Origin of the sequence: Cupriavidus taiwanensis (assembly GCF_900249755.1) — a bacterium.
Lineage (GTDB): Bacteria > Pseudomonadota > Gammaproteobacteria > Burkholderiales > Burkholderiaceae > Cupriavidus > Cupriavidus taiwanensis_D.
This window is the reverse complement of the sequence record NZ_LT976854.1, coordinates 1,402,927-1,458,918: the sequence shown is the minus strand read 5'-3', so window position 1 is coordinate 1,458,918 and position 55,992 is coordinate 1,402,927. Positions and strand designations below refer to the sequence as shown.

Below are 55,992 nucleotides of genomic sequence, written 5' to 3'. Positions count from 1 at the left end.
ATGGATCTGGCGGGTATTGCCGACCAGCACGATTTGCGCGATGCCTTCCTGCGTGGCGCGTTGCGCGGCTTGCAGGATGCGCGGGTCTTCGGCCTCGCACAGCACGATGCGGCGAGGGGCGGCGCGGGCGCGGTCGATGATGCGGAGGATGGGTTTCATGGTGTTCTTTCAGAAATGAAGAAAGGGCCGAAGCCCTTGCTATGCCGGTGGTTTGCTCCCCTCTCCCGCTTGCGGGAGAGGGGCCGGGGGTGAGGGCAGGCACTGGCATACCGACATCTGGTACTTCGTTGATACGCCTGGCCCTCACCCCAACCCTCTCCCGCAAGCGGGAGAGGGAGCACGCCCATCGCAAGCGAGGCGCCTGTGCAAGTTCAAGCTCAGACGTAGTCCTTGTACTTGTCCAGGTAACGCACCGGCTTGGCCAGCGCATCGCGGCGGAACGGATCCCCCAGCTCACGCGTGCACATGATCTCGATGATCGTGGTCTTGCCATGATTCATCTGCAGGTCGATGGCGCGCTTCAGTGCCGGGCCCACGTCTTCCAGGCGGTCCACCACGATGCCTTCCGCGCCCATTGCCTTGGCGATGCCGGCAAAGCTCTGGTTGTCGAGCTCGCCCGCGACGAAGCGGCGGTTGTAGAAGTCCACCTGGTTCTTCTTCTCCGCGCCCCACTGGCGGTTGTGGAACACCACCGCGGTCACCGGGATGTTGTGGCGCACGCAGGTCATGGTTTCCATCAGGCTCATGCCCCAGGCGCCGTCACCGGCGTACGACACGGCCGGACGATGCGGTGCCGCCACCTTGGCGCCGATGATGGTGGGGAAGGCGTAGCCGCAGTTGCCCCAGCTCATCGCCGCGAAGAAGCTGCGCGGCTTCTCGAAGCGCAGGTAGCTGTTGGCCACCGAGTTGATGTTGCCGATGTCGGTGGACACCATCACATCTTCCGGCATGGCCTTTTCCAGCTCGCGCAGCACCTGGCGCGGGTGCAGGTAGTGGCCACCGGTGGGGGTGCGCTCGTTCTTCTGCTCTTCGATCATGTCGAGCGAGTACGGGTCGCGCTCGTGGGTCCAGTCGTCCAGCTCTTTCTCCCACGCGGCCTTTTCGTTGGCGATTTCGGTGGCGCGGCCATCGCGGGTGGCGTCGCAGGCGAGCGTGCGGCCGGCCAGGCGCTGGGTCAGCGCGACGGCGGCAGCCTTGGCGTCGCCGCAGATGCCGACCGAGATCTTCTTCACCAGGCCCAGCATCTTGTGGTCGGCGTCGATCTGGATGATCTTGGCGGTCTTGGGCCAGTAGTCCATGCCGTGCTGCGGCAGCGTGCCGAACGGTCCCAGGCGCGAGCCCAGTGCCACCACCACGTCGGCGCGCGAGATCAGCTTCATCGCCGCCTTCGAGCCCTGGTAGCCCAGCGGGCCGCACCACAGCGGGTGGCTGGCGGGGAACGAGTCGTTGTGCAGGTAGCTGTTGACCACCGGCGCGCCCAGGCGCTCGGCCAGCGCCTTGCATTCTTCGATGGCATCGGCCATCACCACGCCGCCGCCGGAAATGATCACCGGGAACTTGGCGTTGGCCAGCAGCTCGGCCGCTTCGTTCAGGCTCTGCTCGCCGCCGGGGCCGCGGTCCAGGTGCTGCGGCTTCGGAATCTCTGCGGTGATCTTGCCGTAGAAGTGGTCGCGCGGAATGTTCAGCTGGGTCGGGCCCATCTCGGCCTTGGCGCGGTCGAAGCAGCGCGCGGTGAACTCGGCCATGCGCGCCGGGTTGGTGACGTGGCCCTGGTACTTGGTGAACTCCTGGAACATCGGCAGCTGGTTGGCTTCCTGGAAGCCGCCCAGGCCGATGCCCATGGTGCCGGCCTCGGGCGTGACGATCACCACCGGGCTGTGGGCCCAGTAGGCGGCGGCGATCGAGGTCACGCAGTTGGAGATGCCGGGGCCGTTCTGTCCGATCACCACGCCGTGGCGGCCCGACACGCGGGCGTAGCCGTCGGCCATGTGGCCGGCGCCTTGCTCATGCACCACCGGGATCAGGCGGATGCCGGCCGGGGCGAAGATGTCCATCGCGTCCATGAAGGCCGAGCCCATGATGCCGAACATGTCGGTCACGCCGTTTGCGGCCAGGGTCTCGACAAAGGCTTCGGACGGGGTCATGGTCTGCGGGCCGGCCGGCAGCTGATCCTTCGCGGCGGCCGAGCCACCGGAAACGGCGGGCTGCTTGGTGGTTTCGAGGTCGCGCATGGCGTTGTCTCCTGATGAGGGTGTTATAAAGTGGAACAAGGCGTTCCGGAAAATTGCTTGTTGGGGGAAATGTAGGCGGAAGACTTCCGTTGGTCAATAGGAAGTTTTGGTTTTCGGAATGAAATTGATGAAAAATTGAGACAAACGGTGTTCATGTGCGCCGCGTGAGGCACTTTTAAGGGAGGGGTGTGATCGACGCCCGGCAAGCCACCACACGGGCTAATAGCCCGTTGGCGGGTGCAAGAATCGGGATATCGATCAGGCGGACCGCACACGCAACGGTGCGGCCTGGTGAGGGCGGCTCAGTGAACGAAGCCGCCCTTGACGAAGCGCACGGGCTCGGCGTCCATGCGCAGCAGCAGCGCCGTCAGCCCGTCGGCCGCGGAGGAGGGCGCGGAGGAGGATGCGGCCGGCGTGCCGACTGCTGGCCCGGACACGCAGACCAGGTCGGCGTCGGACCAGGGCCGGCCAGGTGTGCCGCGGGCGCGCAGCCAGCCGGCGCGGTCGGCCAGCAACTGGGTGCCGGCCAGGCGCGAAGGCGCTTGCCCGGCGATTGCCGCCACTGCCTGCCAGGCATGCGAGGCGATGGCGGTGCAGCCGGCACGGAAGCGCGGCACCTGCGCCGGCGGTTGCCCGTCGGGGGTGACCAGCACAGTCAGGAAGCGGGGATCCTCTAACGGCAACGGTGTGGTCCCGTCCACCGTCACCAGCCGCACGCGCTGGTCGCCGCGCCATTGCGATAGCGCCAGCGGCGTGGCATCGGCGCAGCGAATGGCCATCTCCGGCAGCCGCAGCGGCACCGGCCAGTTGCCCTCGGCACCGCTGCCGGCCGACAGCGCCTTCATGTAGTCGATCACGGCCCACGTGTCGCCGTCGCCAAGCCGATCGCCGAAGGCGGGCATGGTGCTCCGCCCCTGCCGGTCGCGCATGCCGGCCAGCACGTGCCAGAACAGCTCGCCGTCGGCGCGTCGCGCCAGCAGCGGACCGGCCAGCGTGGGCGGCCACACCGCCAGGCTGGCGGCGAGCGGTCCTTCGCCGCGTCCGTCGGTACCGTGGCAACTGGCGCAATGCTGCGCATAGACGCGCGCGCCATGGGCAATGCTGTCGACGGCAAAGCGGGTGGGGCTGGCGTGGAAGCTGGTCGGCGCGGCCGGCACGAACAGCAGCGATGCGCTGGGCCACGGCGCCGCCACCAGCGCCAGCGCGGCGCCAGCCAGCAGCACGCCGCGACGGCGACGCCAGGCCAGCGCCAGCGCCATGGCCAGCACGGCCACGGCAAGGGCGCACAGGGTCAGGCCGACCTGGCGTGCCAGGCCCAGGTCGATCAGCAGGGTCTCGCCCGCCACGCGCCGTGCCCACGGCCAGGCGGGCTGGCCGTGGCTGTCGCCGGTCAGGCCAAGGGCGTGCCACAGCGACAGCAGGCCAAGCTGGAGTTGCTCGACCAGGACCAGCAGCGCGTTCAGCCAGGCCTGCGAGGGCGGGCCGCTCATGGCACGGCCCGCGGGGTCAGGCGATGGGGCATCACCAGCTCGCGTCGAGTCCCAGGTGGCGCAGCGCTTCGTGCCGCAGCCCGGTCAGCCGCGCATCGCCGCGGTGGCGCGGGTAGGGCAGGTCGACGTGGATCTCTGCCGTGATGCGCGCCGGACGCTGGCTGAAGATGATCACGCGCTGCGCCAGGAACAGCGCCTCTTCGACGTCGTGCGTGACCAGCAGCGCCGAGAAGCGCGAACGCTGCCACAGATCGACCAGGTCGCTCTGCATGGCAAGGCGCGTCAGCGAATCCAGCTTGCCCAGCGGCTCGTCCAGCACCAGCAGCCGCGGATCGTTGACCAGCGCACGCGCCAGCGCCACGCGCTGCGCCATGCCGCCGGACAGCTGGTGCGGGAACGCGCGCGCGAACGCTTCCAGCCCGACCCGCCGCAAGGCGTCGTCGACGCGATGGCGCTGCTGCGCGAGAACGCCCTGCGCCTGCAGCCCGAGCGCGACGTTGTCCCAGACGCGGCGCCACGGGTACAGCGTGGGATCCTGGAACACCACGATGCGCGACGGGTCCGGCTCGGTGATCGGCGCGCCATCCTGCAGGATCTCACCCGAGGTGGGCTGGTCCAGGCCCGCGACCAGCCGCAAGAGCGTGGACTTGCCGCAGCCGCTGGGGCCGAGCAGGGCGACGAATTCGCCGGGCGCGACGCTGAGATCGACCTGGTCCAGCACCTGCAGCCGTTCGTTGCCATGGCCGAACCAGTGGCTGACCTGGCGGATATCGATACGGGCGCCGGCCAGCACTCCCGAGTCTTCGCTGCCCGCCGCGTTAACTCCCCTCTCCCGCGCGCGGGAGAGGGGAGCTTTCTGCGGGCGCATGCGAGATCCCGAGGCTTTCAACCGCTCGACCACACTCACCATTTCACCGTCCCCTTCTGCCACGACAACACACGGTCGCGCGCGGCGAACAGCAGCGTGATCACGCCCGAAAACAGCAGCGCCATCACGATCAGCGCCGCATACATGTTCACGTACGAAGCCCAGCCCTGTGCCCAGGTCAGGTACCAGCCCAGGCCCGACTTCACGCCCATCATCTCCGCCGTGACCAGCACCGAGAACGAAGCGCCCAGTCCCATGAACAGGCCGACGAACACCTGCGGCAGCGCCGCCGGGATCGCCACGCGCAGCACCAGGAACCAGCCCGACGCGCCCAGCGTGCGCGCGACGTCGTAGTAGCTCTTGTTGACGCCGGCCACGCCCGACCACGTCAGCACCGCGACCGGGAATGCCGTGGCCAGCGCGATCAGGAACACCGCCGCGGAATAGCTCGACGGGAAGAAGTAGAAGGTCAGCGGCAGCAGCGCGGTCGATGGCAGCGGCCCCAGCACGCGCAGCACCGGATGCACCCAGTAGCCGATGCGCCGCGACCAGCCGATCGACACCCCGATCAGGAAGCCTGCGAGCCCGCCATAGGCGACGCCGAGCCCGAGCAGCTTCAGCGTGTTCAGCGCGCTTTCGCCCAGCCGCCGCCAGTCGTCCGCGTACACCTCGATCAGCGCCTGCGGCGGCGCGAAAAAAGGCGTGGGCAGGATGGCGGTCTTGGCGGTCAGGATTTCCCACGCCGACAGCGCGACGGGCAGCGCCACCAGCCACGGGCCGGCGGCCCGCAACGCGGCCAGTGGACGTTGCGCCGGGCGGGCCCGCTGGCCGGCCAGCGCCACCACGGCCAGCAAGGCGGCGCCTGCCAGCGCCCCGATGCCCAGCTCCGCGGTATAGGCCCAGTCGCTGAAGCCGGCTGCCTGATTGGGCCATTGCCATGTCAGCGCGCCGAAGGCGGCCCACGCCAATGCGGCGAGGATGCCGGTGGTCCAGACGTGGCCGGCATTGCGTGTCGCGGTGGCCGCATGCGGCACGGGCGTCGCGGCGGGGTGGTGCGCGAGGCCGGGGTCGAGCGTGCTCTGGCTTGTCGTCATGGCATTACCCCAGCACATTGGCGTAGACATGCTGCGCCAGCCGTCTGGCATCGGTGGACTTCTTCAGCACGCCGATGCGGCGGAAATCGTCGGCGTAGAACGCGATCTCGTCGCGCAGGTCGACACCGGTCGGGTGGTGGGTGTACGTCAGCGTGGCGTAGAGCTTGCGCAGGTCTTCCGGGTTGATCTTGGGCGAGTATTTGGCGAACACCTTGGCGGCCTCGTTGGGATTCTCGTTGACATAGTCGGTGGCCTGCACGATGGCGCGCGCCAGCGACGTGGCCGCGGGGCGGTCGTTGCGCACCAGCTCGCCGCGCGCGCCGACCACGCAGCAGACCTTGCGCGCGTACTCGCCGGTCAGGTTGGTGGCAAGTTCCACGTAGGCGCCGTTGGTGCGCTTTTCCAGCAGGTAGAGATTGGGGTCGCCGTCGGCAATGGCCTGGATCTCGCCCTTGTCGACCGCCACGCCGAGCAGGTCGGCCGGGTACTGGCGCCAGGTGACGTCCTTGTCGGGATCGATGCCGTGCTTGGCCAGCAGGATGGTGAAGAAGTGCTTGCCCGGCGCCGCCAGGTCGCTGACGCCGACGGTCTTGCCCTTCAGCTGCTGCAGCGTGGTGACGCCCGCGGCCTTCGCCCCCACCAGCCGCACGCAGCCGCCGTGCGAGCTGCCGATGATCTTGACGTCGAAGCCGGCTTCGAGCGGCTTGAGCCAGCGGTGGATCATGCCCACCGCGGCATCGGCCTTGCCGGTGGCGATCGATTCGAGCAGCTGGTCGGTCGAGCCGCTGTAGTTGATCAGGTCGACCTGCAGGCCGTTCTTCTCGAAGAAGCCCTTCTCCTGCGCCACCACCACCGGTGTCAGGCAAAAGGAATTCTGGTTCCAGGCAAAGGTCAGCTTGCGCGGCGCCGACCAGGCCTGCCGGCCCAGGATCAGCGCGGGCGCGGCCACGGCCGCGGCGCCGGCAAGCCGCAGCACGCTGCGCCGGCGCGGGTCGGCGTGCTGGTTGTTGTTCTGGCTCATGTGGGATTCCCGTCTTCGTTTTGTTGAGGGATGCGATCAGGCGGCCTTGCGCTGTGCCGCTTGCGCGGCGTCGTGCCGTGCCACCAGTTCGCGCACGCGCGGGATCAGCTCGCGGCCGTAGTCGATGGCGTCTTCCAGCGGATCGAAACCGCGGATCAGGAAGGTGGTGACGCCCAGTTCGTAGTAGGCCAGCAGGGCCTGTGCAACCTGTTCCGGCGTGCCGACCAGCCCGGTGGAGTTGGAGCGCCCGCCGGTCTCGCGCGCGATCGCGGTCCACAGGCGCTGGTCGACGCGGTCGCCCTGGTCCGCCGCTGCCAGCAGGCGGCGTGCGCCTTCGCTCTGCTGCGGGCCGCCGCGGCTGTAGCCGGCCTGCACGCGCAGCGCGCGGGTGCGTTCCAGGATGCGGTCGGCGCGGGCCCAGGCTTTCTCCTCGGTCTCGGCCAGCACCGGGCGGAACGAAACGGAGAAGCGCACCGTGCGGCCGTGCCGCGCGGCTTCTGCGCGCACGCGCCCGGTCAGTTCGCGCACCTGGTCGAGCGACTCGCCCCACAGCGCGTAGACGTCGGCATGCTTGCCGGCGACGGCCAGCGCGGCGGCCGAGGCGCCGCCGAAATAGATCGGCACATGCGGCTGCTGCGCCGGCTTGACCTCGGAGAAGCCCTGGGTAAAGCGGTAGAACTGGCCTTCGTGGTCGAACGGCGTGGGCTCGGTCCAGATCCGGCGCAGGATGTGCAGGTACTCGTCGGTGCGCGCATAGCGCTGGTCATGGTCGAGGAAGTCGCCGTCGCGCTGCTGCTCGCTGTCCGAGCCGCCTGAAATGAAATGCACGCCCAGGCGGCCGCCGCTGAACTGGTCGAGCGTGGCGATCTGGCGCGCGGCCAGCGTCGGCGCGGTAAATCCGGGCCGGTGCGCCAGCATGAAATGGATGCGCTCGGTCACGCTGGCGGCGTAGGCAATGGTCAGCGTCGCGGAAGGGCCGGTGGAGTGGTGCGGCACCAGGATGCGGTCGAAGCCGGCCTGTTCATGCGCCTGCGCAAACGCGCGCACGTAGTCGCGATCGATGACCGGGCCTGACGCGGGATGGATCTCGGACTGCTTCTGGCTCTGGATCATGCCGATGAAATCGACGCTCATTGCGCTCTCCTGGAAATCGGTGTCGGGTTGGGGTTGGGGTTGGATTGGGGCTGAGGCACAAAGTACGACAGCGGCGCGGCTTCGCTAACGAATAAAAACGACGCTCCATATTCAATAAGCATCGTTTTCGCCGGGCCCCGGCGGCGCTACGCTAGGCGGCATTCGGTGCGCACCGCGCCCTCATCTTTTTCCGGAGTCTTGCTTCCATGTCCCTGACGTCTGCCCTGCGCCGGCTGCCCGAGAGCGATGCGCGCCTTGGCGAGGTGCTGGCGATGCTGTCCGCACGTTTTGCCGGCGATGCCGCCGCGCACGATGCCGCGGCCAGCTTCCCGCATGACAACTTTGCGCAGCTGCACGCCCATGGCCTGATTGCGCAGGTGGTGCCGCGCGCGCACGGCGGCGGCGGCGCGGGCCTGGCGCAGGCGCGCCGCATCGTCGCCGCGGTGGCCGGCGGCGACGCCGCGACCGCGCTGGTGCTGACCATGACCTACCTGCAGCACCGCGCGATCGCCCGCGCCGAGTCGCCCTGGCCGGCGGCGCTGCGCGAGCAGGTCTTTGCCAGCGCGGTGCGGGAAGGGGCGCTGATCAACTCATTGCGCGTGGAGCCGCAGCTGGGCTCGCCCGCGCGCGGCGGCCTGCCGGCCACGGTGGCGACGCGCGTGGCCGACGGCTGGCGCCTGAGCGGGCGCAAGCTGTACAGCACCGGCATCCCGGCGCTGCGCTGGCTTGCGGTGTGGGCGCGCACCGACGAAGCGCAGCCGCGCGTCGGCGTGTTCCTGGTGCCGGGGCCGGCGGCCGGCATCGCCGGCGTGCGCATCGTCGAGAACTGGAACCACCTTGGCCTGCGTGCCTCGGGCAGCCACGAGACCGTGCTCGACAATGTCTGGATTCCGCCGGACCACGCGGTGGATATCCGTGCGCCGTCGGCCTGGGCCCCGGCCGGCGCCAGCCAGGCGGATCTCGACGCCAGCGCCGAACAGCAGGCCTGGATGGTGGTGCTGCTGGGCAGCCTCTATGACGCGGTGGCGCGCGCGGCGTCGGCCTGGCTCAACGATTTCGTGCGCGAGCGCGCGCCCGGCAGCCTGGGCGCGCCGCTGGCCACGCTGCCGCGCGTGCAGGAAGCCGTCGGCGAGATCGCGGCGCTGCTGCGCGTCAACCAGGTGCTGCTGGATGACGCCGCGGCACGCACCGACGCGGGCGCTCCGCCGCCGATCTCCGACAGCGGCCTGCTGAAGTTCACCGTGACCGGCAACGCCATCCGCGCCGCGGAGCTGGCGCTGCAGCTGTCAGGCAACCATGGCCTGAGCCGCAATCATCCGCTCGAGCGCCACTATCGCGACGTGCTGTGCAGCCGCATCCATACGCCGCAGAACGATTCGATCCTGCTTGCCGCCGGGCGCGCGCAGCTGGGCGTGTAAGCGCCGCCGCGCCCGCCGTGCTATGTTTGCGGGGCCAGCGCCCCGCAGAGGGCCGCATGGCCGGCCCCAGTGGCCGGCGACCATAACGAGACACTCCGGAGCATTCCCATGGGCAGTTCCCCCGATCCCAACGCGCTGGCGCCGCTGCGCGATTTCATCACCGGCCTGGCGGCGCTGCTCGACCAGCACCCCGACGAGCCGCGCATCCTGCGTGAAGGCGGGGCCTTGCTGGCGAAGCTGGTCGCACGCGATGACTGGCTGCCCGAAGCATGGGCCCAGCCTCACCCCGAGTACTACCAGCAGCACCTGCTGCATTGCGATTCCGCCGAGCGTTTTTCCATCGTCAGCTTTGTCTGGGGCCCGGGCCAGCGCACGCCGATCCACGACCACACCGTCTGGGGCCTGATCGGCATGCTGCGCGGCGCGGAAGATGCGCAGCCGTTCGCGCTCGATGCCGACGGCCGCCCCGTTGCCAGCGGCGCCAGCGTGCGCCTGCTGCCCGGGCAGGTGGAGGCGGTGTCGCCGGCGGTGGGCGATATCCATCGCGTCAACAACGCCTACGACGACCGCGTCTCGGTCAGCATCCATGTCTACGGCGGCAATATCGGCGCGGTGCGCCGCTCGGTCTACGCCGAGGACGGCACCCGCAAGCCCTTTGTCTCCGGCTATTCCAACCAGACCCTGCCCAACCCGTGGGACCGTTCCCGCGAACTTGCCCAGTCATGAATACTGTTACCGCCAAGCCGGCCGCGCCGGCACCGACGGCCTTCCCGACGCTGTCGCCCGAGGCCGTGCGCGACGCGCTGCGCAACCGCGACGAGATCGCACTGATCGATGTGCGCGAGGAAGACCCCTTCGCGCAGGAGCACCCGCTGTGGGCGACGAACTTCCCGCTGTCCCGGCTGGAACTGGACGCGTGGGCGCGCATCCCGCGCCGCGACACGCTGGTCGTGGTCTATGGCGACCATGCCGGCGCCGACCTGGCGCCACGTGCGGCGGCGGTGCTGCAAGACCTTGGCTATACCCGCGTGCATCTGCTGGAAGGCGGGCTGCGCGCGTGGATCGATGGCGGCGGCGAGGTGTTCCGCGACGTCAACGTGCCGAGCAAGTCGTTCGGCGAAGTGGTCGAGGCCGCGCGCCATACGCCGTCGCTGGCGGCCGAGGAAGTGCAGGCCCTGATCGACAGCCGGGCCGATGTGGTGATCGTCGACGCGCGCCGCTTCGACGAGTACCAGACCATGAGCATCCCCACCGCCACCAGCGTGCCGGGCGCCGAGCTGGTGCTGCGCGTGCGCGAACTGGCTCCCGATCCGCGCACGCGCGTGATCGTCAACTGCGCGGGCCGCACGCGCAGCATCATCGGCACGCAGTCGCTGGTGAACGCGGGCATTCCGAATCCGGTGGCGGCGCTGCGCAACGGCACCATCGGCTGGACCCTGGCCGGCCAGCAACTGGACCACGGCGCCAGCCGCCGCGCCCCGGCCGCGGTCAGCGAAGCCAACCGCGACAGTGCCCGCCGCGGCGCGCGCGAGATCGCCGACCGCGCCGGCGTGCGGCGCATCGCGCTGGCGCAACTGGACACGCTGCAGCAGCCCGGCCGCACCGTGTACCGCTTCGACGTGCGCACCCCCGAGGAATTCGCCGACGGCCACCTGCCGGGTTTCGTCAACGCGCCGGGCGGGCAGCTGGTGCAGGAGACCGACCACAGCGCGCCGGTGCGCGGCGCGCGCATCGTGCTGGCGGATGATGACGACGTGCGCGCCGGCATGACCGGCTCTTGGCTGGCGCAGATGGGTTGGGACGTCTGGGTGGTGGAACCGGTGGCCGCGGCAGAGCGCAGCGAGACCGGCGCGGTCGCCGCACCGGTGCCGACGCCAGCGCCGGTAGCGACCGTCACTGCGGCCGAACTGGCCACCTGGCTCGATGCAGGCGATGGCAGCACCGCGGTCCTCGACTTCACCACCAGCGCCAACTACGTCAAGCGCCATATTCCCGGCGCGTACTTCGTCATTCGCGCTCAACTGGCTGATGCGCTGCCACGCATCCCGCGGCCGCGGCGCTACGTGCTGGCCTGCGGCACCAGCCTGCTGGCACGCTTTGCCGCCGCGGACCTGCGGCGCCTGACCGATGTGGAGGTGTTGGTGCTGGAAGGCGGCACCCAGGCGTGGATTGCCGCGGGCCTGCCACTGGAGAGCGGAGAGACGCGCCTGGCCTCTGACCGCACCGACCGCTATCGACGGCCCTATGAAGGCACCGACAACCCGCGCGAGGCGATGCAGGGTTACCTGGACTGGGAGTTCGGGTTGATCGCGCAGCTGGAGCGCGACGGGACGCATGGGTTCAGGGTGGTGTAGGGTGCGGTGGCGGGCTATGTCTTGAGCATGCCCGGATAGTGCTCTTGCAGCCAGTGGGATGTGTCATCGAGGATGCGCCTGGCGTGAGCCAATGCCAGGCGCATGTCCGGTGCTCTGACGGTGACGAAGCCGGTGTACTTCTCATTGCGGATCGACAGCAGGCCATCGAGCTCATCCAGCAGGAGCTGGCTGCCACCGAGGGATCCCACCAGGCCTTCCAGCGCCACACGGTGGTGCCCTTGCGCCGCGGTAATGCGGTAGCCTTGCGCGGCAAAGACGGCCAGCGCCGCAAACAGGATCGCATCGTAAGCGGCTTCGAACTTGGTCGGGTCTGAAACGCCCTGAACCGTTGTGTCCTGGAATTTCTGCACGGCGGCGCGCAGCAGTTCTTGCACCATTACTTTGTTCTGCATCCGCTCCAGGCGGACGACCTGCGGCTCATTCAGTGCCAGTTGTGCCGGCTTGCGCGCTGCCATAGGCAAAGTCTCCTTTCAAGGCAATCACCGGCTGGCTCGCCACACCGAGCGCGAAGCCGTTCCCGTCTGCCAGCATTTGCTCGAACTCGGACCTGGAAAATACTGACGCATGGATTTCCCGGCCGTGCTCGCGTCCAACCGACTTCAGCGCCGCATTGATACGGATGGCACTGAGTGCCTCGCCCAGCACCAACACGTCCAGGTCTGAGGTCGCCTTTTCCTCGCCGCGTGCAACCGAGCCAAATACGACAGCAACCTCTACCTCTTCGGGCAGCGCATTTTTCACATCCTCCAGCCATGCATCGCTGCGTCGCACGATATCCGTCAGGCCTGCGAGCAAGGGCGAATCAGAGGCGCGATACAGGACGTTCCGGCCATCCTGCGTCCTGACAGCCAGCCCAACGTCAGTCCAGCGCTTGAGCCAATGCGCCACATTGCCCGTATTGGATCCGGCCATTCGGGCCAGTTCGCTTGGGGCGTATTGCTTCCCGGGAGTGAGGTAAAGCGCGCGAAGCAGCGCGAGGCGCTTTTCGCCCCCAAAGAGTTCGCCCAAAAGTACGTTGTGCATGGCAACCTCCCATCCATTGCTGCATGATGTGCAGTGTCGCTGCGTATTATGCAGTAACCATGCATATCCTGCACTGTCACTGCATGATATGCAGTGACGCCCGGAATTGAAGGGAAGGGAAGCTCAAAGTTTGAGGAGGAGCCGCAGTGCCTCCTCCACTTTCCTCATGTAATTGGTCCCCAATGTCGCGACTGGCCGGCCGCCCATGAACCGGCGATTGGAAACTGCTCGGATCTGGTCGATCAACAGGTCCGTCTCATAGGTCAGGCCCGGCAGCTTGCCCAGCGCGACGCGCAGCGGAAAGCAATTCTCCATCTCGATCTGGGATGTCCCGGGCACGACAATGGTGGTCGGATGCCCCGCGTCATTGAGCAGGTCGGTCTGTAGGACCAGCGCTGGCCGGTTGCGCTTGGCCGGCTCTTCCCGATGGGTCTGGGGGTTGAGATCGACCTCCCAGACCTGGCCCCGCTTCAGTTCAATCAAGACCGTCTCCGGCGGCGCCGTCCATCTCTTCGTTGGCTACCAGGTGCTTCGCCGAGAGCTTGCGAGACAGCATCGCGATGCGGCTGGCCAGTTCCCGTTCGTTCTTCTCGCGCACGGCATCGCGAATGTAGTCGGAAGTCTTTTGTCCGGAGGCCTTTGCCAGCGCGCGCGTCTGGTCGGCCAGCTCTTCGCCGGCGCGGAAGGACAAGGTCGTTCCTTGCATGAATGGCTCCGTACTTGGGTAATACGGAAGTATAGCGCTCATGTGTCACTCATTTTTGTATTACAGAACGGCCGACAGATTGGATGCTCAGACCGGCTTAAGGGGTTTGGAAGCAGTGACCAGAGCGTAGCTGGGAGCCGAATTGGGCAGAAATTGGAGGAGTCTGAAAGTCCTTGCAGGCGCCCCGTCTCTCTACAGCAAGGGAACGAACGTAACGATTCCCTGTCAATCGTAATCGTTCAGTTACAATGCTGTCCTGCAGCATCCCGGCGCCCGCCCGAATCACCGTGGCTCGCCGGCGATGCCGTCAATGCCCCCGATCCAATGCGACTGTTGTTCCTGCTGCTGACTGCCATGTGCCTGTCGCTGCTCTCCTTTGGAGCAGCGGCGGACGCGCGCGCGGCGTTGCCGGTGCCGCAGCAGGCGGGGGTGGACCTGATCGACCTGGCCGCAGCCCAGCCCGTCGATGACCTGGGCCGGCTCGTGGTGCCCGGCGACGACGGCTTGCACGACGACGATATCTGCGATGACCCGCCCCCCGGGTATTGCAACATCTGGTCGGCCGACCTGCTCGATCCGCTCGACCTGCTCGACGAGATCGAAGAATCCAGCGCGCTGTTTGCATTGCCGCCGGTAAAGCTGCTGCTGCCTTCCGGCGACGTGGCCCAGCGCCCGCCGGGCCGCGCCGATCCTCCGCCTTCGGCCTTTTTCCGTCCGCCAATAGCCCTGGCCTGACCGCTTCCCTGCGCCCGCATCGCGCGCGCTGCCGCATGCAGCCGCCCATTCGCGGGCCGCGCCCCTTGCCTGATATCGCCAGCCTGCCTGCCGCCTGACCGCGCAGGCATGCCGCCGCCGTTGTGCGTCCTGCCGTGATGGCGTCCCCGAGACGGCTTCACCCAGGGCGGGCGGCAGCGTGGCGAGAGGCAGACGTATCGCTTGCTTTCCCGACTCATGACAACAACCAAGCTGACCCTGATCGCGTCGCTTTCGCTGATGGCGCTTGCCTCGGCCCCGGCCCACGCCGGCGCCCAAGGCGCGGCGTCCGCGAAGGCCTCGGACCTGGCCGGTGCCGCCCCCGCGGCCCGCGCACCGCTGGCCAAGCCGGCTGCCGCGCCGCTGCCGGGCGCCGCCATCCTGGCGGCCGCCGCCGTACCGAAAACTCCCGCTGCCGGCGCTGCCGCCGCCGGACCCGCCTATTCGCTGCCGCAGTTGCTCGACCTGGCGCAGTCCACCAACAAGGGCGTGGCCGCCGCCGAAGCCAATGTCGATGCCGCCAGCGCCGCCATCAGCAGTGCCCGTGCCTATCCGAATCCGCAGGTCGAGGTGATGTATGGCCGCATGTCCGGCAAGCAGCCGGGCGTGGCCAGCGGCAATGCGCCCAGCTATGCGGTGGTGCAGAAGTTCGATTACCCGCACCAGCGCAGTCTGCGCGAGGCCATGGCGACGCGCGGGCTGGAATCGTCGCAGGCGCTGCGACAGGGTTTTCGCGCCGACCTGGCCGCGCGCGTGAAGACCGCCTACTACGACGTGCTGCGCCGCGAGAGCGAGCTGCACGCCGCCGAGGAAGACCTGGCGATGATGCGGCAGATCCATTCGCGCGCACGGCTGCGCGTGGAAGTGGGCGAGGCCCCGCGCTACGAGCTGATCAAGGCCGAGACCGAATTGCTGGCATCGCAGAAGAGCCAGCAGACCGCCGAGCTGCGCGTGAACCAGGCCAAGGCCGCGCTGCGCCAGCAGGTGGGCGGCGCCATGGCGGGGCAGTTTTCGCTGGCGGGCACGCTGGGGCAGTCGCCCGACATGCCGCCGCTGCAGGCGCTGCGCGACACCATGATCGCCGGCAACGCCGAACTGGTCCAGCGCCGCATGGAGCTGGAGCGCGCGCAGCTGGGCGTGGATTACCAGAAGTCGCTGCGCTGGCCGGAAGTGGCGCTACGCGCCAGCACCGACCGCCAGCCTGACAACAACGTCTCGCAGATCGGCCTGATCCTGACCATCCCGCTGTGGGACCGCCGCAGCGGCCCGGTGGGCGAAGCCACGGCGCAGGCCACGCAGGCGCGCAGCGCGCTGGAGATGCGCGAGTTCGAGCTGACGCAGGAGCTGGAAGCGGCCTACCGCCAGTACGAGATCAACCAGGCCCAGGTGACGGCGCTGGAGTCGGGCATCGTGCGCGAGGCCGAGTCGGCGCTGGGCGTGGCCGAGGCGGCCTACCGCTTCGGCGAGCGCGGCATCCTGGACTACCTCGATGCCCAGCGCGTGCTGCGTGGCGCGCGCAATGAGCTGATCGCCGCGCAGTACGACCTGCAGCTGGCCGCGATCCAGATCGAAAAGCTTATGTCGACCGCCCCGGGCGCCACCGCCGCGCCGGGCCTGCAGCCGACATCCAACATCGAACAGAAATAACCATGCGTCCCAATTTCCTGCTTTCGCTGACGGCCGCCGCCGTCCTGACGTTCAGCCTGGCGGCCTGCTCCGACAAACCAGAACCGGTCGCCGAAGCGCCCAAGCTGCCGCCCGGCGTGATCCAGCCCGAGGGCAACCTGCAGAAGGGTTTGAAGGTGGCACCCGTGGCCACGTCCCCGTTCAGCGAGATGCTGCGCGTGGCCGGCCGCATCGACTTCGACGAACAGCGCGTCTCGCGCATCGGCGCCAGCGTGACCGGCCGCGTGACCGACCTCTATGCCACGCTGGGCCAGGAAGTGAAGGCCGGCCAGGTGCTGGCGCGCCTGCACAGCAGCGAGCTGGGCGCGGCGCAGATGGCGTTCCTGAAGAGCGAGGCCCAGACCGAGCTGCAGGGCCGCAACGCCGAGCGCGCGCGCCAGCTGTTTGCCGCCGACGTGATCGGCCGCGGCGAACTGCAGCGCCGCGAGAGCGAACTGGCGATCGCCTCGGCCGAGATGCGCGCCTACCGCGACCAGCTGCGCGTGCTGGGCATGTCGGCCGCATCGATCGCGCAGCTGGCCAAGAGCGGCAGCATCAACTCGCATTCGCCGGTGTATTCGAGCATCAGCGGCACCGTGGTCGAGCGCAACGTGGCGCAGGGCCAGGTGGTGCAGCCTGCCGACGCGCTCTACACCGTGGCGGACCTGTCGCGCGTATGGGTGGTGGCCGAAGTGCCCGAGCAGCAGGCCGCGCAGGTGGCCGAAGGCCAGAGCGTTGAGATCGAGGTGCCGTCGCTCGGCAACGGCGCCGGGCGCCAGACCATCACCGGCAAGCTGATCTACGTGGGCCGCACGGTCAACCCGCAATCGCGCACCGTGCTGGTCCGTACCGAGCTGGAGAACCGCGAAGGGCGGCTCAAGCCCGCCATGCTGGCCAGCATGCTGATTGCCGGCAAGCCGGTGGACCAGCTGGTGGTGCCGGCCGCGGCGGTGGTGCGCGACGGCAATGAAGAGCTGGTCTATGTCGAGATGCCGGGCAACAAGTACCGCCTGACCCGCGTCAAGCTGGGCGCGGAAAGCGACGGCATGCGCGTGGTCCAGAACGGCGTGAAGGCCGGCGACCGCATCGTGGTCGAGGGCGCCTTCCACCTGGACAACGAGCGCAAGCGCCTCGAGCAAGGGTAATCGACCATGATGAAATCCCTAGTCGAAGCCGCCATCAAGCAGCGGCTGGTGGTGTGCGTGATTGCCGTGGTGCTGTTCTTCTTCGGCTTGCGCGCTGCCACCAAGCTGTCGGTGGATGCGTTCCCGGACGTGACCAACGTGCAGGTGCAGATCGCCACCGAAGCCGCGGGCCGTTCGCCCGAGGAAGTCGAGCGCTTTGTCACCGTGCCGGTGGAAATGGCCATGACCGGCCTGCCCGGCCTGGAAGAGATGCGGTCGCTGAACAAGGCGGGCCTGTCGCTGATCACGCTGGTGTTCACCGATGCCACTGACGTGTACTTCGCGCGCCAGCTGGTGATGGAGCGGCTGATCGAAGTGGGCGGGCGCATGCCGGAAGGCGTGTCGCCGGTGCTGGGGCCGGTTTCCACCGGCCTGGGCGAGGTCTACCAGTACACGCTGGACCGCGCCGACGACGGCAACCGCGAACTGACCCAGGAAGAGCTGGCCGAGCGCCGCATCGCCCAGGACTGGGTGGTGCGCCCGCTGCTGCGCTCGATCCCCGGCGTGGCCGAGATCAACTCGCAGGGCGGTTACGTGCGCCAGTACCAGGCGCTGGTCAACCCCGAGCGCATGCGCCACTACCAGATCTCGATCCAGCAGGTCTACGAGGCGCTGGCGCGCAACAACGCCAACTCCGGCGGCGGCGTGCTGCCGCACTACGCCGAGCAGTACCTGATCCGCGGCGTCGGCCTGGCCAAGGGCGTCGACGACCTCGGCAGCATCGTGCTGAAGGAGGTCAACGGCACGCCGGTGTATCTGCGCGACGTGGCTAACGTCACCATCGGCCATGAGGTGCGGCAGGGCGCGCTGGTCAAGAACGGCCAGACCGAGGCGGTCGGCGGCATCGTTATGATGATGCGCGGCGGCAATGCCAAGGAAGTGGTCAGCCGCGTCAAGGCCCGCGTGGCCGAGATCAACGAGCGCGGCATGCTGCCGGGCAAGCTGCAGATCGTGCCGTACTACGACCGCAGCGAGCTGGTCGACGCCGCGCTGTGGACCGTGACCAAGGTGCTGCTCGAAGGCGTGGTGCTGGTGGTGATCGTGCTGTTCCTGTTCCTGGGCGACGTGCGTTCGTCGGTCATCGTGCTGGCCACGCTGGTGCTGACGCCATTGCTGACCTTCATGGTGATGAACGAGGCCGGGCTTTCCGCCAACCTGATGTCGCTGGGGGGGCTGGCGATCGCCATCGGCCTGATGGTCGACGGCTCGGTGGTGGTGGTCGAGAACGCGTTCGAGCGGCTCGGCCACAAGGAGCCCGGACTGACCAAGACCGAGATCCTGGTCAAGGCGGTGCAGGAAGTGGCCACGCCGGTGATCGTCGGCGTGGGCATCATCATCCTGGTGTTCCTGCCGCTGATGACGCTGTCGGGCATGGAAGGCAAGATGTTCGCGCCGCTGGCGTTCACCATCTCGATCGCGCTGGCGATCTCGCTGTTCCTGTCGCTGACGCTGTCGCCGGTGCTGTCGTCTTACCTGCTTAAGGGCGGCGCCGAGCATGACACGTTCCTGATTGCCTTCATGAAGCGCCACTACCTGCGCCTGCTGCACTGGGCGCTGGGCAACAGCCGCAAGACCGTGCTGGGCGCGGTCGGCGCCTTCATCGCCACGCTGCTGATCGTGCCGCTGCTGGGGACCTCGTTCATTCCGGAGATGAAGGAAGGCTCGATCGTGCCCGCGATCGACCGCGTGCCCAATATCTCGCTGGAAGAGTCGATCAAGCTGGAGAAGGAAGCCAACAAGCTGGTGCTGAGCGTGCCGGGCGTGAAGTCGGTGGTGTCCGGCGTCGGCCGCGGCGAAAGCCCGGCCGACCCGCAGGGCCAGAACGAATCGACCCCGATCGCCAGCCTGAAGGATCGCGACGCGTGGCCCGACGGCTGGACCCAGGACGATATCGCCAACGCCATCCGCGAAAAGCTCAAGGCGATACCGGGCGTGCAGATCGTGATGGCGCAGCCGATCTCGGACCGCGTTGACGAGATGGTCAGCGGCGTGCGCTCCGACGTGGCGGTGAAGGTGTTCGGCGATGACCTCGACAAGCTGCGCGAACTGGCGGGCGAGATCGCGCGCGTGGCCGGCGGCATCCAGGGCTCGCAAGACATCCGCATCGAGCGCGTGTCGGGCCAGCAGTACCTGTCGATCGAGATCGACCGGCAGGCGATTGCGCGCTACGGGCTCAACGTGTCGGACATCCATGACGTGATCGAGATCGCCATCGGCGGCAAGCGCGCCACCGACATCTTCGAAGGCGAGCGCCGCTTTGCCGCAGCAGTGCGGCTGCCGGAGGAGTTCCGCAACAACGTGCAGGCGATCCGCCAGCTGCTGGTGAACACGCCCGACGGCATGCAGGTGCCGCTGCAGAGCGTGGCCCGCATCGAGGTCAACGACGGTCCCGCGCAGATCAGCCGCGAAATGGCCAAGCGCCGCGTGGTGGTGATGATCAACGTGAAGGACCGCGACCTCGGCGGCTTCGTTGCCGAGCTGCAGCAGGCCGCCGACGCCAAGGTCAAGCTGCCCGAAGGCTACTACCTCGAGTGGGGCGGCCAGTTCCAGAACATGGAACGCGCCATGGGCCACCTGAAGATCATCGTGCCGGTCACCATCGCCGCGATCTTCTTCCTGCTGTTCCTGCTGTTCAACTCGCTGCGCTTTGCCACGCTGATCATCACGGTGCTGCCGTTCGCATCGATCGGCGGCATCATCGGGCTGTTCGTCACCGGCGAATACCTGTCGGTGCCGGCGTCGGTGGGCTTTATCGCGCTGTGGGGCATGGCGGTGCTGAACGGGGTGGTGCTGGTGTCGTATATCCGCACGCTGCGCGACTCGGGCCTGTCGCTCGATGACGCGGTGGTGCAGGGCGCAACGCAGCGGTTCCGCCCGGTGATGATGACCGCGACCATCGCGATGCTGGGGCTGGTGCCGTTCCTGTTCTCGACCGGTCCCGGCTCGGAAGTCCAGCGGCCGCTGGCGGTGGTGGTGATCGGCGGGCTGATTACGTCGACGCTGCTGACGCTGGTGATGGTGCCCACGCTGTATCGCTGGTTCGATGACCGCAAGCCGGACCCGACGCGGGACGTGCCGGTGTAGTTGCCGAACCGCGTGTTTGCTCCCCTCTCCCGCTCGCGGGAGAGGGGCCGGGGGTGAGGGCAGGGCGCAGGCATACCACCGGCCGCACTTCGTGGAGACTCCGGGCCCTCACCCCAACCCTCTCCCGCAAGCGGGAGAGGGAGCCGGCAAGCAGTCAATGATGGCGCTGCGTGCTTGGCCATCTGCTTTTCCAGAAAGACAACGCCCCATGCAAGCAGTGCCTTGCATGGGGCGTTTTTCTTTCCCATCGCTCAACCTACGCCAGCCGCATCTCCGCCTGCCGCGTCCACAGTTCCAGCATGAAGTCCGGCTCCAGATGGTGGATATGCCGATACAGCCCAGGCTGCGCGCCGATCGCTTCATGCACCGCCTGCGCGGTAATCTGCTGCTCGGTGAACGGGTGCCGGAAATGGCAGGCGACGATGACGCCGTCGTCGGCCAGCGTGCGCGCGGCCATCGCTGCGACTTCCAGCCAGTCCGGCTTGGGAAAGTAGTAGCCCAGTTCGGAAAACACCATCAGGTCGAAGCTGCCTTCCGGCCATTGCTGCGGCAGTTCGCCGGTCAGCACGCGTGCGTGCGGGAACGGTGCCAGCCGTTGCCGCGCCTGCTCGGCCGCGGTCTCGGCCAGTTCCATTGCCACCAGCGCATCGCAGCGCGGCGCCAGCGCCGCGCTCAGGTGGCCGCCGCCGCAGCCGGGCTCGAAGGCGCGGGCGAAGCGCTCGCGCGGCAGCGTGGCCAGCAGCAGGGCGCGCTTGCGCGCTTCGTACCAGCGCGTGCCGATGCCCCAGGGATCTTCATTGCGGCCGTACAGGCCGGCGAAATAGTCGCGGTCGACCGGCATGGCGGCAGCCCTCAGTAGCCGTAGTACGGCGCCTCGCGGTAGTAGCCGGAAGGCTGCGGGCCGCACGGCACGTAGGCGCGGTCGTAGTCGCGGTAGCAATAGCCCGGCGGCACCGCCGGCGCGGCGTACGAAACCGGCGCGGGGGCGTAGGTGACGGGCGGGGGCGCCACCGGCGCCGCCATGACCGGACCCGAGGCCAGCATCGCACCCAGCGCCAGGCCGGCGAGCGCGCCGACCGCCAGCACGGCACCGGCGTTGGAGCCGCCGTGGTGATGGTGCCGGCCGCGCGCGGACGCGGAACCGGCGGCTAGCAGCGATGCGGCCAGCACCGCCGCGGCGACGATTCGGGTGGAGGGGCGCATTTGGAACTCCTTGTGATGCACAGCTTGTGTTCCTGAATGATGGACGCAAACCGGCGTTCAAGGTGTTTCGGCGCACGGGCCGACTTGTTAGCTTTGTAACCGCGGCTTCTGGGAACCGCCATTTTTAACCGAGTGTAAGACGCGGTAAAGCGGCGTGTCCAAAACGGCTTACCCCAGCGTTTCGGCCAGCGCGCCGAGCCCGCGCGCGCTGGCGGCGAGTTCGCCGGCCAGGGCCGCGACCAGTTCCGCCGCCGGCAGCGCGCGCGCCAGCGGCGCGGCCTGGCCGGCCCACTGCGCGGCAAAGTCGGCGCTGCCGCGCGCCCTGGCGGCGGCGTGCAGCGCCTTGCCGGCATCGTAGGCGGTGGGGTAGTCGGGCGTGGCGGGCGCGCCGGCTGCCGCGCCCAGTTCGGTAAAGCGGTTGGCCAGGCCGCGCGCATGGCGCCCGGAGATGGCGCGTGTCAGCACGGTCGGGCGCTTGCGCTGCAGCAGCGCGTCGCGGTAGGGGCCGTCGGCGATGGTTTCGGGGCAGGCGATGAAGGCGGTGCCGAGCTGCGCCGCCTGCGCGCCGAGCGCCAGCGCCGCGGCGATGCCGGCGCCGTCCATGATGCCGCCCGCGGCGATCACCGGCACGCGGGTCTGCGTCGACAGCACGCGTACCAGTGCCAAGGTGCCCAGTCCCTCGTCGACGGCGGCCGGGTCGAACACGCCGCGATGCCCGCCGGCCTCGATGCCCTGCGCAACGATGGCGTCGATGCCGGCGGCCTCGATGGCGCGCGCTTCATCGAGCGAGGTGGCGCTGGCCAGCAGCACGATGCCGGCATCGCGCAGCGCGCGGATCCGGCCCGCATCGGGCAGCCCGAAATGGAAGCTGACCACGGCCGGGCGTTCTTCCAGCAGCATCGCGTGCATGGCGTCGTCGGTCACGTAGCTGCGGTAGATCTCGCGCAGCGTCGCCGGCGGGGTCGCGCCGAACTCGGCAAAGCGCGGCGCGAGGTAGGCCAGCCATGCCTGCTCGCGCGCGGCATCGGCGACGGCCGGCGCATGGCAGAACACGTTGACGTTGAACGGCCCGCTGGTCAGCGCGCGGGTCTCGCGGATGGACTTGCGCGCGGCTTCGGCGTCCATCGCGCCAACGCCGAGCGAACCGAGCCCGCCGGCATTGGTGACGGCCGCGGCCAGCGCGGGCGTGCTGACACCGGCCATCGGTGCCTGGATGATCGGGGTGCGGATGCCAAGCCTGCGCAGCAGCGGCAGCCGGTCGGCGGTGGAGGGGGAGTGGGTCACTTGGCGCTCCTGGTCAGGGTCGATGGCGATGGTGCGGAAGGTGGGACGGCTGGGTCAGCCAGCGCGCAGTTCGCGCACGAAGGCGTCGCAGGCGTGCGTGGCATAGCCGGCACGCTTGACGATATAGGTGTGCACCGCGCGCACCGGCACGGTCTGCACGTCGACGGCGTCGCGGTGCAGCGCCAGCAGCGAGCGCGGCAGGATCGCCATCGCCGTGCCGGCGCTGACGCAGGCCAGCATGGCGTGGTACGACGGCATCTCGGTGATGGCCAGGCGCTGGCGCATATCGTCGCTGCCTTGCGCCAGCCAGGCTTCGGCGCACTGGCGGTAGGTGCAGCCCTTCGGGAAGGCGGCCAGGCGGCGCAATGCCACATCCTTCGGCCCGCGCACCTTGGGGTGGCTGGCCGGCAGCACCAGCTGCAGGTGTTCGGTGAACAGGTAGGTGCCTTCGAGCCCCGGGGCCAGTTCGTCCATGTCGGCCGCGCGCGCCGGCCCTTCGCCCGGATGCGCGACCACGGCGCAATCCAGCCGGTGGTCGAGCACGGCATCGACCAGCGCACGCGAGGTGCCGGTCCGGATCTCGATCTCCACGCCGGGCCAGGCCGCGTGGAAGCGTGCCAATGGCATCGGCAGGCGGTTGGCGGCGGCGCTTTCCATGGTACCGATGCGCAGGCGGCCCGACGGCGCGGCGCCCTGCACCGACTGCCGCGCTTCTTCCGCCAGCGCCAGCATCTGGTTGGCATAGGCGAGCAGCCGGTGGCCCTCGGGCGTCAGCAGCATGCGCTTGCTGTCGCGCTGGAACAGGGCCACGCCCAGCGCTTCTTCCAGTTGCTTGACGCGCGTGGTGACGTTGGACTGCACCCGGTCCAGCAGCCGCGCGGCGCGGGTGATGCTCTGCTCCGTGGCGACGGCGCGGAAGATTTCGAGTTCAGCCAGTTCCATCGGGCGCGGCAGGGAGTGGATGGGGGGACTTCAATATTCTCAACTGGAGAATATAGTAATACAAAAATTCTCCATATGAGAATATAAAGAAATCCCCCCTGCCGCGGCGCACGCTCAGGCCGGCGCCATCTCCCGGGGCCAGCCTGCCGGCGCAAGTACGCTGTCGAGCCCCGCTTGTGCGAAGTCCGGCCCCCAGTTCATGCGTTCCATGCGCAGCACTTCCACCTGTGTGATGCCGACTGCCGCGAACACATACTTCAGGTATGGCGTCAGGAAATCCTGCTGACTTCCGGGGCCTTCGCGGAACGGGCCGCCGCACGAGACCAGCGCCAGCACCGGCCGGTCCGCCAGCATGCCGACCTTGCCGGCCGGCGTGTTGCGGAAGGTGCGGTTGGGCCGCACCACCAGGTCGATCCACGCCTTGAGCGCCGACGGCACGGTGAAGTTGTGCATCGGCGTCGAGATCAGCACGGCGTCGGCCGATTCCAGCTCGGCGATCAGCGTTTCCGACAGCGCCAGCGCGGCTTGCTCGGCCGGGCCGCGCTGCTCGGGCGGCATCAGGCTGGCTTCGACGGTGGCCCGGTCCGGATGCGGCAGCGGCTGGCGCGCCAGGTCGCGCTCGATCACGCGCAGCGAACCGGCGCCGATCTGCTTCAGCAGGCGCGCTGCAGCCTGCCGGCTGTTCGAGGCCTCGCCGCGGCTGCTGGCGCTGAGGTGAAGCAAGGTAGTCATCGGTGGTTGTCCTCCAGCGGGAAATGGAAATGCAGCGCGCCGGCCAGCAGGCCGTTGCGGTAGTAGAAGCGGTGGCCCAGCACGTTGGCCAGCGGCGTATCGAGAACCAGCGAGCGGCAGCCTGCCTGGCGCGCCTCCAGTTTCAGCCGGTCCATCACTTGCTGCCCGTGGCCGCTGCTGCGCGCGTCGGCGTCGGTGACGAGGTCATCGACGTAGACGTGCACGCCGCGCACCAGGTTCTCCTGCAGGCGCCAGCCGGCCAGCGCAACCGGCTTGCCTTGGTCCCACAGCACCAGCAGGCGATAGCCCGTGGCCGCCTGGCGGCGCCAGCGCGCCACCAGTTCATCGGCAGAGGCCAGGTGCGGGCGCAATTGCCGCATCAGCGCAAAACAGGCGGCCACTTCGCTGTCATTGTCGACATGCCGGAGTCCGGTGTGCGGGGCGGTGGCGGCGTTCATGCGGCACTCCCTGCCGGTTCCGCGGGCGGCGGCGGAAACTGCAGGCCGGCGGCAATGCGGTTCCATGCCTGGATCGCGGCGATCGAAGCGGCCAGGTAGGGGATCTCGGCTTCGCTGAAATGCTCGCGCACGCGCGCCAGCGCCTGCTGGCGCTCGTGTTCCGCGCCGGCGCCCGCGGTGGCGCCCAGCACCGTCAGCGCCTCGGCCCAGGCCAGTGCCGCCTGCTCGCGCGCGGAATGGACGCCGGCCTCGCGCCAGACCGCGACCAGGTCAAGCTTGCGCGCATCCACGCCATGCCGTCGCGCCAGGTTCAGGTGGAACTGCAGGCAGAAGGCGCAGCCGTTGAGCTGCGACACGCGCACCTTGATCAGCTCGGTCAGCGGCTTGTCGAGTCCCGAGTCGTCCACGGCGGTGCGAAGCGCGCGCAGCGCCGCGTACACGGCGGGGGCGGCGCGGGTGAATGAATCGAACGTCATGCTGGCATGCGGGTCTGGCATTGCTGGCCTCCTTCGGCGGACCGGGTTAATATCAGAGCACGAACATAATATAAGAGTTCTGACATTATGCGCAAGACAGCGAACAAGCGCGGCGCCGTGGCCGCGGTCCCGACTGCGGTGCCGGCGCCCGGCGAAGGCAAGCGCGGCGAAAGCGGCCACCTTGGCTACCTGCTGCGCCAGGCCGGCGCGGCCAACCGGCTGCGCATGGAACGGGCGCTGGCGGACCTGAACGTGACGCCGCCGCAGTTCGTGGTGCTGACCATGCTGGGCGCGTATCCGGGGCTGTCGGGAGCCGACCTGGCGCGGCTGGCGCTGCTGACGCCGCAGACCGTCAGCGTGATCGTCGGCAACCTGGAGAAGGCGGGGCATATCGAGCGCACGCCGCATCCGGTGCACGGCCGCATCCAGACCATCGCGCTGTCGGCGCGGGGCAAGGCGTTGCTGGGACAGTGCCGCGAGCGGGTCATGGCCAACGAGGCCCGCCTCGCGGCGGGCCTGTCGGCTCAGGAAGAGCAGGTGATCCGCCGCTGGCTGGTGGCGGTGGCGGTGGAAGACGCCGCGGCGGCGGCCGCGTTGTAGCGGCCAGGCATGGCGGCGCTGCCGCGGAGCCTCAGCCGGTTGCCAGCGCGCGCTCCGGCTCCGGGCCGAACGGCGGCATGTTCTCCAGCCGCAGCGATTGCGGCACCGACAGCGAGATGCCCTCGGCGCGCAGCCGCTTGAGGATCTCGAACAGCAGGTCGCTGCGCGTGGCCGCGGCGATGCGCGGGCTGCCGACATAGCCGGTCACCGACAGCGTGATGCCGTTGGGCGCGAGCTGGCTGAACATCACCGACGGCGCGGGCACGTCGAGGATGCTTTCGTTTTCGCGGTAGACGTCGAGCAGCAGGTCGCGCAACTGCTCGGGGTCGGTGTTCAGCGGGAAGGTGAGCTGCAGCGAAGCCACCCCCTGGGTGCTGTTGCTCATGGTGACGTTGCGCAGGTTCTGCGAGATCAGCTGCGAATTGGGCACGATCACGGTGGAGCGGTCGCCCAACTGGATCTCGGTGGCGCGCACGTTGATGCGTCGGATGTCGCCCTCGACCCCGGCGATGCTGACCATGTCGCCCACCTTGACCGGGCGCTCGGTCAGCAGGATCAGCCCCGACACGAAGTTCTTCACGATCTCCTGCAGGCCGAAGCCGATGCCGACCGACAGCGCGCTGACGATCCACGCCAGGTTGTCCCAGCGCACGCCCAGCAGCGACAGCGTCAGCAGCACCAGCAGCACGTAGCCGACATTGCTGAACAGCGTGATCAGCGACGCGCGCAGCCCCGGCTCCATGCACAGCTTGGGCAGCAGCTCCGCATCCAGCCAGCGCCGCACCGTGCGCAGCAGCCAGATGCCCACGCCCAGCGCGACCAGCGCGTTCAGGATGCGCTCGGGCATGATGTTCAGGCTGCGCAGCTTTTCGCCGCCCAGCACGGTGACCAGGCTGTCGACCAGGTCCGCCGGGGTGGTGCCGAAGCCGCCAGTCAGCAGCGCCACCACGGCCAGCAGCAGCAACAGGCTGGCGCCGATGCCGGACAGGATGGTGGCGGTCTGTTCCAGGCGCGCATCGTCGACCCCGAACAGCTGCTTGATCACCTGCCCGCTGGTGTGCTGGGTCGAGAACAGGCTTTCGAACAGGTCGCGCGTGACCTGGGTCAGCAGGTACAGGCTGCACAGCACGATGTCGAACCAGACCAGCTCATAGGTCAGGAAGCGCGCAAAGCTGATATAGCCGGCCAGCAGCGCCACCATCGACACGATCACGATCAGCGTGACGCCGGCGTGGATCATGCCCGCCAGCGTGGCGCGCGCCTCGGGCTGCTCGCCCGCCGCCGCCAGCTCGTTGCGCACGCGGTTGGCGCGCAGCAGCGCCGCGCCGATGGTCAGCACCACCACCAGCGAGACCAGCCCGCGCCCCAGCAGCGTGACCTGCACGCTGGTATCGGCAATGCGGTTGAGCTGTTCCAGCGTGCCGGCCAGCAGCAACAGCCCGGCCAGCACCGCGGGGAACGGCTTCATCGCCCGCGCCACGGGATCGGCCAGCGCGGGCAGCCGCCACGAGGGGTGGCGCGTGCACAGCAGCGCGCGCCCCAGGCCCGCGATCAGCGCGCTGGTCAGGGTCAGCTTGACCAGCCCGCCGTACAGCGTCATCAGGTCCGGCGGCAGTTCATAGTTGCGCGTGAAGGCGTTGTAGACGATCTGCACCGCCAGCCCCGTGGTGGCCACGGTCGCGAGCGTGGTGGCCAGCGCCAGGGCGCTGCGCCGCAGCCGGGTCGGCGGCAGCTTGTTCAGGCAGAACCAGGCCAGCGCGCGTTCGGCCAGGCGCTTGCCCAGCAGCCACACGCCCAGCGCAAGCAGCAGCAGCGCGATGGTGGCGGCGCGCTGCGACGGCTGCCACGCCAGCTGCACCATCGGCACGACCTGGTCCAGGAACGCGGCCATGCGCGCGCGGTCCTCGGCGGCAGGGCTGACCATCGGCTTCCAGAACTGCGGGTTGAGGATGCTGTCCGAGCGCAGCGCCAGCTGGTCTTTCATCTGGCTGCGCTGCAGCCGCCCGATCTGCCCGCTCAGGTTGGCGATATTCTCCTTGCTCTCGGCCGCCTGCTTGAGCTGCGCATCGAGCTGCATGCGCCGCGCATTCAGCTCGGCGCGCTGCCGTACCACGGCCGGTGCTTCCCTGGTGATGCCGTCGGACGGCGGCGGGCCCAGCACGTCAAGCTGCGCCTGCAGCTGGTCGCGCTGCGGGGCCAGCGCGGCGGACAGCTTGTCGACCTCCGCGTCGAGCTGGTGCAGGTCATGGTCCAGCTCGTCCAGCTTGGTGTTGCCCTCGGGGTCCGAGGCCCGCTGCTTGATGCGGTCCTGCTCGGTCTGCAGGCGCTTGAGTTCGGCGGTGGCTTCGGCGTGCGTGAGGGCGGGCGGCTGTTGCGCCTCGGTCGCGGAAGCGGCCTCGGATGCCGGCGCCGCGCTCGCGGCGGGCAAGGTGGCTGGCAGCAGCTGGCATAGCGCGGCGAGCGCAAGGCCCAGTGCGAGCCGTGAAACGTTGCTCATGGCGGAATCTCGTCGGATGCGGGAATGGCCGGGATGCCGGCGATGATCACGCGAGGGGACCGCTGCTCGCTGGCGATCCTCCCGGCGCATGGGGTGGCCAGGCCGGATGCGATCGCGCAGGGGCATCGCAGCGGCTGGCCGCGGCGGGACCGATGCAACCGGCCTGCCGCGATTCGCGAAATTATAGGAAAGCGCATGCGCCACCCCGCCGGATACTGCGGCGGATCGGGCACACTGTGACAAATTGATACGCATCCGTGGGTGCACTTGCCGAGCGCCGGCATGCCCGCTGCCATCGCAGTAACATCACGGACTTCGGGCCGTGCGCGGCCCGTTGTCATCCTTCCCGACATCTTCAGGAGAACGCATGGCGGTTGCTTCAGGCACCGAAAAGACCCGGCTCGACGGCGCAGCCGGACCGATCGAACTGCTGCTCGACCGGCCCGCGGGCAATCCGCGCGGCATTGCCGTGGTGGGCCATCCGCATCCGTTGCTGGGCGGCTCGGCCACGCACAAGGTGCCGCACCAGCTGGCCAAGGCGCTGGTGGCGCGCGGCTACCTGACCGTGCGGCCGAATTTTCGCGGCGTGGAAGGTTCCGGCGGCGCGCATGACCAGGGGCGCGGCGAGACGCAGGACATGCTCGCGGTGGTCGCGCATCTGCGCGAGGCGCATCCCGGCCTGCCGCTGGCGCTGGCCGGCTTTTCCTTCGGCGCCTTCGTCATGACGCATGTGGCCGCCGCGCTGGCGGCGCAAGCCGTGCCGATCCGCCACTTGGTGCTTGCCGGCACCCCGTATGGCGTGGTGAAAGGCCATCGCAGCTACGACACGCCCGCCGTGCCGGCCGATTGCCTGGTGGTCCATGGCGAGCGCGACGAGCGCGCCGGGCTGGCCGCCTTGTTCGACTGGGCGCGGCCGCAGGCGCTGCCGGTGGTAGTGGTGCCGGGCGCGGATCACTTCTTCACCGGCAAGCTGCCGCTGCTGGTTCGCATCGTCGGCGGCTACCTCGACCGGCCCGCGCACGGCGCGACCATGTAAAAACTTCGTTTCTCCCCGCGGTTGCGCGGCACGCCGGCATGGTGCCGCGCCGCGCCGCGGCCCGGCGCGAGGCATGGATGATGCTACCGATAGCAGACACGGCGCCACAGATGGCGCCAGGCATGACGCATCCCATGCGTCCAGATCGGAGGCTATCCATGAAAGACTATCCACCGTCGGAAATCAGGGAAACGTGGCGCAACCGGGGCTACGGCGAGCCCGGCGATACCCGCCAGGCACACCACTGGCGCAGCGGCAATCCGGGCGGCGCAGGCTTTGGCTACGGCCAGGCGCGCTATGGCACGGAAGACGGCGAGGGGCCGGAAGACCGCTACCGTCCCGGCGCGCCGGTGCGCACCGCATCGCGCCGGCTGCCCAAGAACTACCAGCGCACCGACGCGCGCATCCGCGACGACCTGTGCGAACGGCTGGCGCACGCCGACGACGACGTCTCGGATGTGACCGTCGACGTGGGCTCTGGCATCGTCACGCTGACCGGCACCGTGGCCGACCGCGGCATCAAGTACCGCATCGAAGAGCTGGCCGAGGACGTGCTCGGCGTCAACGAGGTCCGCAACAACCTGCAGGTGGCGCGCCGCGCGGGCGGTGCGCAGGATGGGCAGCGCGACGCGGGCACGGGCAGGGTGCCCGGCCAGCGGCAACTGGGCCAGTCGGCCGGCCGGCGCGAGCCGGTGGGAGAGGTCGCGTCGGACGTGCTGTATATCGTGCAGTCGCGCGACGGGCGCTTCCTGGGCGCGGAGTCCGGCGAGGCCGTGCTGGTGCCGGGGATCGCCCAGGCCGGCTTGTTCGACGACCCGGATGAAGCGCGCGCCGCGGCGCAGGAGCATTGCGCCCGCGGCTACCGCATCCTGGCGACGCGGCGCTGACAACGTGCCGCGCTAGGCGTTGGGCACGGCAGGCGCGCTGGCCGGATCGGGGTGGATCTGCATCACCGCGGCGCGCTTTTCCAGCAGGTGCTGGCGCAGGATCGACGCCAGGCGCTTGCCGTCGCGGGCTTCCAGCGCGCGGATCATTTCTTCGTGGTCGTGCACCGCGCGGTCCCACTTGTCGGTCTGGTGGTTGGAGCGAAAGCGCATCGCCTTGAGCCGCCGGTTCAGCGTCAGGTAGGTCTGCAGCAGCGTCTGGTTGCGCGCCGCCGCGGCGATGCGGTCATGGATCTCCTGGTTGCGGCTGTAGTAGCCCGGCAAGTCATTGCGCGCGTGGCAGGCCAGCATGGCGTAATGCAGCGCCTTGATCTCGGCCAGTTCGGGTGCGGTGATGCGCTCGCACGCCAGCTCGCCGGCAAAGGCCTCCAGGCCGCTCATCAGCTCGAACGCCTCCCACGCCTCGGCCTCGCTCATGCGCGAGACGCTGGCGCCGCGGTTGGGCGAGATCTCGATCAGCCCCTCGGCGGCAAGCACCTTGAGCGCCTCGCGCAGCGGCGTGCGCGAGATCCCGAGCGTTTCGCACAGTTCGCGCTCGTTCAGCTTCATGCCCGGCGCCAGCACCCCTTCGACGATAAAGTTGCGCAGGTGGTCGACCACGGTGTCGTGCAGCCGCTGGCGCACCACCTTGGGCAGGAGCGGGGCGGCGGCCGCGCCGGTGCCGTCCGTAGGTTGCATGCAAGGTCCCTGTCATTAGCGTGGTGCCATTCTAAGACATTGCCGCCTTGCCGCAACGCTGGCCGTGCGCCCCGCGCTCAGCGTGCCGGGCCGCGCAGCGGCACGGTGCTCTCGTGCCGCGCCTCGGTGCGCGCGCCCCGCCCGATCAGCGCCACCGACAGCGCCGACACCAGTCCCGCGAACGCCACGTAGGCGCAGATCTGCCAGGGCTGGCCGCCACCGGACTTGAGCAGCGCCGTGGCGATGATGGGCGTGATGCCGGACGCGAAAATCCCCGAGAACTGGTAGACGAACGAGATCCCGGTGTAGCGCACCCTGGCATCGAACAGCTCGCAGAACAGCGCCGCCTCCGGTCCGTACACCGCGGCGTAGAGAATGCCGAACGGCACCACGATCGCCAGCCACAGCAGCATGGTGTTGCCGCCGCTGTTCAGCATCAGCCAGAACGCGGGGAAGGCCGACAGCGCGGTGATCAGCGAGCCCCAGAAATACACCCGCGTGCGGCCGATGCGGTCGGAAAGATGGCCGAAGAACGGGATGAAGAAGCACATCGCGATCGCCGCCGCCATCACGCCGACCAGCGCTTCAGTCCGGCTGATATGGATGGTCTGGGTCAGGTAGGTGATCGAGAACACGCCGAAGATGTTGAAGAAGACCCCGTCGATATAGCGCGCCCCCATGCCCTTCAGGATATTGCCGGGGTAGCGCCGCATCATGTCGACGAAGGGAATCTGCGTCTCCGCGTTGCGCTGCTTGATCACGGCGAATTCCGGCGTTTCCTTCACGTTGAGCCGGATATACAAGCCGACGAACACCATCCCCGCCGAGATCAGGAAGGCCACCCGCCAGCCCCACGCCAGGAACTGCGCATCGGTCAGGGTCAGCGACAGCAGCGCCACCACGCCCGAGGCCAGGCACAGCCCGATCGCCAGCCCGATCTGCGGCAGCGACGCGTAGAAGCCCTTGCGGTGCGGTGGCGCGTACTCATACGCCATCAGCACCGCGCCGCCCCATTCGCCGCCCAGGCCGATGCCCTGCAGCACGCGCAGCAGCAGCAACAGCACCGGCGCCAGGATGCCGATGCTGTCGTAGGTCGGCACCAGCCCGATCAGGAAGGTCGAGACGCCCATGATCATCAGCGTCATCACCAGCATGCTCTTGCGCCCGACCTTGTCGCCGAAGTGCCCGAAGATCACGCCGCCGAGCGGGCGCGTGACAAAGCCCACCGCAAAGGTGGTGTAGGCCAGCATGGTGGCCACCAGCGGGTCGTTGCCCGGGAAGTACAGCTTGTTGAAGACCAGGCCGGCGACCACGCCGTACAGGAAGAAGTCATACCACTCGATGGTGGCGCCGATCACGGACGCCAGCGCGACCTTGCGGATCGCCTGTTCGTTGGGGCTAGTCATGCTTGTCTCCTCTGGTGGTGGGCGGCGTCCTCTGGAAGGATGGTTATGGACGCCGGATGCACTGCGGGGTTTGGCCTTGTTATGGATGCCCGGCCTTGGTTGTTCGCAATCAGGACTGGCGCCAGCCCTCAGGCGGCCGCTGCCATCGGGAGCGCGGCATCGGCGGAATGCATTTCCCGCCGTGCGTCCTCGCGGATAAAGTCGGCCGCGCGCTCGGCCATCATCACCACCGGCACGTTGGTGTTGCCCGACACCAGCGTCGGCATCACCGAGCAGTCGACCACGCGCAGCCCGCCCACGCCATGCACGCGCAGGCGCGCATCGACCACGGCGAGCGGGTCGGCGGCCGGGCCCATTTTTGCGGTACCGGAAGGATGGAAGATGGTGGCGCCGTACTCGCGGCAGAAATGCAGGATCTCGTCGTCGCTGCGCACCGCGTCGCCCGGCCGGAACTCGCGTTTCATCAGCCCGCGCATCGGTTCGGCCTGCGCCACGCGCCGCGCGTAGCGCACCGCCGCGACGGTGCAGCGCCGGTCCAGCTCGGCCGACAGGTAGTTGGGCTGCATCGACGGCGGCTCGAACGGATCGGTCGAGCGGATCCGCACCGTGCCGCGCGACTCGGGCCGCAACTGGCATACCGAATAGGTGCAGCCGGAGAACGGATGCACCATGCCGCCCGCCATGTCGGCCGACAGCGTCGAGAAATGGAACTGCGTGTCCGGCGTGGCGCTTTCGTGCGGCAGGGCGCGGCAGAACATCGCGCCCTGGTTGATGCCGATCGCCAGCGGGCCCTTGCGCAGCAGCAGCCATTCCAGCCCCATGCGCGCCTTGCCCGTCAGCGTGCGCAACTGGTCGTTGGTGGTGATCGGCTTTGCCACCTCGTAGATCAGCCGGATCTGCAGGTGGTCCTGCAGGTTCTCGCCGACGCCCGGCAGCGCATGCACCACCGGTACGCCCAGGTCCTGCAGCAACGGCGCCGGCCCGACGCCCGACAGCTGCAGCAGCTGCGGCGACTGCAGTGCGCCGGCGCACAGGATCACCTCGCGCCGCGCCCGCAGGATATGGGGCCGGCCATGCTGCGTGTAGCGCACGCCCACGGCGCGCTTGCCTTCGAACACGATGCCGGTGGTGTGCGCGTCGGTTTCCACGCGCAGGTTGGCACGCCCGCGTGCCGGGCGCAGGTAGGCCACCGCGGTGGAGCAGCGCCAGCCCTTGCGAGTGGTCAGCTGGTAGTAGCCCACGCCCTCCTGGTCGCCACCGTTGAAGTCGGTCTGGCGCGGCAGGCCCAGCGCCTGGCCGGCGGCGATGAAGGCCTCGACCAGCGGATGCTGCCGGTCGATCGAGGTGGCGTTCAGCGGGCCGTCGGTGCCGCGCGTGGGGCCGGCGCCGAGGTCGTTGTTCTCGAGCTTGCGGAAGTAGGGCAGGCAGTCGTCCCAGCCCCAGCCGGGATTGCCCAGTGCCGCCCAGTGGTCGTAGTCCTCGCGCTGGCCGCGCACGTAGATCAGGCCGTTGATGGCGCTGCTGCCGCCCAGCGTGCGCCCGCGCGGCCAGTAGATGCGGCGGTTCAGCATGTTGGGATCGGGGTCGGTATAGAAGCCCCAGTTCACCTGCTTGTGGAACATGGTCTTGCCATAGCCGATCGGGATATGGATCCACGGGTAGCGGTCCGGCGGGCCGGCCTCGAGCAGGCAGACCGAATGGCGGCCGTCCTCGCTGAGCCGGTTGGCCAGCACGCACCCGGCCGAGCCGGCCCCCACCACGATGTAGTCAACGGTTTGCGACATCGTCGCTGTCTCCTGTATTGGCCGTCAGGCGCGTCGGCCCGCCCGGCTTGCCTCTATAATTTGAAACGTTCTGTTCCGGATTTTATTTTTCGAAGCCGGAATGGAAAGCCCAATCGCGAGGAGACGCCGGTTGTGAAACAGAACATGCCAATCCCGTTTCAGAATCGCACCGCAGCAGAGGACGGGGCGGTGGAGGAGGATGCCCGCAGCCTGCGCGTGCTGGCGGTGCTGTTAAGCCTGGCGCGGGCGCAGCAACCGCAGACGCTGTCCCAGCTGGCGCAGCGCCTGCATGTGCCCAAGGCGACGCTGATGCGCCTGCTGGCGGCGCTGGAGCGCAGCGGCTTCGTGGTGCGGATGCCGGCCGAGCGCGGCTATGTGCCCGGGCCGGCCGCGGCGGCGTTGTCGCTGCAGACGCTCAGGAGCCCGCCGCTGCTGCGCGAATGCCGCGCCATCCTGGCCCGGCTGGTGGCACGGCTGGGCGAGACCTGCAACCTGACCGCGCTCGACGGCGACCGCGTGCTCTACGTCGAGCGCGTGGAGACGCACGAGCCGCTGCGCCTGCAGCTGTCGCCCGGCATCCATGTGCCGCTGCACTGCACCGCCAGCGGCAAGCTGTTCCTGTCAGCGATGAACCGGCTCGAGCGCCAGCAGATGCTCAGGCGCCTGGACCTTGCCGCGCATACGCCGCGCACGCTCGCCGACCTGCCCGGACTGAACGCCGAACTCGACCGCCTGGCCGCGCGCGGCATCGGCGTCGACCACGAGGAATTCGTGCGCGGCATGTGCGCGGTAGCGGTGCCGGTACGCGAACCCGATGGCGCCGGCCCGGGCCGGGTGGTCGCCGCGATCGCCTGCCATGCGCCGACCGCGCGGGCTTCGCTGGAAGCGCTGCTGCAGGCGGTGCCGACGCTGCAGGGGGCGGCGCGGGAGATGGGGGCGGTGTTGTGCGGGCACTGAGCCGGCTGCAAGGCGCTGCTCAGCGCTTGCGAGCGCCAGCCGCCGCCACCGCGCGCGCGGCCAGCAGCGGCACCGGCTCGGCCATGACGGTCTCGCCGGCCCGGCGCATGACCAGTTCGCGAAACAGGCGCGCCGGCATGCGTGGCGTGAGTTCTTCGTTCCAGACCGCGACCACCGGCTCCACGCGGCTGTCGAGTTCGAAGCGAAGCACCTTGCCTACCTTGGCCAGGGTCAGTTGCGCGGCAATGCGCTCGGGGAACACCGACAGGAAATGACCCGCCTGCAACAGGCTGGCCGTGGCGGCCACGTCGCTGGTGCGGATGCCCAGCGCGGGCGCGGGCGCGCCCAGCGTATGAAACGCCGCATGCAGCAAGTGCAGCATGCGCGAGCCGGCCACCGGAATGCACCATTGCTGCCCGGACAGTTCCCGCGCCGTCAGCTTGCGGCGTGCGAGCAGCGGATGGTCCGGGCTGGCGACGATCACCACCTTCTGCGCCGGGACCACCGGCGCCGCGCGCAGCCCCGGTAGCGACAGGCGCGGATCGTCATAGGCGAACAGCAGGTCCAGCGAGCCATCCACCAGTTGCTCCGCCAGCTCGCCGATGCCGCCTTCGATCACGCTGATCTCCACGCGCGGATGGTCGCGGTAGAAGTCGCTCATCGCCCGAGCCAGGAAGGGCTGCACCGACATGGTCCGGAAGGCGATGCGCAACGCCCCCTGGCTGCCGGCTCGCACCGCCTGCAGCGATTCGGCGAGCCGTTCCATTTGCGCCAGCAACACCGCCGCATGGGCCGCCATCTCCCGGCCGGGCTCGGTCAGGTGCAGGCCGCGGCGGCTGCGCTCGAACAGCGGCATGCCGACGATGTCTTCGATCTCGGCCAGGGTCTTGGACACCGCGGCGGGGCTGACATGAAAGCGCGCGGCGACGGCGGCGGCGGTCGGCATTTCGCTCAGCGCCAGCATGATGCGCAGGTGGCGTAGCTTGAGGCGGCCCAGCAGAGCGTGGGTGAAGGCTTCGGCGGGCATGGGGCGGCCAATGATCGGTGGAGCGGCTCATTCTACAAGTTAACCATTTGCTCAACAAACTGCGACTTTAATTCGCTTTTAGTGTCAGGACGCTTCCCATATATTCGGCGCATCCCCGCATGCATTCCAAGCCATCACGAGGCAACCAGACCTCAGGAGGAGACCCATGGAAGCCATGAGCCATTTGCGCTCGACCCTGCGCGGCGTGCCTGCCGGCGCAACCTTGCGCGCGCGGTCGGTCGCGCATCCCACCGAACGTTTCACGCTAGCCGGAGCCAGCCCATGCGCTTTGTCATTGCCCTGATGCGGCATGAAACCAATACCTTTTCGCCGATTGCCACGCCCCTGAGCGCGTTCAACCGCGGCAGCACCGACGGCCCGCTCCACGGCGACGACGCGGTGCGCGCCTGCCAGGGCACCAACAGCGCCGCGGCCGCGTTCATCGATATCGCACGGCGCCAGGGCGACGAGTTCGTGATGCCATTGATGGCGAACGCGGTGCCCAGTGGCATGGTGACGGCGCAAGCCTTCGAGTCGATGGCGGCCAGCATCGTCGCGGCGGTACTTGCAGGCTGCGATGCCGTGATGCTGGACCTGCACGGCGCCATGGTGGCCGAGGGCTATCCGGATGCCGAAGGCGAACTGCTGGCACGCATCCGTGCCGCGGCGCCGCAGGTGCCGATCGCGGTCTCGCTGGACTTCCACGCCAACTTCAGCGCCGCGCTGGTCGACAACGCAACCGTGATCGCCGGCTACTGCACCTATCCGCACGTGGACGTGTACGAGACCGGCGCCCGTGCCGCCCGCACCCTGATGGCGGCGCTGCGAGGCGAGGCCCGCCCGGTCTTGCTGTGGCGCACGCTGCCGATGCTTACCCACATGCTGCGCCAGACTCCCCTCGCGCAACCCATGAAGGACATCATGGAGCGGGCGATGGCGGCCGAGCGCGATGGCGAGGTGCTCAATGCGTCGGTGTTCGGCGGCTTTCCGCTTGCCGATATCCCGCATGCCGGCCTGGCCGTGGTGATCGTGGCCGAGGCTGCCAGGATCGAAGCGGGGCAGCGCCTGCTCGACGAGCTCTGCGGCATGGCGTGGCAACGCCGGGCCGATTTCGTTTTCCCGATCGAGCCGATGGCGGCATCCATCGCGCGCGCCAGGGCGCTTACGCAGGGGCCGGTGGTGCTGGTCGACCATGGCGACAACTGTGGCGCCGGCGGGCCGACCGATGAGATGACGGTGCTGGGCGAAGTCCTGCGCCAGGGGCTCGAAGGCGTGGTTGCCGGGCCGTTCTGGGACCCGGGCGCAGTGGCGGAACTGATCGCCGCCGGCGTCGGGCAGACGGTCACGCTGGATGTGGGCGGCAAGACCGACATGCCCGCGCTGGACCTGAAGGGCCGCCCGCTGCGGCTGAGCGGCCGGGTGCAGTGCATTACCGACGGCAACTACCAGGTCACCGGGCCTATGTTCACGGGCATGAAGCTGAGCCTGGGCCGCACCGTGGTGCTGGATGTCGCGGGCACGCTGGTCGTGATCTGCGAGAAGCCGCAGGAGCCGTTCGATACCGGCGTGTTCACGCACGCTGGCATCGACCTGGCGCGCCGCAAGTACATCCTGATCAAGTCGCGCCAGCACTTCCGCGCCGGGTTCGAGCCCATCGCCAGCGAGATCGTGCTGGTGGCCGGCCCCGGTGTCTGCAGCTCTGACTACAGCCAGTTTCCGTTCCGCAACCTGCGCCGCCCGATCTATCCGCTGGACGCGCACGCGGTGCCCGATGCCGCCTGAGCGCATCCGCCGCCATCAACCGGAGTGACCCACATGCGACTTCCGAACCCCTTGCAACGGCTCGCCGCCGTGCTGGCATTGGCCCTGGGCGCCAGTGCATTGCCTGCCGTGGCGACCGCCGCCAGTGCCGACGCGCCCGTGCGCATCGTCGTCGGCTTCGCGGCCGGCGGCGCGCTCGACATCTTCGCGCGCACGCTCGCTGAAAAGCTGCGTGTTTCGCTCGACACGCCGGTCCTGGTCGAGAACCGCCCCGGCGCATCGGCGCGGCTGGCGCTGGAAAACGTCAGGCGCGCGCCGCCGGACGGCAGGACGCTGCTGATCTCGCCCGCGCCGCCGTTCACCATCTTGCCGCTGACCTACAAGCGCCTGGCCTATGACCCCGACAAGGACCTGATCCCCGTCGCCTACCTGGCCGACGTGCCGCTGGTGGCGTCCGCCAGCGTCAGCCAGCCCTATCGGACCATGCCGGAATACCTGGCATGGGTGAAGCGCAACCCGGACCAGGGCGGGGTCGGGCTGGTCACGCTCGGCGGGTCTATCCACTTCGGGGTGCTGTCGCTCAGCAAGTCGATCGGCGTGCCGTTGCTGCCCACGGCCTATCGCGGCGCCGTCATGATGCTGACCGATGAGATCGGCGGCACGCTGCCGCTGGGTATCGACGCGGTGGGCGGGCAGATGGAGCTGTACCGGGCGGGCAAGATCCGTTTCCTCGGCGTCACCGGGACGCGCCGCTCGGCGCTGCTGCCTGATGTGCCGACGCTGGCGGAGGCGGGGGCGCCGGGTTTCGAGGCGGCGTCCGGCTGGTACTCGGCCTTCGTGCCGGCGGGGACGCCGCCGGCTGCGGTGGCGAGGATCGAGAAGGCGCTGCTCGACGCCGTCAAGGATCCCGCGGTGCGCGACAAGATGTCGGCGCTGGGCATGGAGATGAACGGCAAGCCGGGGGATGCGCTGCGCAAGCTGATCCAGGCGCAGCGCGCGCAGTGGGCGCCGGTGGTGGCGGCCTCGGGCTTCACGGCCAGCGAATGAGGCCAGTCGGGTATCGCTTGCTGCCTAGCCCGTGCGCACGGGACCGTGCCGCAACGCCAGCCCGACCCGTTCCCGCAGCATCGGCAGCACCTCGCCTTCAAACCACGGATGCCGCTTGAACCAAGGCTGGTTGCGCGGTGACGGATGCGGCAGCGGCACGAACGCGGGGGCATAGTCCTGCCATGCCCTGACGGTTTCGGTCAGCGTGGGCTTGCGGCGCGGCCCGAGGAAATGGCGCTGCGCGTACTGGCCGACCAGCAGGGTCAGCGCGATCGACGGCAGCTGCGCCAGCAGGCGCTCCATCCACAACGGCGCGCATTCGGGGCGCGGCGGGTTGTCGCCGCCGTTGCCGCGGCCGGGGTAGCAGAAGCCCATCGGGATGATGGCGAATTGCGAGGCGTCGCAGAAGGTGGCGTCGTCGACGCCAAGCCACTGCCGCAGCCGCTCGCCGCTGGCATCGTTCCAGGGAATGCCGGTCTGGTGCACGCGCGTTCCCGGCGCCTGGCCGACGATCAGGATGCGCGCGCCCGCGCCCGCGCGCACCACCGGTCGCGGCCCGAGCGGCAAGTGCTGCGCGCAGGCGCGGCAGGCGCGGACCTCGGCCAGCAGGGCGTCGAGGGCGGTGGACTGGTGACGGCGGTTTTGGTCGGGGCGGGGCTGCCTGGCTGGCATGGATCAGATGTCCGGAAAGCGCGCTTTCGTGCGGCTTCGCAGTAAGTTGGCCGATGCCGCGCGCATGGCGTATTTTACAGGGGCGAGGCGCCCCTGCCGCCGGACCGGCCGGCGCAAAGTCGTGCGGAGCCGTGGACCGGTTCCCGCATGCCCGGCGGTGCCCCGGCCGTCACAGGAGCCCGCCATGCTCGACGCACTTCGCAACGCGCTTTGCCGATTCACCATCGCCTGCTGCGTGGGCCTTGCGGCGTGCGGAGGCGGCGGAGGCGGCGGAGGCGGCGACGGCGACAGCGCGGGCGGCGCAGGCGGAGGCGGTGGCGGAGGGGGCGGCGGCAGCGGCAATGGCTCGCTGACGCTGTCGGTCTCCGGCCTGCCGGCCGGGACGCCGGCGGCGATCACGGTGTCGGGGCCGGGCCAGTTCCGCCAGGCCGTGGCCCAGTCGACCACGCTGTCCAACCTGCCAGCCGGCAGCTATACCATCACGGCCGCCGATGTGCTCACCGGCACTGCGCTGCGCAAGCCGCAGCTGCCGACGCAGGTGGTCGCGGTGCCCGCGGGCGCGGGCGCTACCGCCGGCGTCGCCTACGGCGCGCCGGAATCGATGCGGTTGTCGCTGACGCAGGTGCCTGGCGAATTCTCTGCGCCGATCTTCCTGACCGCACCCGCCGGCGATGCGCGCCTGTTCGTGGTGGAGCGCGCCGGCCGTATCCGCATCGTGCGCGACGGCGCGCTGCTGGCCACGCCGTTCCTCGACATTGCCGCGCTGACCACCACCGACGGCGAGCGCGGACTGCTGTCGATGGCGTTCGATCCCGACTATGCCGCCAACGGCCGCTTCTACGTCTATTACACCGATACCAGCGGCGCCATCACCATCGCGCGCTACCACGTCTCGGCCACCAATCCGGATCTTGCCGACGCCGCGGGCACGGTGCTGCTGTCGATCCCGCACCCCACCTTCTCCAACCATAACGGCGGCCAGCTCGCGTTCGGCCCCGACCGCATGCTCTATGTCGGCACGGGCGACGGCGGCGGTGGCGGCGATCCGGCGGGCAACGCGCAGAATGCGGCAACGCTGCTCGGCAAGATGCTGCGCATCGATGTCAGCGGGGCGTCGGGCTACGGCGTGCCGGCCGGCAACCCGTTCGTTGGCCAGGCCGGCAGCCGCGGCGAGATCTGGGCGCTGGGGCTGCGCAACCCGTGGCGGTTCTCGTTCGATGCGGGGTCGCTGTATATCGCCGATGTCGGCCAGGAGCAGCGCGAGGAGGTCAATATCGCGCCTTCCGCCAGCGCGGGCCTGAACTACGGCTGGAACCTGACCGAAGGGTCCGCGTGCGTGGGCGCAGCCAACTGCGACAAGAGCGGGCAGACCCTGCCCGTGTTCGAGTACGGCCACGAGGCAGGCGGCTGCGCCATCGTCGGCGGCTACGTGTATCGCGGCAGTGCCAGCCCGGCGCTGCACGGGCGCTACTTCTATTCCGATCTTTGCACGGGTGCGCTGCAGAGCATTGTGTATCGCGATGGCGCTGCCACGGAGCCGGTCGACTGGAACGTCACGGTCCCGGGCAGCGTGTTCTCGTTCGGCGTGGATGGCGCGCAGGCGCTGTATGTGCTGGCCGATCCGGGCACGTCCGCGAACAGCGGGCGGGTCTACCGGATCGATGCCTCGGGCGGCACGCCGTGAGCGGCCGCCGCGCGTCGTCCCGCCTCAGCCCGCGTTGGTCTTGCGGCCGACGCTCCGGATCAGCTTGTCGACGCGCGCCAGGTACTGGTCGAACATCCGGTTCGCCTGTTCCTGGCTGTCGATCGGTTGCAGCACGGTGCGGCCCTCGGCCTCCAGCTTGGCGCGGATGTCCGGCTTGGCCAGCGCTTCGCCGATGGCCTTGCGCAGCACCGCCACGCGCTCTGCCGGCGTGCCTTGCCTGACGAAATAGCCGCCGCCGATGGTGTATTCGAAGTCCGGCACCAGCCGGCTCTGCGAAATCAGCGGGACCGACTTGAGCGCGGGCGGCAGCGCCCGCGAGAAGCTGGTCAGGATCTTCAGCCGGCCCTGCTGCTGCATGCTGTCGAAGCTGGACTGGTAGGGCAGGATGGCAAAGTCGACCTCGCCGCCGGCAAGCCCCTGCAGCGCCGGGGCGCCGCCCTTGTAGGGCACGTGCAGGAACGACACGCCCAGTCGCGCGCCCAGCGCGTCGCCCATCAGGTGATAGATCGAATCAATGCCGACGGTGGCGTAGGTCAGCGCCTTGCCCTTGCTTTGCCGGGCGAACTCGATGAACTTGTCCAGGCTGTCCGCGGCAATGCCGTTGCGCACCATCAGCACGATGTTGGCGTCGCTGATCGGCGCGGCCAGCAGGAAGTCCTGCGGCTTGTAGCGTGCCGCGGGGTTCAGCAGCGGCGCGAGGAAGACCTCGTTGATGGAGCCATGGAAGAAGGTGTAGCCGTCGGCCGGCGCCGCCAGCACCTTGTTGGCGCCGATCAGCCCGGTGCCGCCGCCGTAGTTCTCCACCACCACTTGCTGGCGCACGCTTTTGCTGATCGATTCGCCGAAGATGCGCGCCGACGCATCGCTGGCGCCGCCGGCGGGGTAGGGCACCACCAGCGACAGGGCCTTGGCGGGGAAGGCGTCGGCCGCAAACGCCGGCAGCCCGGACAGTACGGATGCGCCGGCGGCAAGGCCGGCGTGTTGCAGGAAGCGGCGGCGGTTCAGTGTAGCCATGGGGTTGTCTCCTCGGTTTTCTCTCAGACCAGATAGCTTTGCGCCAGGTGCGCCCAGAACGCGGCGCCGACCGGCAGGGCCTTGTCGTTGAAGTCGTACAGCGGGTTGTGCACCATGCAGCCGCCGTCTTCGCCCAGGCCGTTGCCCAGACGGATATAGGCGCCGGGCCGGTGCTCGAGCATGTAGGCGAAGTCCTCGCTGCCCATCACCGGCGGGCGCTCGACCACGTTGTCCGCGCCCACCAGCCGGATCGCGGCCTGGCGTGCGAATTCGGTCTGCGCGGCGTGGTTGACCAGCACCGGGTACTTGCGCTCGTAGACCACCTCGGCCTGCAGCCGGAAGCTCTGGGCCTGGGCCGTGACAAAGGCCTGGATGCGCTCTTCGACCAGCGTGCGCACGCGCGGGTCCAGCGTGCGCACGCCGATCTTGATGGTGGCGGTGTCGGGGACCACGTTGTAGGTGGTGCCCGCCTGCAGGGCGCCCACCGTGATGACCGCCGACTTGAGCGCGTCGATCTCTCGGCTGACGATCGATTGCAGCCCCAGCACCATGCTGGCCGCACCCTGCATCACGTCGATGCCGTGGTGCGGCATGGCGCCGTGCGCGCTGCGCCCGCGCAGCGTGACCGTGGCGCGGTCGAACGAGGCCATGGCGGGGCCGGCGATCACGCCGATCTGTCCCACCGGCAGCCCCGGCGAGTTGTGCAGCGCATAGACCTCGTCGCACGGGAAGCGCTCGAACAGCCCGTCTTCCAGCATGCGCAGCGCGCCGCCTTCGTTCTCTTCGGCGGGCTGGAAGATCAGGTTCAGCGTGCCGTTGAAGTCGACCGACTCGGCCAGGTAGCGTGCGGCACACAGCAGGATCGCGGTGTGCCCGTCATGGCCGCATGCATGCATCTTGCCCGCGATGGTGCTGGCATAGTCCAGGCCGGTCTGCTCCTGGATCGGCAGCGCATCCATGTCGGCGCGGATGCCCAGCGCCTTGCCGCCGTCGCCCTTGCGCAGCGTGCCGACCACGCCCGTGGTGCCCAGGCCGCGATGCACGGCGTAGCCCCATGCCGCCAGTTGCTCGGCGACGAGGTTGCTGGTCTGGCGCTCTTCGAAGGCCAGCTCCGGGTGCGCGTGGATCCTGCGGCGGATCGCGACGAACTCCGGCGCAAGGGTGTGGATGGAGGGCTGCAGGTCGGCGGGCAGGATTTGGGTCATGGCGGCGGGGGAAGGTGGTGGTGGTTCAACGCATTCTCGCTGCAGGCGTGCGCCGGAACCATGACAACGATAGCGACAAATCGTTGTATAAAATGCAACGATAAGAAAATCGCGCAGGAGGCCGGAAGATGGAAGACGTGCTGGACCGCAAGCGGGCGCTGTGCCTGCTGCAGATCATCGAAACCGGTTCGGTGCGCGGCGCCGCCGACGTGCTGGAACTGGACCCGTCGGTAGTCAGCCGTGCCGTGGCCAAGCTGGAGCAGGACACCGGCCTGACCCTGCTGGAGCGGCGCGGGCGCGGCGTGGTCGCCACCGATGCGGGGCGGCTGCTGGCGCTGTTCGCCCGGCGCCAGCAGGACCTGAACGACACTTTCCTGGCCGAGGTGAACAACCTGAAGAACGCCCAGCGCGGCCATGTCGAACTGTCCTTCGGCGAAGGCTTTGTCGACCTGGTGCTGGAACCGGTGCTGCAGGGCTTCCTGCGCCAGCACCCCGACGTCACCTGCAGCATCCAGGTGGCGGGCACCGACGAGACCGTGCGCCTGCTGCTGGAGGACCTGGCCCATATCGGCTTCGTGTTCCAGCCGCCCGACGATGCGCGGCTGCATTCGCACTATTCGCGGCTGTCGCCGATCCGCGCGCACGTGCACAAGGACCATCCGCTGGCGCGGCGCCGCCGCGCGCTGACACTGTCGGACCTGGCGCAGCACCAGGGCGCGTTCCTGACCGGTTCGTTCGGCGTGCGCAAGCATGTGCAGGCGGCCGAGCTGGACGAACACATCACGCTCAAGCCGATGCTGGTCACCAATTCCTTCAAGGTGCTGTGGGAGTATGCCGCGATGGGGCTGGGCTATATCCTGACCGCGCGCTCGGTGCCGCTGAAGGAACCGCACATGCGGCAGCTGGTATCGCTGCCGCTGGCCAATCCCATCCTGAACAACAGCCGCATCCACATCCTGACGCGCGCCGGCCGGCATTTGTCGCCGGTCGCGGACGGGCTGCTGCGGCACCTGGTCAAGGCGTTTCCGGTCGCCTGACACGGCGCGGCCTGCAGCGGCGGCGAACGGAGCGTTCGGGAATGGCAGAGGCGCAGCGGCCGGATTGCGGCGATCATGCGGTTTGCTTCCCGTCCGCCCTGCGCCCCGTCATGCACGTCCATCTGCAGTCTTCCATGCACGCCAGCCTGCAGCAGCTGTTGCTGGCGTTTCCGCTGTCGGTCGGCGCCGGACGCGGCCGGGTGGTGGTCAGGCGGCGCGGCTACGAGCGCGTGTTGCTGCCCGGCCAGCGCGCCATCCTCGCCCCGTTCGAAGCCTTTGCGCTGCGCCTGGACGGCAGCAGCGCCCAGCCCGCGGCGTGTTCGCTGGAACTGCTGGGGCTGACCCCGGCACAGCCGTCGGAATGCCTGTATCACCGCATTGCCAAGCGGGTGTTCCTGCAGCCGCAGTACGCGTGGAATGCGGCCTTTATCGCGGAACGGCTCGGCATGTCCGCGGCGCAGCTGCGCCGCGCGCTGTTCGCACAGGGGACCGCGCTGACCGACCTGTGCCGCACGCAGCGGCTGATGCGGCTGCTGTTCGACGTGATGGCGGGCGACGCGGGCCTTGCCGAAGCCAGGCGGCGGGTAGGGTGGCCGGCCAGCGTTGACCTGGACTGCGCCTTCTATGATCGCTTCGGCGTCACGCTGGAAGCCGCGCGGCGGCTGTCCGGCCCGCACGTCATGCCGCGGCAGCGCTCGGTGGCGTAAGCCGCGCGATGCGGGCCGCGGCTGTACCGCGCCGCGGTTTGCGAGATAATCCGGCGTTACGCCCGGGAAGGATGTCATGCGCTTTGATCTGGTCGACCTGAAACTGTTCACGCATATCGCGGAGGCACAGAGCCTGACCGGCGGTGCGCAGCGCTCGCACCTGTCGCTGGCCGCGGCCAGCACGCGCATCAAGAACCTGGAGGAACACGTCGGCGTCAAGCTGCTGAGCCGCAGCAGCCAGGGGGTGAAGGTGACCGGGGCGGGCGAGACCCTGCTGGCCCATGCGCGCCGCGTGCTGCGCCAGCTGGAGCAGCTGAGCGGCGACCTGCAGGAATACGCGGCGGGCGTCAAAGGCCACGTGCGCGTGTTCGCCAACACCACCGCCATGAGCGAGTTCCTGCCGGCGGTGCTGCGCAGCTACCTGGTCAGCCATCCGGACGTGACCATCGACATGCACGAACGCCTCAGCCCGGATATCGTGCGCGCGGTGCAGGAGGGCATCGTCGACATCGGCATCATCGCCGGCAACGTGCGCACCGAAGGGCTGCAGGTGATGCCTTACCGGCGCGACCGGCTGGTGCTGGCCACCGCGCTGAGCCATCCGCTGGCCGAGCGCGGCCGCGTGGATTTCATCGATACGCTCGACTACGACTTCATCGGCCTGCCCGAAGACAGCGCCATCCACAACTTCCTGAAGCGGGCCGCGGCCGACCTGCAGCGCAACCTGCGCTGGCGCGTGCAGGTCAGCAATTTCGAAACCGCCTGCCGCATGATCGAGGCCAACGTCGGCGTGGGCGTGTTGCCCGAGACCACCGCGCGCCGCCACGCCAGGGCGATGGCGCTGCGCATCGTGCAGCTCGACGACGAATGGGCCGAGCGCCAGCTGCAGATCTGCGTGGCCGACCTCGACGCCTTGCCGCTGTTCGCGCGCAAGCTGGTAGACCTGCTGGTCGAAGACGGCCAGGGCCGCCAGGACTGAACCCGGCCGGCTACGCCTGGCCCGCGAGCAGTTGCCGCAGCTGGTGCTTGAGCAGCTTGCCGCTGGCCGTGGCCGGCATGGCCGCGACGCGCACGATCCGCTCGGGGCGCTTGTAGGGCGACAGGCGCTCGACCAGATAATCATGCAGCGCTGGCGCGTCGAAGCGCTCGCCTTCGCGGAGCTCGACGAAGGCGATCACTTCCTCGTTGCCGTCCGCGGCGGGCTGGCCGATCACGGCCGACACGCGCACCGACGGATGCGTGTTGATCACCGATTCGACTTCGATCGGATAGACGGTGAAGCCCGAACGGATGATCAGGTCCTTGGTGCGGCCGACGATAAACAAGGCGCCGTCGGCGTCGAGCCGCCCGATATCGCCGGTGTTGAGCCAGCCGCCCGGGCGCAGCGCGTCGGCGGTCAGTTCGGGCGCGCGGTAGTAGCCGCGCATCACGCCCGGCCCGCGGATCCATAGTTCGCCCGGTTGTCCCGGCGGCACCGGCTTGCCGTCGGGGCCGACCACCTGCAGGTCGGCGCCCGCGACGATCTCGCCCGCGGCGCAATCGGTGCGCGGCCGGTCCATGCGCGTCACGAAGATCGATCCCGCGTACTCGGTCATGCCGTAGCCATGGTGCAGCGGCTGGCCGAACGCCGCTTCGACATCGCGCTTGAGCGTGGGGTCGAGCGGCCCGCCGCCGGTGTAGAGATAGCGCAGGCGCGGCGACGGCTGCAAGGGCGCACCCGTTGCACGCACATGGGCCAGGATGCGGCTGAACATGGTCGGCACGCCCTGCAGCAGCGTGATGGCGCCGTCGCGGATCGCCGCGGTCAGGTCCGCCGCGTTGAAGCGCGCGCACAGGTACAGGCTGGCGCCGGCGTGCAGCGTCGAGACCAGCAGCGTGCCGAAACCGAACACATGCGATATCGGCATCACCGCGTAGGCGCAGTCGTCCGGCCGCATGCGGCGCGAGGCCACGGTCACGTCGGCGAAGTGCAGCAGGCCGCGGTGGGTGACCATCACCCCCTTCGGTTGTGCGGTGGTGCCCGAGGTGTAGACCAGCGCGGCGACGTCGCGCGCCAGCGCTTCGGGCTCGCGCGCGGCGGTCTCGTCGACGGCGCCTGCCATCAGCGGGCCCAGGCCGGCCGGGGCAATTTCCCGGGCGCGGTAGCGCACGCCGTGGCGCAGCGCATCGGGCGAGGCGGCGTGGGTGAACAGCATCAGCCGCGGGCGGCAGTGGGCGCGGATGACTTCGATTTCACGCTCGGACAAGCGGGCATTGACGACCACCGGCCAGGCGCCCAGTTCCGACAAGGCGAACACCAGCGTGATCACCGCCAGGCAATTCTCTGCGACCACCAGCAACCGGTCGCCGGTGCCCACGCCCTGCGACTGCAGGTAATGCTGTGCGTCTTCGATGCCGGCCCACAGTTGCGCATAGCTGGTGGTCCGGTCTTCCTCGAAGACGGCGACATGGCCGGGCGTGTGCGCGGCCCAGTGGCGCGGGATGTCGCTGATGCGGGTAATGGGGGCTCGGTCCGGTGGCATGTTTCAGGCGTCCTGGTGCGGGCAAAGTGTCCGCCACTGTGGCATCAATAGCGTTCGAACACCGCGGCAATGCCCTGGCCGCCGCCGATGCACATGGTTTCCAGGCCGTAGCGGCCGCCGCGGCGCTGCAGTTCGTGCAGCAGCGTGGCCAGGATGCGCACGCCGGTGGCGCCGATCGGGTGGCCCAGCGAGATGCCCGAGCCGTTCACGTTGAGCTTCTGCTCGATCGCGTCCTGGTCCTGCCAGTCCCAGCCCTTGAGCACGGCCAGCACCTGGCAGGCAAAGGCCTCGTTCAGCTCGACCAGGTCCATCTGGTCGAGCGTCAGGTTCAGGCGCGCCAGCAGCTTCTTCACCGCCGGCACCGGGCCGATGCCCATGTGCGAGGGCTCGCAGCCGGCAGCGGCCCAGCCCACCAGCGAGGCCATCGGGGTCAGGCCCAGTTCGGCGAGCTTGTCCTCGGCCACGATCAGGCAGGCGGCCGAGGCATCGTTCTGCTGGCTGGCGTTGCCCGCGGTGACGGTGCCGTTGGGCATCAGCACGCGCAGCTTGGCCAGGCTTTCGGGCGTGGTCTGCGGGCGGAAGCCTTCGTCGCGCGTAAAGGCCACCGGATCGCCCTTGCGCTGCGGCACCTGCACCGGGACGATCTCGGCATCGAAGCGCCCGGCCTCCCAGGCCGCGGCAGCGCGCTGGTGGCTGCGCACGGCAAAGGCATCGGCGTCTTCGCGGCTGATGCCGTAATCGCGCGCCAGGTTCTCGGCGGTCTCGATCATGCCGGAGATCTTGCCGAAGCGCTCCACCGGCTGTGAGCGTTCGCGGCCGCGATCGAGACGGTCGAAGAAGCGCACGTTGCCGGAGCGCGCGCCCCAGCGCATATCGGTGGTGTAGTACTCGATATTGCTCATGCTCTCGACCCCGCCCGCGATCACCACGTCGGCGGCGCCGCTCTGCACCATCATCGCGGCGGTGACGATGGCCTGCAGGCCGCCGCCGCAGCGGCGATCGAGCTGCATGCCCGGCACTTCCACCGGCAGGCCGGCCTGCAGCGCGGCCCAGCGGCCCACGCACGGCACTTCGCTGTTGGCGTAGGACTGGGCAAAGACGACGTCGTCGATGCGCGCGGGATCGATGCCGCTGCGCTCGACCACGGCGCGCACGGCGGTCGCGGCCAGCTCTTCGACGGGCACCGGGCGCAGGCTGCCGCCAAAGGTGCCAACGGGGGTGCGAAGCGGGGTGACGATTGCAGCTCTGCGCATGGAAGTCTCCTTGGAATTCGGTATCGGGTGAACCATCAAGTTAGTCGGTGGGCGCCGTCCCGGGAAGGGCCGGGCAGGGCGATGAAGGCCGCGCCGCACTGGCGCAGCAGCGCATGGGCCTGGCGCTCCAGGTCCGCGCGGTATTCGGGGGCAGCGATATCCAGCATGCGGCGCACGCGCTGCGACAGGGTCTGGCCGCGCAGGTCGGCCACGCCGTGCTCGGTGACGATCAGGCCGGCGTCGGCGCGTGGCGTGCTGACCGGGCCGGACAATTGCGCGACGATGCGGCTCGCGCCCCTGGCGGTCGCCGGCAGCGCCACGATCGGCAGGCCGCCGCGGCTGCGCGCGGCGCCGCGCAGGAAATCCACCGCGCCGCCGACGGCGCCGACATAGACACCCGCGGCCACTTCCGCATTGACCTGGCCGGTCAGGTCGACCTCGATCGCGGAATTGATCGCGGTCAGCCGGTCGATGCCGGCGAGCACTTCGGGGTGGTGGGTATAGGCGGTCTCGCGCAGCTGCAGTTGCGGATTGCGATGGGCCCAGCGCCGCAGCCGCTCGCTGCCCATCAGGATGCCGCCGATGCCGATGCCGGTATCGATGCTCTTGCGTGCGTTGGTCAGCACACCGGCCTCGGCCAGCGCGGCAATGCCGTCGCCGACGGCGCCGCTGTGCAGCCCCAGGTCGCGGCGGTCATGCAGCGCCGCCACCACGGCCTCCGGCAGGTTGCCGATGCCCATCTGCAGGGTCGCGCCGTCCTCGACCCAGCCGGCGATATGGCGGGCGATGGCCTGCTCGGCCGGACCGGGGGCGCTGCGCTCCAGACTGATGGGCGGGTGCAGCGCCTCGACCTGCAGGTCGATCTGCTCCGCGGTGAGATAACGGCTGCCGTGGGTCCACGGTACTTCGGAGTTGACTTCGGCAATGACCACGCGCGCCCGGTCGAGCGCGGCGGGCAGGTATTCATGCACCAGGCCCAGGCTGTGGCGCCCCTGTTCGTCAGGCGGCGAGACCTGCACCAGCACCACGTCCGCGCGCAGCGTGCCGTGCCGGATCAGCCCCGGCAGGTGCGAGTAATGGCTGGGCACGATGTCGAGCACGCCCGCGCTGGCCAGCCGGCGGTGCGGCCCGCTGGCGGCGTAGCCGAAGAAGTCGATCACATCGGCATGCTCCGGCTGCAGCGTGTCCGACTGGCCGATGCCGACGAAGACGCCGAGCCGCCCGTCGCGGGCGAGCGCATGGCGGTGCTCCACCAGCGCGCGCGTCAGCGTCAGCGGCTCGGCGGTGGCTTGGCCCCACCAGAGGTGGTCGCCGGGGCGGATCAGGGTTTGCAGTCGGGAGGCCAGGTCGTGCATGTCCACAAGGCAAGGTTCGGCCGGCCAGTGCCGGATAGCCCAGAGCATGTGGCCAAAGCTGCGTTTGCGCTATTTGACAATGCCAATGGCCGGCTTTGGCGATGCCGAAACACGCCGCCGGCCCCGACTTAAGCCGCGCGGAAGGCGCGCTTTCGGAAAGGCTGATTGTCCTGCCGGCGGAACGCCGCGACCATTGCGGCTATCAACCGGGCGCCGGCGAGCCGCCGGATCCCGGACGCCACCTACAGACCGCAAGGCAGCGCCATGATCGAACAGACCCTATCGAACAACTTCCACGAAATCCGCGATGCCATCCGCGCGCTGTGCGCGGAGTTCCCCGACGAGTACTTTCGCAAGGTGGATGAACAGCGCGCCTATCCCGAGGCCTTCGTCAATGCGCTGACCGCGGCCGGCTGGCTTGCGGCGCTGATTCCGCAGGAATACGGCGGCTCCGGACTGGGGCTGACCGAAGCCTCGGTCATCATGGAAGAGATCAACCGCTGCGGCGGCAATTCCGGCGCCTGCCACGGCCAGATGTACAACATGGGCACGCTGCTGCGGCACGGCTCGACGGCGCAGAAGGAAAAGTACCTGCCGAAGATCGCCTCGGGCGAATGGCGCCTGCAGTCGATGGGCGTGACCGAGCCCACCACCGGCACCGACACCACCAAGATCAAGACCTCGGCGGTGAAGAAGGACGGCCGCTACGTCGTCAACGGGCAGAAGGTGTGGATCAGTCGCGTGCAGCACAGCGACTTCATGATCCTGCTGGCGCGCACCACGCCGCTGGCCGAGGTGAAGAAGAAGAGCGAGGGCATGTCGATCTTCATGGTCGACCTGCACGAGGCGCAGAAGAAGGGCCTGACCGTGCGCCCCATCCCCAACATGGTCAACCACGAGACCAACGAGCTGTTCTTCGAGGACCTGGAAATCCCCGAGGAAAACCTGATCGGCGAAGAGGGCAAGGGCTTCAAGTACATCCTCGATGGCCTCAATGCCGAGCGCACGCTGATTGCCGCCGAGTGCATCGGCGACGGCTACTGGTTCATGGACCGGGTCACGAAGTACGTGAAGGAGCGTGAAGTGTTCGGTCGCCCCATCGGCCAGAACCAGGGCGTGCAGTTCCCCATCGCCGAGTCCTTCATCGAGCTGGAGGCGGCCAACCTGATGCGCTGGAAGGCCTGCGAACTGTTCGACAAGCACGAGTCCATGGGCGCGCAGGCCAACATGGCCAAGTACCTGGCCGCCAAGGCCAGCTGGGAGGCCGGCAACGCCTGCCTGCAGTTCCACGGCGGCTTCGGCTTCGCCTGCGAATACGACATCGAGCGCAAGTTCCGCGAAACCCGCCTGTACCAGGTGGCGCCGATCTCGACCAACCTGATCTACTCGTTCGTCGCGGAACACGTGCTGGGGCTGCCGCGCTCGTTCTGAGCGGGACGCCGCCGCCTCGCAACGAGGCCGGCGGTGTTCCATCCTGCTGCCGGGGCGGGCCACTGATGGTCGGCTCTCTGCGAAAAATAACTTAATTGGCAGACAAGAAACAGTAAATTGATTTTTGGCGTTCTGGTAGTGCAAGCTACATGTGGCGAATGCGGAGCCTTGGTTCCGCGCCACCGGCCGACTCCCGGCACCGATCCCTGAGCTGATTCACCGGTTTGGCGGGGGCCGCCTGCGCCTGGCTGCCGGTGCTGCTGGCTTCGGGACACTGTAGCGTCCGTCAAGGATAAGCACTATGTCGCAGCAGCAGAATCGCCCCGGCGTTGTCCGCAAGCGGGATGCCGGCATGCATTTCCGGCTGACGCCGCTGGCAGGCGTGGTGGCAGGACTGGTGTACGCCGGGGGCGTGCAGGCGCAATCCAATGTCACGCCGTCGGGCACCTACGGACCCGGAGCCTACGGTACGGCGTTCCAGTTCTTCGGCACCGACGGTGTCATCCAGGGCAGCACCACGATCTACCCGAAGCCGCCATATCCGACAGGCTTCGGCGGCGCCGGGGTGTCCGTATCCAGGCAAGGCTCGGCCACCATCAATCCCGACCTCGGCCCGTCACCGGGCGACATTGTCATCGAGTCGGACTATCGCTTTGGCGCGCCCAACACGGCACTATACGTGGCCAACGGCACGCTGACCGTGGTGGGCAGCAGCATTCCGGGCCGGCTGACCTATGTGCGTGGCCACGGCCAGGGCGTCGACGGCGTCTATGTTCCCGGCGAGACCGGCCCCTCGCTCTTCACCGGCGCGCGCATGGTCATGTCGGCCGATGGCCCGGGTGCCCACGCGATCAACGCCTATGGCGGGTTTGCGTCGGTCGACGTGCGGGATTCCACGCTGCTGACCACGGGCAGCGGGCATGGCGTGCTCGCCTGGAACAATGCGTCGGTGAAGCTCACCAACACCGATGTCACGGTGCAGGCGGCCAATGTCTACGGCATTTATGCCACGGCCGGCGCCAGGCTCGAAACCAGCGGCGGCAGCGTGAACACCAGCCTCGCCGGCGCCAGCGGGGTCGTGATAAACGGCGCGACCGGCGCGATGGCCGGTACCGATGTGACCACGCAAGGCGCCAACGCGCATGGCATCTTCGTCAGCAGCGGCACGTTGAACATGCAGGCGACCACGGTGACGACCACCGGCGCAAGCGCCCGGGGCCTGTACGTTGCCGGCGGCGCTACTGCGGTGGCCAGCGAGAGCCAGTTCGCCGCGCAGGGCGACTCCAGCATTGGCGCCTGGATCAACGGCGCCGGATCGTCGCTGACGATGACCGGCGGCGCCCTCAGCGGTGCCCGGGTCAGTGGCCATGGCGCCTACGTCAATGGCGGGGGCACGCTGCGCGCCACCGATACGGCGATCTCCAGCGCCGCCGCAGTGGGGATCTACGCCGTCGGCACCACGGTGGAACTGACCCGCGGCACGGTGTTCGGCGGCACCTATGGCATCTACCTGAACGATGGCGCGACGCTGCGCGCCACCGGCACGGCGATCACCAGCGCAAGCGGTGCCACGCGCGGCGTGCAGGCCGTGGCATCGGCGCTGGACCTGACCGATGTCTCGGTCAGCACCGCCACGGCGGACGACCACGCCATCTACGCGTACAACGGTACCACCTTGCAGGCGCGCAATCTCACGCTGGCCACGCAGGGCCAGAACGCCTATGGCCTGCGGCTGATCGGTGCGCCGTCGGCACAGATCGATGGCATGGTGGTGCGCACCGCGGGCGCCGGCGCGCACGGGGCGGTGTTTGAGGGCGGCACCAGCGCCTATGCCGGCAGCAACTTCGATATCGCCGCCAGCGGCGGCGGCATGGGCATCTATGCCTGGCAAGGCACCACGCTGAACCTGGCGGGCGGCCGCGTCGATACCGGCACTGCCGCCAATGCCCACGGCATCTATATCAACGACGCCACGGTCGCGCTCGCGCGCAACGCGCAGGGCGCAGGCGTGGCGGTCAATACCGGCGGCGCGGGTGCCCATGCGGTGCGGATCAGTGCGGGCGGCCGCTTCAGCGCCACGGGCGCATCGTTGCACGCCGCCGGCGCCGATGCGGCGGGCATCCATCTGCTTGGCGTTGCGGACGCGGCCTCAGCCGCCGCCATTGCCAACGCAGCGCCGGCACCGGGGCCGGTGGCGCCGCCCAACGATGACGGCTCGCCGGCGCCGGTGTCGTCGGCACCGCCGCTGCCGTTGCTGGGACAGCCGCTGAACACGACCGAAACCGTGACTCTTGCGGACAGTTCGGTGGTGTCCGACGCCGGCGCGGCGATCAGCGTCGCGGGCGGATCCTCCACCATCGCGGCGACCAATGCCACCATTCAAGGCGTGGCGGCGTTGCAGGTGCTGGGCCGGCAGGATGCGTCCAGCGGCACGCCGGTCACGGTCCCGGGCGTGGTGACGATGAACGCCAGCGCTTCGACACTGACCGGCGCCGCCGTCACGGGCAGCGACAGCCGGTCCACGCTGAATCTCTCACAGGGCAGCCGCTGGAACGTGACGGCCAGTTCGGTGCTGACCAATCTTGGCAATGACAGCAGCGTGATCGACGTGCAAGCCGCACCCGGCCTGCCGCTGGGCCGGCGGCGCTCGCTGCGGGCCAGCCCGATTCCCGGCAACGCGTACCACACCGTCACCGTCCGGGGCGAGTACTCCGGCAGCGGCGGCGTGGTGGCCCTGAACACCTTTCTCGACGCCGGCGGCAGCCTGGCGCAGCAGTTCACCGATCGCCTGCTGGTCCAGGGCACGGCAAGCGGCACCACCACCATTCAGATCAAGCCCGTCGCCACCAGCCCGGGCGCGATCACCTCGCCGGCGGGCGTGGTCAATGCCAGCGAAGGCATTTCGGTGGTCCAGGTCGCCGGCGCCTCCACGCCGGACGCTTTCGCGCTGAAGGGCGGCTATGTCACGGCGGCCAATTCGCCCTACGCCTACCGGCTGAACGCCTATGGCCCGGGGTCGCCGATCAGCGCCGCCGATGCCAATGCGTCGCTGGTGGGCAATGCCTCGGCGTACTGGGACTACCGCCTGCAAAGCGCCTATGTCGAGCCCGACGGCCCGGTGGTGCCCGATCCCGACCAGCCGCTGCCGCCCGATGCCCGGCCCGCGGTGGCGCCGCAGGTGGCGTCCTACCTGAGCGCGCCGGCCGCATTCCTGCACGCGGGCGTGCTCGACCTCGACACCCTGCACCGGCGCCTCGGCGAAGTGCGCGACGACCGCACGCTGGCGCGCGACCAGGGGCCCGGCGAAATGTTCTTCCGCGCCTATGGCGGCGATTTCCGCTACACCAGCAACCGGCCGTTCGAACGCTACGGCTACGACGCCAGCGGCGACTACGCGGCCATCCAGCTTGGCGGCAACCTGTTCCGCCAGCAGGACGAGGCCGGCCTGTGGCGCTTCGGCCTGGCCGGCTCGATCGGATGGCTGCACTTTACGCCGCACGCCGTCGACGGACAGAGCCGCACCCGCGCCACCATCTACCGGGTCAGCGGCTACGGCACCTATCAAAGCCAGCAGGGCTGGTATGTCGACGGCATCCTGTCAGGCGGCTGGTTCAATGGCGACGTCTCGACGCAGGCGCGCGGCCGGGCCAGTTCGATGGATGGCAGCCTGTTTGCCGCGTCGATCGAGGCCGGCTATCCGTTTGCCATGCCATACGGCCTGAACCTCGAGCCGCAGTTGCAGCTGATCGGCCAGCATGTGAGCTTCCGCAACGATATCGACATCGACGACCTCGAGGTCAACATCGGCTCGCAGAACCAGCTGCTGGGCCGCGCCGGGGTGCGCCTGACCCGCCCCATTGCGGTCGCGGGCGGCCGCCTGACACCATACCTGGGCTTCGACCTGTTCCACGCGTTCACCGGTGGCACCAATGTGCACGTCGGCGAGGTGCAGTTCGAGTCCGGGAAACTGGGCGATGCCTACCAGCTGTCGATCGGGGTCAACGGGATGCCGACGGGGCGGCTGTCGCTCTATGGCCGGGTCTCGTACCAGCATCAGATGGGCAGTGGCGGGGTACAGGGGTGGCTGTTCAATGCGGGGGCGCGCTACCTGTTCTAGGTTTCGGCCCGGGCGGCAGTCCCCCGGTGGTGATCCGGCCCTGATCCTGAACCGTCACATCAAGAAACCTGCTGCCATGGGCAGCGGTTTTTTTGG

General features: G+C 69.0%; 48 protein-coding genes (1 of these 48 only partly in view). 19 read left to right on the top strand and 29 right to left on the bottom strand.

Annotated features, from left to right (window positions below):
- The 7 genes from pta to CBM2594_RS22225 form a co-directional block, all read right to left on the bottom strand.
- On the bottom strand, positions 1-159 hold the 5' portion of the coding sequence (pta, locus tag CBM2594_RS22255) for a phosphate acetyltransferase (protein ID WP_116358930.1). Its footprint begins 876 nt before the window's first position; 159 of the gene's 1,035 nt are visible here — the first part of the coding sequence; the start codon lies at positions 157-159; its stop codon lies beyond the left edge, outside the window.
- A 218-nt stretch (positions 160-377) separates the two neighbouring features.
- Positions 378-2,144: a sulfoacetaldehyde acetyltransferase gene (gene xsc, locus CBM2594_RS22250; protein ID WP_111517492.1), complete on the bottom strand. Its 1,767-nt coding sequence runs from the start codon at positions 2,142-2,144 to the stop codon at positions 378-380.
- Positions 2,145-2,533: 389 nt separating this feature from the next.
- Positions 2,534-3,721 carry a c-type cytochrome gene (locus CBM2594_RS22245; RefSeq protein WP_116358929.1) on the bottom strand — a complete coding sequence of 396 codons (1,188 nt, stop codon included), beginning with the start codon at positions 3,719-3,721 and terminating at the stop codon, positions 2,534-2,536.
- A gap of 31 nt (positions 3,722-3,752) precedes the next feature.
- Positions 3,753-4,631: an ATP-binding cassette domain-containing protein gene (locus tag CBM2594_RS22240; RefSeq protein ID WP_198048189.1), complete on the bottom strand. Its 879-nt coding sequence runs from the start codon at positions 4,629-4,631 to the stop codon at positions 3,753-3,755.
- Positions 4,625-5,683, bottom strand: coding sequence for an ABC transporter permease (locus CBM2594_RS22235; RefSeq protein ID WP_116358927.1), 1,059 nt, complete (start codon positions 5,681-5,683; stop codon positions 4,625-4,627). The genes CBM2594_RS22240 and CBM2594_RS22235 overlap by 7 nt, the downstream gene beginning before the upstream one ends.
- Positions 5,684-5,687: 4 nt before the next feature.
- Positions 5,688-6,704: an ABC transporter substrate-binding protein gene (locus CBM2594_RS22230; protein WP_116358926.1), complete on the bottom strand. Its 1,017-nt coding sequence runs from the start codon at positions 6,702-6,704 to the stop codon at positions 5,688-5,690.
- A gap of 36 nt (positions 6,705-6,740) precedes the next feature.
- Positions 6,741-7,838, bottom strand: coding sequence for an LLM class flavin-dependent oxidoreductase (locus CBM2594_RS22225; RefSeq protein WP_116358925.1), 1,098 nt, complete (start codon positions 7,836-7,838; stop codon positions 6,741-6,743).
- 206 nt (positions 7,839-8,044) lie between these two features.
- Here CBM2594_RS22225 and CBM2594_RS22220 point away from each other — a divergent pair, with 206 nt between their 5' ends.
- The 3 genes from CBM2594_RS22220 (at position 8,045) to CBM2594_RS22210 (ending at position 11,610) form a co-directional block, all read left to right on the top strand.
- Positions 8,045-9,256, top strand: coding sequence for an acyl-CoA dehydrogenase family protein (locus CBM2594_RS22220; RefSeq protein WP_116358924.1), 1,212 nt, complete (start codon positions 8,045-8,047; stop codon positions 9,254-9,256).
- 108 nt (positions 9,257-9,364) lie between these two features.
- Positions 9,365-9,982, top strand: coding sequence for a cysteine dioxygenase (locus CBM2594_RS22215; protein ID WP_116358923.1), 618 nt, complete (start codon positions 9,365-9,367; stop codon positions 9,980-9,982).
- Entirely contained in the window at positions 9,979-11,610 is a 1,632-nt protein-coding gene (locus CBM2594_RS22210; protein ID WP_116358922.1) for a rhodanese-related sulfurtransferase, read from the top strand. The genes CBM2594_RS22215 and CBM2594_RS22210 overlap by 4 nt, the downstream gene beginning before the upstream one ends.
- A gap of 14 nt (positions 11,611-11,624) precedes the next feature.
- On the opposite strand, the gene CBM2594_RS22205 is transcribed toward CBM2594_RS22210, so the two are convergent.
- From CBM2594_RS22205 to CBM2594_RS22190, 4 genes are all read right to left on the bottom strand, one after another.
- Positions 11,625-12,086, bottom strand: coding sequence for a hypothetical protein (locus CBM2594_RS22205; RefSeq protein ID WP_147310443.1), 462 nt, complete (start codon positions 12,084-12,086; stop codon positions 11,625-11,627).
- A complete protein-coding gene (locus CBM2594_RS22200) occupies positions 12,049-12,654 on the bottom strand; it encodes a nucleotidyltransferase domain-containing protein (RefSeq protein ID WP_116358920.1) in 606 nt (201 codons plus the stop codon). The genes CBM2594_RS22205 and CBM2594_RS22200 overlap by 38 nt, the downstream gene beginning before the upstream one ends.
- Positions 12,655-12,777: 123 nt before the next feature.
- Entirely contained in the window at positions 12,778-13,137 is a 360-nt protein-coding gene (locus tag CBM2594_RS22195; protein ID WP_116358919.1) for a type II toxin-antitoxin system PemK/MazF family toxin, read from the bottom strand.
- Positions 13,130-13,360, bottom strand: a complete 231-nt coding sequence (locus CBM2594_RS22190) for an antitoxin of toxin-antitoxin stability system (protein ID WP_198048188.1) — start codon at positions 13,358-13,360, stop codon at positions 13,130-13,132. The genes CBM2594_RS22195 and CBM2594_RS22190 overlap by 8 nt, the downstream gene beginning before the upstream one ends.
- Positions 13,361-13,684: 324 nt before the next feature.
- Here CBM2594_RS22190 and CBM2594_RS22185 point away from each other — a divergent pair, with 324 nt between their 5' ends.
- From CBM2594_RS22185 to CBM2594_RS22170, 4 genes are all read left to right on the top strand, one after another.
- Positions 13,685-14,095 carry a cobalt-zinc-cadmium resistance protein gene (locus CBM2594_RS22185; protein ID WP_116358917.1) on the top strand — a complete coding sequence of 137 codons (411 nt, stop codon included), beginning with the start codon at positions 13,685-13,687 and terminating at the stop codon, positions 14,093-14,095.
- Positions 14,096-14,311: 216 nt separating this feature from the next.
- Positions 14,312-15,760: a TolC family protein gene (locus tag CBM2594_RS22180; RefSeq protein ID WP_116358916.1), complete on the top strand. Its 1,449-nt coding sequence runs from the start codon at positions 14,312-14,314 to the stop codon at positions 15,758-15,760.
- 2 nt (positions 15,761-15,762) lie between these two features.
- Complete coding sequence (locus tag CBM2594_RS22175; protein WP_116358915.1) at positions 15,763-16,923, top strand: efflux RND transporter periplasmic adaptor subunit; 1,161 nt, start codon at positions 15,763-15,765, stop codon at positions 16,921-16,923.
- A gap of 6 nt (positions 16,924-16,929) precedes the next feature.
- Positions 16,930-20,046, top strand: coding sequence for an efflux RND transporter permease subunit (locus CBM2594_RS22170; RefSeq protein WP_116358914.1), 3,117 nt, complete (start codon positions 16,930-16,932; stop codon positions 20,044-20,046).
- 256 nt (positions 20,047-20,302) lie between these two features.
- Here the strand turns inward: CBM2594_RS22170 and CBM2594_RS22165 are convergent, their stop codons facing one another.
- The 7 genes from CBM2594_RS22165 to CBM2594_RS22135 form a co-directional block, all read right to left on the bottom strand.
- The gene (locus tag CBM2594_RS22165) at positions 20,303-20,887 is read right to left on the bottom strand and encodes a class I SAM-dependent DNA methyltransferase (RefSeq protein ID WP_116358913.1); all 585 of its coding nucleotides are present in this window, start codon (positions 20,885-20,887) and stop codon (positions 20,303-20,305) included.
- A gap of 11 nt (positions 20,888-20,898) precedes the next feature.
- Complete coding sequence (locus CBM2594_RS22160; protein WP_116358912.1) at positions 20,899-21,249, bottom strand: mechanosensitive ion channel protein MscS; 351 nt, start codon at positions 21,247-21,249, stop codon at positions 20,899-20,901.
- A gap of 168 nt (positions 21,250-21,417) precedes the next feature.
- On the bottom strand, positions 21,418-22,533 hold the full coding sequence (locus CBM2594_RS22155) for an NAD(P)H-dependent flavin oxidoreductase (RefSeq protein WP_116358911.1): 1,116 nt from the start codon (positions 22,531-22,533) through the stop codon (positions 21,418-21,420).
- A 54-nt stretch (positions 22,534-22,587) separates the two neighbouring features.
- Positions 22,588-23,475: a LysR family transcriptional regulator gene (locus CBM2594_RS22150; RefSeq protein ID WP_116358910.1), complete on the bottom strand. Its 888-nt coding sequence runs from the start codon at positions 23,473-23,475 to the stop codon at positions 22,588-22,590.
- 114 nt (positions 23,476-23,589) lie between these two features.
- A complete protein-coding gene (locus CBM2594_RS22145; RefSeq protein WP_116358909.1) occupies positions 23,590-24,207 on the bottom strand; it encodes an FMN-dependent NADH-azoreductase in 618 nt (205 codons plus the stop codon).
- Positions 24,204-24,665: a GNAT family N-acetyltransferase gene (locus tag CBM2594_RS22140; RefSeq protein ID WP_116358908.1), complete on the bottom strand. Its 462-nt coding sequence runs from the start codon at positions 24,663-24,665 to the stop codon at positions 24,204-24,206. Before CBM2594_RS22140 ends, CBM2594_RS22145 begins: the two co-directional genes overlap by 4 nt.
- Positions 24,662-25,162: a carboxymuconolactone decarboxylase family protein gene (locus tag CBM2594_RS22135; protein WP_116358907.1), complete on the bottom strand. Its 501-nt coding sequence runs from the start codon at positions 25,160-25,162 to the stop codon at positions 24,662-24,664. The genes CBM2594_RS22140 and CBM2594_RS22135 overlap by 4 nt, the downstream gene beginning before the upstream one ends.
- A 66-nt stretch (positions 25,163-25,228) precedes the next feature.
- Here CBM2594_RS22135 and CBM2594_RS22130 point away from each other — a divergent pair, with 66 nt between their 5' ends.
- Positions 25,229-25,741 carry a MarR family winged helix-turn-helix transcriptional regulator gene (locus tag CBM2594_RS22130; RefSeq protein WP_116358906.1) on the top strand — a complete coding sequence of 171 codons (513 nt, stop codon included), beginning with the start codon at positions 25,229-25,231 and terminating at the stop codon, positions 25,739-25,741.
- 31 nt (positions 25,742-25,772) lie between these two features.
- On the opposite strand, the gene CBM2594_RS22125 is transcribed toward CBM2594_RS22130, so the two are convergent.
- Positions 25,773-28,238 carry a DUF3772 domain-containing protein gene (locus tag CBM2594_RS22125; RefSeq protein ID WP_116358905.1) on the bottom strand — a complete coding sequence of 822 codons (2,466 nt, stop codon included), beginning with the start codon at positions 28,236-28,238 and terminating at the stop codon, positions 25,773-25,775.
- A 367-nt stretch (positions 28,239-28,605) separates the two neighbouring features.
- Here CBM2594_RS22125 and CBM2594_RS22120 point away from each other — a divergent pair, with 367 nt between their 5' ends.
- Both CBM2594_RS22120 and CBM2594_RS22115 read left to right on the top strand, forming a co-directional pair.
- Positions 28,606-29,274 carry an alpha/beta hydrolase gene (locus tag CBM2594_RS22120; protein WP_116358904.1) on the top strand — a complete coding sequence of 223 codons (669 nt, stop codon included), beginning with the start codon at positions 28,606-28,608 and terminating at the stop codon, positions 29,272-29,274.
- A gap of 158 nt (positions 29,275-29,432) precedes the next feature.
- Complete coding sequence (locus CBM2594_RS22115) at positions 29,433-30,161, top strand: BON domain-containing protein (RefSeq protein WP_116358903.1); 729 nt, start codon at positions 29,433-29,435, stop codon at positions 30,159-30,161.
- A gap of 12 nt (positions 30,162-30,173) precedes the next feature.
- On the opposite strand, the gene CBM2594_RS22110 is transcribed toward CBM2594_RS22115, so the two are convergent.
- The 3 genes from CBM2594_RS22110 to CBM2594_RS22100 all read right to left on the bottom strand — a co-directional run bounded on the left by CBM2594_RS22110 (position 30,174) and on the right by CBM2594_RS22100 (position 34,086).
- Positions 30,174-30,896, bottom strand: a complete 723-nt coding sequence (locus CBM2594_RS22110) for a GntR family transcriptional regulator (RefSeq protein ID WP_012356354.1) — start codon at positions 30,894-30,896, stop codon at positions 30,174-30,176.
- Positions 30,897-30,973: 77 nt separating this feature from the next.
- On the bottom strand, positions 30,974-32,302 hold the full coding sequence (locus tag CBM2594_RS22105) for an MFS transporter (RefSeq protein WP_116358902.1): 1,329 nt from the start codon (positions 32,300-32,302) through the stop codon (positions 30,974-30,976).
- A 128-nt stretch (positions 32,303-32,430) separates the two neighbouring features.
- Positions 32,431-34,086: a GMC family oxidoreductase gene (locus CBM2594_RS22100; protein ID WP_116358901.1), complete on the bottom strand. Its 1,656-nt coding sequence runs from the start codon at positions 34,084-34,086 to the stop codon at positions 32,431-32,433.
- Between the two features lie 132 nt (positions 34,087-34,218).
- Here CBM2594_RS22100 and CBM2594_RS22095 point away from each other — a divergent pair, with 132 nt between their 5' ends.
- Complete coding sequence (locus tag CBM2594_RS22095; protein ID WP_116358900.1) at positions 34,219-35,043, top strand: IclR family transcriptional regulator; 825 nt, start codon at positions 34,219-34,221, stop codon at positions 35,041-35,043.
- 19 nt (positions 35,044-35,062) lie between these two features.
- Here CBM2594_RS22095 and CBM2594_RS22090 read toward each other — a convergent pair whose 3' ends face one another.
- A complete protein-coding gene (locus CBM2594_RS22090) occupies positions 35,063-36,070 on the bottom strand; it encodes a LysR family transcriptional regulator (RefSeq protein ID WP_116358899.1) in 1,008 nt (335 codons plus the stop codon).
- A gap of 282 nt (positions 36,071-36,352) precedes the next feature.
- Between CBM2594_RS22090 and CBM2594_RS22085 the strand changes: the two genes are divergently transcribed.
- Complete coding sequence (locus CBM2594_RS22085) at positions 36,353-37,852, top strand: M81 family metallopeptidase (RefSeq protein WP_116358898.1); 1,500 nt, start codon at positions 36,353-36,355, stop codon at positions 37,850-37,852.
- Positions 37,853-37,885: 33 nt separating this feature from the next.
- Positions 37,886-38,878 carry a tripartite tricarboxylate transporter substrate-binding protein gene (locus CBM2594_RS22080; RefSeq protein ID WP_116358897.1) on the top strand — a complete coding sequence of 331 codons (993 nt, stop codon included), beginning with the start codon at positions 37,886-37,888 and terminating at the stop codon, positions 38,876-38,878.
- A 24-nt stretch (positions 38,879-38,902) separates the two neighbouring features.
- On the opposite strand, the gene CBM2594_RS22075 is transcribed toward CBM2594_RS22080, so the two are convergent.
- Complete coding sequence (locus CBM2594_RS22075) at positions 38,903-39,550, bottom strand: uracil-DNA glycosylase family protein (protein WP_116358896.1); 648 nt, start codon at positions 39,548-39,550, stop codon at positions 38,903-38,905.
- 184 nt (positions 39,551-39,734) lie between these two features.
- Here CBM2594_RS22075 and CBM2594_RS22070 point away from each other — a divergent pair, with 184 nt between their 5' ends.
- Complete coding sequence (locus tag CBM2594_RS22070) at positions 39,735-41,234, top strand: PQQ-dependent sugar dehydrogenase (RefSeq protein ID WP_116358895.1); 1,500 nt, start codon at positions 39,735-39,737, stop codon at positions 41,232-41,234.
- A gap of 24 nt (positions 41,235-41,258) precedes the next feature.
- Here CBM2594_RS22070 and CBM2594_RS22065 read toward each other — a convergent pair whose 3' ends face one another.
- Positions 41,259-42,269, bottom strand: a complete 1,011-nt coding sequence (locus CBM2594_RS22065; RefSeq protein ID WP_116358894.1) for a tripartite tricarboxylate transporter substrate binding protein — start codon at positions 42,267-42,269, stop codon at positions 41,259-41,261.
- A gap of 23 nt (positions 42,270-42,292) precedes the next feature.
- Entirely contained in the window at positions 42,293-43,474 is a 1,182-nt protein-coding gene (locus CBM2594_RS22060) for a M20 aminoacylase family protein (protein WP_116358893.1), read from the bottom strand.
- A 128-nt stretch (positions 43,475-43,602) separates the two neighbouring features.
- Between CBM2594_RS22060 and CBM2594_RS22055 the strand changes: the two genes are divergently transcribed.
- The 3 genes from CBM2594_RS22055 to CBM2594_RS22045 all read left to right on the top strand — a co-directional run bounded on the left by CBM2594_RS22055 (position 43,603) and on the right by CBM2594_RS22045 (position 46,197).
- Complete coding sequence (locus CBM2594_RS22055) at positions 43,603-44,511, top strand: LysR family transcriptional regulator (RefSeq protein WP_116358892.1); 909 nt, start codon at positions 43,603-43,605, stop codon at positions 44,509-44,511.
- 134 nt (positions 44,512-44,645) lie between these two features.
- On the top strand, positions 44,646-45,218 hold the full coding sequence (locus tag CBM2594_RS22050) for an AraC family transcriptional regulator (RefSeq protein WP_232346712.1): 573 nt from the start codon (positions 44,646-44,648) through the stop codon (positions 45,216-45,218).
- 76 nt (positions 45,219-45,294) lie between these two features.
- Positions 45,295-46,197, top strand: coding sequence for a LysR family transcriptional regulator (locus CBM2594_RS22045; protein WP_116358890.1), 903 nt, complete (start codon positions 45,295-45,297; stop codon positions 46,195-46,197).
- 10 nt (positions 46,198-46,207) lie between these two features.
- Here CBM2594_RS22045 and CBM2594_RS22040 read toward each other — a convergent pair whose 3' ends face one another.
- Genes CBM2594_RS22040 through CBM2594_RS22030 form a run of 3 tightly spaced genes read right to left on the bottom strand, consistent with a single transcriptional unit; the run spans position 46,208 to position 50,348 of the window.
- Positions 46,208-47,740 carry a class I adenylate-forming enzyme family protein gene (locus tag CBM2594_RS22040; RefSeq protein WP_116358889.1) on the bottom strand — a complete coding sequence of 511 codons (1,533 nt, stop codon included), beginning with the start codon at positions 47,738-47,740 and terminating at the stop codon, positions 46,208-46,210.
- Between the two features lie 44 nt (positions 47,741-47,784).
- A complete protein-coding gene (locus CBM2594_RS22035) occupies positions 47,785-48,993 on the bottom strand; it encodes an acetyl-CoA C-acetyltransferase (RefSeq protein WP_116358888.1) in 1,209 nt (402 codons plus the stop codon).
- A gap of 35 nt (positions 48,994-49,028) precedes the next feature.
- A complete protein-coding gene (locus CBM2594_RS22030; RefSeq protein ID WP_116358887.1) occupies positions 49,029-50,348 on the bottom strand; it encodes an acetyl-CoA hydrolase/transferase C-terminal domain-containing protein in 1,320 nt (439 codons plus the stop codon).
- Between the two features lie 264 nt (positions 50,349-50,612).
- Between CBM2594_RS22030 and CBM2594_RS22025 the strand changes: the two genes are divergently transcribed.
- Together CBM2594_RS22025 and CBM2594_RS22020 are read left to right on the top strand one after the other, a co-directional pair.
- A complete protein-coding gene (locus CBM2594_RS22025) occupies positions 50,613-51,779 on the top strand; it encodes an acyl-CoA dehydrogenase family protein (protein WP_116358886.1) in 1,167 nt (388 codons plus the stop codon).
- Positions 51,780-52,080: 301 nt separating this feature from the next.
- A complete protein-coding gene (locus CBM2594_RS22020; RefSeq protein ID WP_116358885.1) occupies positions 52,081-55,896 on the top strand; it encodes an autotransporter outer membrane beta-barrel domain-containing protein in 3,816 nt (1,271 codons plus the stop codon).
- Positions 55,897-55,992: the final 96 nt, after the last annotated feature.

What these genes read in the sequence shown, in the direction of transcription:
- xsc (WP_111517492.1), bottom strand. Translation starts at nt 2,144, where the DNA reads ATGACCCCGTCCGAAGCCTTTGTCGAGACCCTGGCCGCAAACGGCGTG.
- CBM2594_RS22245 (WP_116358929.1), bottom strand. Translation starts at nt 3,721, where the DNA reads ATGAGCGGCCCGCCCTCGCAGGCCTGGCTGAACGCGCTGCTGGTCCTG.
- CBM2594_RS22240 (WP_198048189.1), bottom strand. Translation starts at nt 4,631, where the DNA reads ATGGTGAGTGTGGTCGAGCGGTTGAAAGCCTCGGGATCTCGCATGCGC.
- CBM2594_RS22235 (WP_116358927.1), bottom strand. Translation starts at nt 5,683, where the DNA reads ATGACGACAAGCCAGAGCACGCTCGACCCCGGCCTCGCGCACCACCCC.
- CBM2594_RS22230 (WP_116358926.1), bottom strand. Translation starts at nt 6,704, where the DNA reads ATGAGCCAGAACAACAACCAGCACGCCGACCCGCGCCGGCGCAGCGTG.
- CBM2594_RS22225 (WP_116358925.1), bottom strand. Translation starts at nt 7,838, where the DNA reads ATGAGCGTCGATTTCATCGGCATGATCCAGAGCCAGAAGCAGTCCGAG.
- CBM2594_RS22220 (WP_116358924.1), top strand. Translation starts at nt 8,045, where the DNA reads ATGTCCCTGACGTCTGCCCTGCGCCGGCTGCCCGAGAGCGATGCGCGC.
- CBM2594_RS22215 (WP_116358923.1), top strand. Translation starts at nt 9,365, where the DNA reads ATGGGCAGTTCCCCCGATCCCAACGCGCTGGCGCCGCTGCGCGATTTC.
- CBM2594_RS22210 (WP_116358922.1), top strand. Translation starts at nt 9,979, where the DNA reads ATGAATACTGTTACCGCCAAGCCGGCCGCGCCGGCACCGACGGCCTTC.
- CBM2594_RS22205 (WP_147310443.1), bottom strand. Translation starts at nt 12,086, where the DNA reads ATGGCAGCGCGCAAGCCGGCACAACTGGCACTGAATGAGCCGCAGGTC.
- CBM2594_RS22200 (WP_116358920.1), bottom strand. Translation starts at nt 12,654, where the DNA reads ATGCACAACGTACTTTTGGGCGAACTCTTTGGGGGCGAAAAGCGCCTC.
- CBM2594_RS22190 (WP_198048188.1), bottom strand. Translation starts at nt 13,360, where the DNA reads ATGCAAGGAACGACCTTGTCCTTCCGCGCCGGCGAAGAGCTGGCCGAC.
- CBM2594_RS22185 (WP_116358917.1), top strand. Translation starts at nt 13,685, where the DNA reads ATGCGACTGTTGTTCCTGCTGCTGACTGCCATGTGCCTGTCGCTGCTC.
- CBM2594_RS22180 (WP_116358916.1), top strand. Translation starts at nt 14,312, where the DNA reads ATGACAACAACCAAGCTGACCCTGATCGCGTCGCTTTCGCTGATGGCG.
- CBM2594_RS22175 (WP_116358915.1), top strand. Translation starts at nt 15,763, where the DNA reads ATGCGTCCCAATTTCCTGCTTTCGCTGACGGCCGCCGCCGTCCTGACG.
- CBM2594_RS22170 (WP_116358914.1), top strand. Translation starts at nt 16,930, where the DNA reads ATGATGAAATCCCTAGTCGAAGCCGCCATCAAGCAGCGGCTGGTGGTG.
- CBM2594_RS22165 (WP_116358913.1), bottom strand. Translation starts at nt 20,887, where the DNA reads ATGCCGGTCGACCGCGACTATTTCGCCGGCCTGTACGGCCGCAATGAA.
- CBM2594_RS22160 (WP_116358912.1), bottom strand. Translation starts at nt 21,249, where the DNA reads ATGCGCCCCTCCACCCGAATCGTCGCCGCGGCGGTGCTGGCCGCATCG.
- CBM2594_RS22150 (WP_116358910.1), bottom strand. Translation starts at nt 23,475, where the DNA reads ATGGAACTGGCTGAACTCGAAATCTTCCGCGCCGTCGCCACGGAGCAG.
- CBM2594_RS22145 (WP_116358909.1), bottom strand. Translation starts at nt 24,207, where the DNA reads ATGACTACCTTGCTTCACCTCAGCGCCAGCAGCCGCGGCGAGGCCTCG.
- CBM2594_RS22140 (WP_116358908.1), bottom strand. Translation starts at nt 24,665, where the DNA reads ATGAACGCCGCCACCGCCCCGCACACCGGACTCCGGCATGTCGACAAT.
- CBM2594_RS22135 (WP_116358907.1), bottom strand. Translation starts at nt 25,162, where the DNA reads ATGCCAGACCCGCATGCCAGCATGACGTTCGATTCATTCACCCGCGCC.
- CBM2594_RS22130 (WP_116358906.1), top strand. Translation starts at nt 25,229, where the DNA reads ATGCGCAAGACAGCGAACAAGCGCGGCGCCGTGGCCGCGGTCCCGACT.
- CBM2594_RS22125 (WP_116358905.1), bottom strand. Translation starts at nt 28,238, where the DNA reads ATGAGCAACGTTTCACGGCTCGCACTGGGCCTTGCGCTCGCCGCGCTA.
- CBM2594_RS22120 (WP_116358904.1), top strand. Translation starts at nt 28,606, where the DNA reads ATGGCGGTTGCTTCAGGCACCGAAAAGACCCGGCTCGACGGCGCAGCC.
- CBM2594_RS22115 (WP_116358903.1), top strand. Translation starts at nt 29,433, where the DNA reads ATGAAAGACTATCCACCGTCGGAAATCAGGGAAACGTGGCGCAACCGG.
- CBM2594_RS22110 (WP_012356354.1), bottom strand. Translation starts at nt 30,896, where the DNA reads ATGCAACCTACGGACGGCACCGGCGCGGCCGCCGCCCCGCTCCTGCCC.
- CBM2594_RS22105 (WP_116358902.1), bottom strand. Translation starts at nt 32,302, where the DNA reads ATGACTAGCCCCAACGAACAGGCGATCCGCAAGGTCGCGCTGGCGTCC.
- CBM2594_RS22100 (WP_116358901.1), bottom strand. Translation starts at nt 34,086, where the DNA reads ATGTCGCAAACCGTTGACTACATCGTGGTGGGGGCCGGCTCGGCCGGG.
- CBM2594_RS22090 (WP_116358899.1), bottom strand. Translation starts at nt 36,070, where the DNA reads ATGCCCGCCGAAGCCTTCACCCACGCTCTGCTGGGCCGCCTCAAGCTA.
- CBM2594_RS22085 (WP_116358898.1), top strand. Translation starts at nt 36,353, where the DNA reads ATGCGCTTTGTCATTGCCCTGATGCGGCATGAAACCAATACCTTTTCG.
- CBM2594_RS22080 (WP_116358897.1), top strand. Translation starts at nt 37,886, where the DNA reads ATGCGACTTCCGAACCCCTTGCAACGGCTCGCCGCCGTGCTGGCATTG.
- CBM2594_RS22075 (WP_116358896.1), bottom strand. Translation starts at nt 39,550, where the DNA reads ATGCCAGCCAGGCAGCCCCGCCCCGACCAAAACCGCCGTCACCAGTCC.
- CBM2594_RS22070 (WP_116358895.1), top strand. Translation starts at nt 39,735, where the DNA reads ATGCTCGACGCACTTCGCAACGCGCTTTGCCGATTCACCATCGCCTGC.
- CBM2594_RS22065 (WP_116358894.1), bottom strand. Translation starts at nt 42,269, where the DNA reads ATGGCTACACTGAACCGCCGCCGCTTCCTGCAACACGCCGGCCTTGCC.
- CBM2594_RS22060 (WP_116358893.1), bottom strand. Translation starts at nt 43,474, where the DNA reads ATGACCCAAATCCTGCCCGCCGACCTGCAGCCCTCCATCCACACCCTT.
- CBM2594_RS22055 (WP_116358892.1), top strand. Translation starts at nt 43,603, where the DNA reads ATGGAAGACGTGCTGGACCGCAAGCGGGCGCTGTGCCTGCTGCAGATC.
- CBM2594_RS22050 (WP_232346712.1), top strand. Translation starts at nt 44,646, where the DNA reads ATGCACGCCAGCCTGCAGCAGCTGTTGCTGGCGTTTCCGCTGTCGGTC.
- CBM2594_RS22045 (WP_116358890.1), top strand. Translation starts at nt 45,295, where the DNA reads ATGCGCTTTGATCTGGTCGACCTGAAACTGTTCACGCATATCGCGGAG.
- CBM2594_RS22040 (WP_116358889.1), bottom strand. Translation starts at nt 47,740, where the DNA reads ATGCCACCGGACCGAGCCCCCATTACCCGCATCAGCGACATCCCGCGC.
- CBM2594_RS22035 (WP_116358888.1), bottom strand. Translation starts at nt 48,993, where the DNA reads ATGCGCAGAGCTGCAATCGTCACCCCGCTTCGCACCCCCGTTGGCACC.
- CBM2594_RS22030 (WP_116358887.1), bottom strand. Translation starts at nt 50,348, where the DNA reads ATGCACGACCTGGCCTCCCGACTGCAAACCCTGATCCGCCCCGGCGAC.
- CBM2594_RS22025 (WP_116358886.1), top strand. Translation starts at nt 50,613, where the DNA reads ATGATCGAACAGACCCTATCGAACAACTTCCACGAAATCCGCGATGCC.
- CBM2594_RS22020 (WP_116358885.1), top strand. Translation starts at nt 52,081, where the DNA reads ATGTCGCAGCAGCAGAATCGCCCCGGCGTTGTCCGCAAGCGGGATGCC.